The organism is Streptomyces sp. NPDC023573 (genome assembly GCF_055559735.1).
This window is the reverse complement of the sequence record NZ_JBVHKB010000008.1, coordinates 1-56,848: the sequence shown is the minus strand read 5'-3', so window position 1 is coordinate 56,848 and position 56,848 is coordinate 1. Positions and strand designations below refer to the sequence as shown.

Annotated in this window: 46 protein-coding genes, 1 pseudogene and 1 riboswitch (1 of these 48 cut by a window edge); of the genes and pseudogenes, 24 read left to right on the top strand and 23 right to left on the bottom strand. The window is 72.2% G+C overall.

Features of this window, described 5'->3' with window-relative positions; translation table 11 throughout:
* The 9 genes from ACZ32T_RS24860 to ACZ32T_RS24820 all read right to left on the bottom strand — a co-directional run.
* On the bottom strand, positions 1–854 hold the 5' portion of the coding sequence (locus ACZ32T_RS24860; protein WP_467369361.1) for a cytochrome P450 family protein. Its footprint begins 265 nt before the window's first position; only the first 854 of its 1,119 coding nucleotides appear in the window; the start codon lies at positions 852–854; its stop codon lies beyond the left edge, outside the window.
* A 129-nt stretch (positions 855–983) separates the two neighbouring features.
* Positions 984–1,922: a MerR family transcriptional regulator gene (locus ACZ32T_RS24855; protein WP_467369089.1), complete on the bottom strand. Its 939-nt coding sequence runs from the start codon at positions 1,920–1,922 to the stop codon at positions 984–986.
* An 81-nt stretch (positions 1,923–2,003) separates the two neighbouring features.
* Entirely contained in the window at positions 2,004–3,938 is a 1,935-nt protein-coding gene (locus ACZ32T_RS24850) for an ABC transporter permease (protein WP_467369087.1), read from the bottom strand.
* 71 nt (positions 3,939–4,009) lie between these two features.
* Complete coding sequence (gene modA / locus ACZ32T_RS24845; RefSeq protein ID WP_467369086.1) at positions 4,010–4,798, bottom strand: molybdate ABC transporter substrate-binding protein; 789 nt, start codon at positions 4,796–4,798, stop codon at positions 4,010–4,012.
* 236 nt (positions 4,799–5,034) lie between these two features.
* Positions 5,035–6,282 (bottom strand): cytochrome P450, encoded by a 1,248-nt coding sequence (locus ACZ32T_RS24840; protein ID WP_467369084.1) that lies wholly within the window; start codon positions 6,280–6,282, stop codon positions 5,035–5,037.
* Positions 6,283–6,400: 118 nt separating this feature from the next.
* The gene (locus ACZ32T_RS24835; RefSeq protein WP_467369082.1) at positions 6,401–7,612 is read right to left on the bottom strand and encodes an NAD(P)/FAD-dependent oxidoreductase; all 1,212 of its coding nucleotides are present in this window, start codon (positions 7,610–7,612) and stop codon (positions 6,401–6,403) included.
* A complete protein-coding gene (locus ACZ32T_RS24830) occupies positions 7,609–7,809 on the bottom strand; it encodes a ferredoxin (protein WP_467264976.1) in 201 nt (66 codons plus the stop codon). Before ACZ32T_RS24830 ends, ACZ32T_RS24835 begins: the two co-directional genes overlap by 4 nt.
* A 45-nt stretch (positions 7,810–7,854) precedes the next feature.
* Positions 7,855–8,508 (bottom strand): TetR/AcrR family transcriptional regulator, encoded by a 654-nt coding sequence (locus tag ACZ32T_RS24825; protein WP_467369080.1) that lies wholly within the window; start codon positions 8,506–8,508, stop codon positions 7,855–7,857.
* Positions 8,502–8,693, bottom strand: a complete 192-nt coding sequence (locus tag ACZ32T_RS24820) for a hypothetical protein (protein ID WP_467369079.1) — start codon at positions 8,691–8,693, stop codon at positions 8,502–8,504. Before ACZ32T_RS24820 ends, ACZ32T_RS24825 begins: the two co-directional genes overlap by 7 nt.
* Positions 8,694–8,825: 132 nt before the next feature.
* Positions 8,826–8,975: riboswitch (cobalamin riboswitch) on the top strand.
* 101 nt (positions 8,976–9,076) lie between these two features.
* On the opposite strand from ACZ32T_RS24820, the gene ACZ32T_RS24815 reads away from it, so the two are divergent.
* The 4 genes from ACZ32T_RS24815 (at position 9,077) to ACZ32T_RS24800 (ending at position 12,502) form a co-directional block, all read left to right on the top strand.
* Entirely contained in the window at positions 9,077–10,186 is a 1,110-nt protein-coding gene (locus tag ACZ32T_RS24815; RefSeq protein ID WP_467369077.1) for a FecCD family ABC transporter permease, read from the top strand.
* Entirely contained in the window at positions 10,186–10,959 is a 774-nt protein-coding gene (locus ACZ32T_RS24810) for an ABC transporter ATP-binding protein (protein ID WP_467264984.1), read from the top strand. Before ACZ32T_RS24815 ends, ACZ32T_RS24810 begins: the two co-directional genes overlap by 1 nt.
* 34 nt (positions 10,960–10,993) lie before the next feature.
* Positions 10,994–12,016 carry an ABC transporter substrate-binding protein gene (locus ACZ32T_RS24805; RefSeq protein ID WP_467369075.1) on the top strand — a complete coding sequence of 341 codons (1,023 nt, stop codon included), beginning with the start codon at positions 10,994–10,996 and terminating at the stop codon, positions 12,014–12,016.
* A gap of 339 nt (positions 12,017–12,355) precedes the next feature.
* The gene (locus tag ACZ32T_RS24800; RefSeq protein WP_103760512.1) at positions 12,356–12,502 is read left to right on the top strand and encodes an SCO1431 family membrane protein; all 147 of its coding nucleotides are present in this window, start codon (positions 12,356–12,358) and stop codon (positions 12,500–12,502) included.
* A gap of 81 nt (positions 12,503–12,583) precedes the next feature.
* On the opposite strand, the gene ACZ32T_RS24795 is transcribed toward ACZ32T_RS24800, so the two are convergent.
* Positions 12,584–13,858 carry a glycoside hydrolase family 18 protein gene (locus ACZ32T_RS24795; RefSeq protein WP_467264988.1) on the bottom strand — a complete coding sequence of 425 codons (1,275 nt, stop codon included), beginning with the start codon at positions 13,856–13,858 and terminating at the stop codon, positions 12,584–12,586.
* 350 nt (positions 13,859–14,208) lie between these two features.
* Between ACZ32T_RS24795 and ACZ32T_RS24790 the strand changes: the two genes are divergently transcribed.
* Positions 14,209–15,381, top strand: a complete 1,173-nt coding sequence (locus tag ACZ32T_RS24790) for an acyl-CoA dehydrogenase family protein (protein WP_467264990.1) — start codon at positions 14,209–14,211, stop codon at positions 15,379–15,381.
* Between the two features lie 399 nt (positions 15,382–15,780).
* Here ACZ32T_RS24790 and ACZ32T_RS24785 read toward each other — a convergent pair whose 3' ends face one another.
* The gene (locus ACZ32T_RS24785) at positions 15,781–16,191 is read right to left on the bottom strand and encodes a hypothetical protein (RefSeq protein ID WP_467264992.1); all 411 of its coding nucleotides are present in this window, start codon (positions 16,189–16,191) and stop codon (positions 15,781–15,783) included.
* Between the two features lie 202 nt (positions 16,192–16,393).
* On the opposite strand from ACZ32T_RS24785, the gene ACZ32T_RS24780 reads away from it, so the two are divergent.
* The 4 genes from ACZ32T_RS24780 (at position 16,394) to fxsA (ending at position 20,513) form a co-directional block, all read left to right on the top strand.
* Positions 16,394–16,834 (top strand): Lrp/AsnC family transcriptional regulator, encoded by a 441-nt coding sequence (locus ACZ32T_RS24780; RefSeq protein ID WP_033304241.1) that lies wholly within the window; start codon positions 16,394–16,396, stop codon positions 16,832–16,834.
* A gap of 67 nt (positions 16,835–16,901) precedes the next feature.
* Positions 16,902–18,542: an amidohydrolase gene (locus ACZ32T_RS24775; RefSeq protein ID WP_467369073.1), complete on the top strand. Its 1,641-nt coding sequence runs from the start codon at positions 16,902–16,904 to the stop codon at positions 18,540–18,542.
* 534 nt (positions 18,543–19,076) lie between these two features.
* Positions 19,077–19,844: a polyprenol monophosphomannose synthase gene (locus ACZ32T_RS24770; protein ID WP_467264997.1), complete on the top strand. Its 768-nt coding sequence runs from the start codon at positions 19,077–19,079 to the stop codon at positions 19,842–19,844.
* A gap of 69 nt (positions 19,845–19,913) precedes the next feature.
* Positions 19,914–20,513 (top strand): FxsA family membrane protein, encoded by a 600-nt coding sequence (gene fxsA / locus ACZ32T_RS24765; protein ID WP_467369071.1) that lies wholly within the window; start codon positions 19,914–19,916, stop codon positions 20,511–20,513.
* Between the two features lie 144 nt (positions 20,514–20,657).
* Here fxsA and ACZ32T_RS24760 read toward each other — a convergent pair whose 3' ends face one another.
* The 4 genes from ACZ32T_RS24760 to yczE all read right to left on the bottom strand — a co-directional run bounded on the left by ACZ32T_RS24760 (position 20,658) and on the right by yczE (position 24,146).
* Positions 20,658–21,032 carry an RNA polymerase-binding protein RbpA gene (locus ACZ32T_RS24760; protein WP_078598328.1) on the bottom strand — a complete coding sequence of 125 codons (375 nt, stop codon included), beginning with the start codon at positions 21,030–21,032 and terminating at the stop codon, positions 20,658–20,660.
* A 264-nt stretch (positions 21,033–21,296) separates the two neighbouring features.
* On the bottom strand, positions 21,297–22,661 hold the full coding sequence (locus ACZ32T_RS24755; RefSeq protein ID WP_467265001.1) for an MFS transporter: 1,365 nt from the start codon (positions 22,659–22,661) through the stop codon (positions 21,297–21,299).
* Positions 22,662–22,707: 46 nt separating this feature from the next.
* On the bottom strand, positions 22,708–23,472 hold the full coding sequence (locus tag ACZ32T_RS24750) for a glycerophosphodiester phosphodiesterase (RefSeq protein WP_467369359.1): 765 nt from the start codon (positions 23,470–23,472) through the stop codon (positions 22,708–22,710).
* Between the two features lie 5 nt (positions 23,473–23,477).
* On the bottom strand, positions 23,478–24,146 hold the full coding sequence (gene yczE, locus ACZ32T_RS24745) for a membrane protein YczE (RefSeq protein WP_467265003.1): 669 nt from the start codon (positions 24,144–24,146) through the stop codon (positions 23,478–23,480).
* 101 nt (positions 24,147–24,247) lie between these two features.
* Between yczE and ACZ32T_RS24740 the strand changes: the two genes are divergently transcribed.
* The gene (locus ACZ32T_RS24740) at positions 24,248–25,747 is read left to right on the top strand and encodes an SCO1417 family PLP biosynthesis transcription factor (protein WP_467265005.1); all 1,500 of its coding nucleotides are present in this window, start codon (positions 24,248–24,250) and stop codon (positions 25,745–25,747) included.
* Positions 25,748–25,785: 38 nt separating this feature from the next.
* Here the strand turns inward: ACZ32T_RS24740 and ACZ32T_RS24735 are convergent, their stop codons facing one another.
* Positions 25,786–27,387, bottom strand: a complete 1,602-nt coding sequence (locus tag ACZ32T_RS24735) for a hypothetical protein (RefSeq protein WP_467369070.1) — start codon at positions 27,385–27,387, stop codon at positions 25,786–25,788.
* A gap of 37 nt (positions 27,388–27,424) precedes the next feature.
* A complete protein-coding gene (locus tag ACZ32T_RS24730) occupies positions 27,425–27,619 on the bottom strand; it encodes a hypothetical protein (RefSeq protein ID WP_014044751.1) in 195 nt (64 codons plus the stop codon).
* A gap of 324 nt (positions 27,620–27,943) precedes the next feature.
* On the opposite strand from ACZ32T_RS24730, the gene ACZ32T_RS24725 reads away from it, so the two are divergent.
* The 7 genes and pseudogenes from ACZ32T_RS24725 to ACZ32T_RS24695 all read left to right on the top strand — a co-directional run bounded on the left by ACZ32T_RS24725 (position 27,944) and on the right by ACZ32T_RS24695 (position 41,302).
* Complete coding sequence (locus tag ACZ32T_RS24725) at positions 27,944–28,336, top strand: ankyrin repeat domain-containing protein (RefSeq protein WP_356712692.1); 393 nt, start codon at positions 27,944–27,946, stop codon at positions 28,334–28,336.
* A 230-nt stretch (positions 28,337–28,566) separates the two neighbouring features.
* Entirely contained in the window at positions 28,567–29,985 is a 1,419-nt protein-coding gene (locus ACZ32T_RS24720; protein ID WP_467369068.1) for a HEAT repeat domain-containing protein, read from the top strand.
* Positions 29,986–30,116: 131 nt separating this feature from the next.
* A pseudogene (locus ACZ32T_RS24715) lies at positions 30,117–30,254 on the top strand (glycosyltransferase); the annotation flags it as partial.
* A gap of 64 nt (positions 30,255–30,318) precedes the next feature.
* Positions 30,319–33,930, top strand: a complete 3,612-nt coding sequence (locus ACZ32T_RS24710; RefSeq protein WP_467369066.1) for a hydantoinase B/oxoprolinase family protein — start codon at positions 30,319–30,321, stop codon at positions 33,928–33,930.
* A gap of 57 nt (positions 33,931–33,987) precedes the next feature.
* Positions 33,988–35,514 carry a hypothetical protein gene (locus ACZ32T_RS24705; protein ID WP_467265015.1) on the top strand — a complete coding sequence of 509 codons (1,527 nt, stop codon included), beginning with the start codon at positions 33,988–33,990 and terminating at the stop codon, positions 35,512–35,514.
* Positions 35,515–35,581: 67 nt separating this feature from the next.
* Entirely contained in the window at positions 35,582–36,484 is a 903-nt protein-coding gene (locus tag ACZ32T_RS24700) for a hypothetical protein (RefSeq protein ID WP_467265017.1), read from the top strand.
* A gap of 75 nt (positions 36,485–36,559) precedes the next feature.
* Positions 36,560–41,302 (top strand): coiled-coil domain-containing protein, encoded by a 4,743-nt coding sequence (locus ACZ32T_RS24695; RefSeq protein ID WP_467369064.1) that lies wholly within the window; start codon positions 36,560–36,562, stop codon positions 41,300–41,302.
* Positions 41,303–41,323: 21 nt separating this feature from the next.
* Here the strand turns inward: ACZ32T_RS24695 and ACZ32T_RS24690 are convergent, their stop codons facing one another.
* A complete protein-coding gene (locus tag ACZ32T_RS24690; protein WP_467369062.1) occupies positions 41,324–41,824 on the bottom strand; it encodes a hypothetical protein in 501 nt (166 codons plus the stop codon).
* A gap of 506 nt (positions 41,825–42,330) precedes the next feature.
* On the opposite strand from ACZ32T_RS24690, the gene ACZ32T_RS24685 reads away from it, so the two are divergent.
* The 4 genes from ACZ32T_RS24685 to ACZ32T_RS24670 are packed head-to-tail and all read left to right on the top strand — an operon-like array spanning position 42,331 to position 46,605.
* A complete protein-coding gene (locus ACZ32T_RS24685) occupies positions 42,331–45,132 on the top strand; it encodes a sensor histidine kinase (RefSeq protein ID WP_467369060.1) in 2,802 nt (933 codons plus the stop codon).
* Positions 45,129–45,572 (top strand): roadblock/LC7 domain-containing protein, encoded by a 444-nt coding sequence (locus ACZ32T_RS24680; RefSeq protein ID WP_356712706.1) that lies wholly within the window; start codon positions 45,129–45,131, stop codon positions 45,570–45,572. Before ACZ32T_RS24685 ends, ACZ32T_RS24680 begins: the two co-directional genes overlap by 4 nt.
* Positions 45,573–45,581: 9 nt before the next feature.
* Positions 45,582–46,019, top strand: a complete 438-nt coding sequence (locus ACZ32T_RS24675) for a DUF742 domain-containing protein (RefSeq protein WP_467265026.1) — start codon at positions 45,582–45,584, stop codon at positions 46,017–46,019.
* Entirely contained in the window at positions 46,000–46,605 is a 606-nt protein-coding gene (locus ACZ32T_RS24670; protein ID WP_467265028.1) for a GTP-binding protein, read from the top strand. Before ACZ32T_RS24675 ends, ACZ32T_RS24670 begins: the two co-directional genes overlap by 20 nt.
* Before the next feature lie 140 nt (positions 46,606–46,745).
* Here ACZ32T_RS24670 and ACZ32T_RS24665 read toward each other — a convergent pair whose 3' ends face one another.
* Both ACZ32T_RS24665 and ACZ32T_RS24660 read right to left on the bottom strand, forming a co-directional pair.
* Complete coding sequence (locus tag ACZ32T_RS24665; protein WP_467369058.1) at positions 46,746–47,093, bottom strand: Mpo1-like protein; 348 nt, start codon at positions 47,091–47,093, stop codon at positions 46,746–46,748.
* Positions 47,094–47,210: 117 nt separating this feature from the next.
* Positions 47,211–48,017: a M15 family metallopeptidase gene (locus ACZ32T_RS24660; RefSeq protein ID WP_467369056.1), complete on the bottom strand. Its 807-nt coding sequence runs from the start codon at positions 48,015–48,017 to the stop codon at positions 47,211–47,213.
* A gap of 60 nt (positions 48,018–48,077) precedes the next feature.
* Between ACZ32T_RS24660 and ACZ32T_RS24655 the strand changes: the two genes are divergently transcribed.
* Positions 48,078–48,575: an NUDIX domain-containing protein gene (locus ACZ32T_RS24655; RefSeq protein WP_467369054.1), complete on the top strand. Its 498-nt coding sequence runs from the start codon at positions 48,078–48,080 to the stop codon at positions 48,573–48,575.
* Here the strand turns inward: ACZ32T_RS24655 and ACZ32T_RS24650 are convergent.
* The gene (locus tag ACZ32T_RS24650) at positions 48,566–50,929 is read right to left on the bottom strand and encodes a glycoside hydrolase family 31 protein (RefSeq protein WP_467369053.1); all 2,364 of its coding nucleotides are present in this window, start codon (positions 50,927–50,929) and stop codon (positions 48,566–48,568) included. The two genes, ACZ32T_RS24655 and ACZ32T_RS24650, sit on opposite strands and share 10 nt — an antisense overlap.
* Before the next feature lie 220 nt (positions 50,930–51,149).
* Here ACZ32T_RS24650 and ACZ32T_RS24645 point away from each other — a divergent pair, with 220 nt between their 5' ends.
* Both ACZ32T_RS24645 and ACZ32T_RS24640 read left to right on the top strand, forming a co-directional pair.
* Complete coding sequence (locus ACZ32T_RS24645; RefSeq protein WP_467369051.1) at positions 51,150–53,135, top strand: acetoacetate--CoA ligase; 1,986 nt, start codon at positions 51,150–51,152, stop codon at positions 53,133–53,135.
* A gap of 78 nt (positions 53,136–53,213) precedes the next feature.
* On the top strand, positions 53,214–54,128 hold the full coding sequence (locus tag ACZ32T_RS24640; protein WP_467369049.1) for a hypothetical protein: 915 nt from the start codon (positions 53,214–53,216) through the stop codon (positions 54,126–54,128).
* Between the two features lie 69 nt (positions 54,129–54,197).
* Here ACZ32T_RS24640 and ptsP read toward each other — a convergent pair whose 3' ends face one another.
* Positions 54,198–55,868: a phosphoenolpyruvate--protein phosphotransferase gene (gene ptsP, locus ACZ32T_RS24635; RefSeq protein WP_104790511.1), complete on the bottom strand. Its 1,671-nt coding sequence runs from the start codon at positions 55,866–55,868 to the stop codon at positions 54,198–54,200.
* Positions 55,869–55,944: 76 nt separating this feature from the next.
* Positions 55,945–56,394, bottom strand: coding sequence for a PTS sugar transporter subunit IIA (locus ACZ32T_RS24630; RefSeq protein WP_467369047.1), 450 nt, complete (start codon positions 56,392–56,394; stop codon positions 55,945–55,947).
* Positions 56,395–56,848 lie beyond the last annotated feature (454 nt).

The following is a 56,848-nucleotide window of genomic DNA, read 5'->3' as shown; positions in this document are numbered from 1 at the left end:
GCTACGAGCACCGGGACGCCTGCCGGGATCTCGGCCCCGCCCAGGGTGATGGCTTCCGTGGTGAACCGGAAGGTGGAGGTGCTGACCGGCGCGTCGAAGCGGAGCAACTCGTCCAGTGCGTGCGGGACGGCCTCCGGATCGCTGCGCATTCGTTCCATCGTGGCGGGGTGCCGCAGCAGGGCCAGGACGGCGTTGCCGAGGAAGTGGGTGGTGGTCTCGTGGCCGGCGACGAGCAACAGCACGGCCAGGGAGACCAGCTCCTCCTCGGCGAGGCGGTCCTCGCCGTCGCGCGCGGCGATGAGGCGGTCCAGGAGCGCATCGCCCGGGCGACCGCGCTTCGACGCGATGAGGCCGGTCATGTAGGCGGCGACGGCGTACGAGGCGGTGTCGATGCGGCCGGGCTCTCCGGCGGCGAACAGTTCGGCGGACCAGTGCTGGACCAGCGGTCGGTCGGTCTCCGGCACGCCGAGCAGTTCGCAGATCACCATGACCGGCAGAGGGACGGCGAGGTCGGCGACGAGGTCGACCGGCCCTGCGGGCGGCCAGCGGTCCAGCAGTTCGTCGGTCAGCCGGGTGATGAAGGGACGGAGCCCGGCGACAGCGCCGCTCGTGAACGCGCCGGTGACCAGCTTGCGGAGGCGTGTGTGCTGGGGCGGGTCGCCGGCCAGCATGGTGTGCGCGACGGCGGGATGCAGCCGGCGCCGCGAGTCCTTGCCGGCGAAGAAGGCGGCGGTGTCCTTGGAGAGCCGCGCGTCGCCGAGAGCCAGCCGGGCCTCTTCATGCCCCGTGACCAGGTAGCTGTGGTGTCCGCCGGATCCGGACGCCACAGCCCGCACGGGGCACTCGGAGCGCATGGCCGCGTACACGGGGTAGGGGTCGCGGGCGAACTGGGCGTCCGTGGCGGCGTTGTTCAAGGCGTCAGGCTCCAACCGGCTGCGGGGGACCATCATCGTCCCGGCCAGGGGTGGACCGGAGGGCGCCGGTCAGCGCCGCACCCTGGCACGCAGAGCCTCGACGGACCACTCGAGCACCGGCGCCAGCGTCTCCGGGGCCGGCCAGCGGTTGATCACTGCCAGGAGCTGCGAGTACCGCTCCCTGCGGGTATCACTGACGCCTTCCAGCCGGGTCAGCAGCCGGCGGCGGAGTTCGACGTCGTCAGGGCGGCCGAGGACACGGGCGTAGTGGGCGGTGAGCGCCGCGACGACGGGATCGGCCAGAGGCGAGGCCGGTTCGATGCCGGCGGTCAGGGCCGGGCCGACCTGGTCACGGACCGTTCCGATCAGGTCGCGGTGCGGCCCCGCGGAGCCGCCGCAGGCGCGCTCGGCCGCGTGGTCCTCGACCATCCGCCGCAGGACGGCGCGGAATTCGGGGTCCTGGGACAATCCGGCCAACTCCATCCACGCCTGGATCTGTTCGTCCTCAGGATTGTCGGGCAGCTCGGGAGTCATCGAGCGCATGGCCCCCGCGAAGACGGGATCGGCGCCGGGACCACCGAACACGGAGTCCAAGAAATCGTCGATCAGGGACCGGCGTTCGTACTCGGAGAGCTGGGCGAGCTTGTGCATGAGATCCGTCTCCTCAGGGGTCGACCCGCGTAGGGCCACAGCCGTCAACACCGCGCGCCTCTGGCGCAGTGTGCGAATCTGCACGGCCAGCCCTTCGGCGTGCGCCGCTGCGACCTCGGGGAGCGAGACCTCCCGGTCCATGATCTTGCGGATCGTGGGAAGGTCCAGACCCAGATCGCGCAGGGTCCGCACGAGATCCAGGCGGGCGACGGCGTCGACGGCGTAAAGGCGGTAGCCGGCGGGGCTGCGGTCGGTCGGCGTCACGATTCCGCGGTCGGAGTAGAACCGGATGGTCTTGACCGTGAGGCCGGTCCGCCGGGCCAGCTCGCCGATCGGGTGGAGCGTGTCGTCGTCCATGCCCTTACCTTCGTGTCTCCCCCTGATGGAGACTCAAGCGCAGAATGCTTCGGCACCACGACTTCCTGTCACCCGGTCTGTTCAGACGGCGACGACGGTCGTCTCCGTGGCCTTGACGCTGGTCCAGACGGGGCTCCCCTCGGCGAGGCCCAGTTCGGCGAGGGCCTGAGGAGTGATCTCGGCGACGAGGTCCGGCACCTGGTCCGAGGTGATCAGGACCCGCATCCGGCTGCCGCTGGTCGTGATCTCCCGTACGGTGCCCGACCAGACGTTGCGGGGGCTGCCGGCCGGCTTGTCCCTGTGTACGGAGACGGCTTCCGGAGCGATGATCGCGAGGGAGTCCGTGCCCGGCGGGAGCGTGTCCGCGGCCACGAGGAGACCGCCGTCGGTGAGGCGGACGCCGGCGTCGGTGGCGGTACCGGGCCAGGCGTTGCGGCCCAGCATCCGGGCGACCCAGGGGGAGCGGGGGTGACGGGTGACCTCGGTGGGCGGGGCGTCCTGGAGGGTCCGTCCGTCGTCCAGGACGAGGACCCGGTCGGCGAGCGCCACGGCCTCGACGGGGTCGTGGGTGACCATGAGGCACACGCCGCCGAAGCCGTCGAGATGGCGGCGGAGCGTGTGCCGGACGTGGGCGCGGGTGGTCTGGTCGAGGGCGGCCAGCGGTTCGTCGAGCAGGAGCAGCCGGGGCCGGGCGGCCAACGCCCGGGCGAGCGCGACACGCTGGGCCTGGCCTCCGGAGATCTGCCCCGGTCTGCGGTGCGCGAGATGCCCCACACCCAGCCGGTCCAGCCACATCTGCGCACTGCGACGGGCCTCGGCGCGCGGGACGCCACGGGCGCGGAGCCCGTACGCCGTATTGGCCGAGGCGTTCATGTGGGGGAAGAGCGCCCCGTCCTGGGGGACCCATGCCACGCCCCTGCGGTGCGGGGGGAGCGCGGTCACGTCGGTGTCGCCGAGCCGGAGTTCGGCGTGAGCGCGCGGGGTGAGGCCGAGGAGTGCGCGTAGCAGGGTGGTCTTGCCGGCGCCGTTGGGGCCGACGACCGCGATGGTGGTCCCGGCGTCCGCGTCCAGAGTCAGGTCGTTGAAACCCGTGACGGTGGCATGGAGCGGCCAGCCCGGCCCCGTGTCACGCGTGACGTCCGGGGCGGCACGCGTGTCCATCTGCGGCGCCTGGCCCGGGCCGTCGGCCGGGGCGCGAGGCCGGGCGGTGTGCGGGGTTCCGGTCCATCGTCCGCGCAGTGCGACGAGTACGGCCATGGCGATGACCAGGAGGAGAAGCGAGACCGAGGTCGCGGCTTCCGGGCTGTCCTGGAGCAGCAGGTAGACCTGGAGGGGGAGCGTCTGCGTCGTGCCGGGGAGGTTTCCGGCGAAGGTGATGGTCGCCCCGAACTCACCGAGGGCCCGCGCCCAGGTCAGCGCCGCGCCCGCGGCGAGACCGGGGGCGACCATGGGCAGGGTGACGGTGAAGAACACCCGTACCGGTGAGGCCCCCAGCGAGGCCGCGGTCTCCTCGTAGCGTGGGCGCAGTCCTCCCAGAGCGCCTTCGAGGCTGATCACCAGGAACGGCATGGCGACGAAGGTCGCGGCCAGGACGGCGCCGGAGGTGTGGAACGGCAGCGTGATCCCGAACGTGTCCTCCAGCCAAGGGCCGAGGAGCCCGCGCCGGCCGAAGGCCAGAAGGAGGGCGACGCCGCCGACGGTCGGTGGCAGGACCATCGGCAGGAGCACGAGAGAGCGGACGAACGCCTTGCCGGGGAAGTCGACCCGGGCCAGGAGCCAGGCCAGCGGCACACCGAGGACGAGGGAGAGCCCGAGGGCCCAGGCCGAGACGAGCAGGGAGAGCTTCAGCGCCTGGGTCGTCCCGGGGTCGGTCAGGTGCGCGCCCAGGTCGGACCAGGACGTACGGGTGATGATGCCCAGCAGAGGCAGGAGCAGGAAGGCGATGGCCAGCAGCGCGGGGATCGCCAGGGCGATCGGGGCTCGGGGGCCGGTGGCGCGGCGGCGGAGGCGTCTCATGAGGATCCCTGATGCTGAAGTGCCGTGCGGGGCCTGCCCGGAAGACGGGACCCCGCACGGGCGAATGCCCGCTACGGCTTCTGGAAGCCGGCGTCGGCGAGGATCTTCCGGGCCTCGGGGGAGGACAGCCATGCCACGAACGCGCTCGCGGCCTCGCCGTTCTCGGAGGTCTTCAGGGTCGCCGCCGGGTAGGAGGCTACGGCGTTCTGTGCGTCCGGGATGTCGATCGCCTCGATCTTGCCGGTCGCCGTGGCGGCGTCCGTCCTGTAGACGAGACCGGCGTCCGCCTCGCCGAGCTCGACCTTGCTGAGGACGGCGCGGACGTTGGGCTCCTGGGAGACGGGCTTCACCTCGGTCCTCTGCGCGTCCAGGATCTGCCGGCTGTAGCGACCGACCGGCACCTCGGGCGCCGCGAGGACGACCTTCAGACCGGGGTCGGCGAGGTCCTTCAGGGTCTCGACCCCCTCCGGGTTCCCCTTGCCCGTGGCGATCACCAGACGGTTCTTCGCGATGACGGTCGGCGACCCCGTGTCGGACTTCAGCCCGTCCATCGTCTTCGTGTCCGCCGTCACCAGCGCGTCGGCGGGCGCGCCCTGCTCGACCTGTGCGGCGAGCTCCTGAGAGCCGGCGAACGAGAAGGTCACCTCGGTGCCCGGGTGTCCCTTCTCGTAGGCCGCACCGGCCGTCTTGAAGACGTCGGTGAGCGAGGAGGCGGCCAGCACCGTCAGGTCGGCCCCGGACGCCGACGTGCTGTCACCCGAGTCCTTCGCGTCGTCGCTGCCGCACGCGGCCAGCGGAACGAGGAGAGCCGCCGTCAGGACGGCCGCCGCCGTGGGCCGCCGGGTGAAGGTGAGAGACATGGGGGAGAGCTCCTTGGGGACGCGGCGGGGTCGCGCCACCCGGGCGGGTGGTGGAGAGCCGCGCCGGGGGGCCGATCCCCAGTATGGGGCCGCATGTGCGACAGATTAAAGGAGTTCCGTTCTCATTTACAAAGCTTGATGCGAATCTCCATGGCACATGCGGCGGCTCCTGGAGAATGGTCCCACTCCGGCAGGCGGCCGGTGGTGCCAGGTGAGCGGCCCGCTCCGGCGCCCCGTCACCAGGTGACGGGCAGGGCGTGCAGGCCGTAGATGACGGCGTCGTGCTTGAAGGGGACGGCGTCGATGCCGTCGACGGTGCGGAGGGTGGGGATGCGGCGGAAGAGGGTGGGATAGACGACCTGGAGCTCCATGCGGGCCAGCGGCTGGCCCACGCAGTGGTGGGCGCCGGCCCCGAACGCCTGGTGGTGACGGGCGTCGCGGGTGAGGTCGAGACGGTCGGGGTCGGGGAAGACAGCGGGGTCGCGGTTGGCGAGTTCACCGAGGAGGATGACGCCCTCTCCCGCACGGATGGTGCGGCCGGCGATCTCGATGTCCTCCAGGGCGGTGCGGCGGCGGCCGAGGTGGACGATGGAGAGGTAGCGCAGGAGTTCCTCGACGGCGTCGCGGATGACGGCGGGGTCGTCCGTGTCGCGGATCAGGGCGAGCTGCCCGGGGTGCTGGAGGAGCAGGAGCGTGCCCAGGCTGATCATGTTCGCGGTGGTCTCGTGTCCGCCGAGGAGGAGGAGTACGCCCATCGTGGCGGCCTCCCGGCGGGTGAGTTCGCCGTTGTCGATCTGTGTGCAGAGGCTGGAGAGGAGGTCGTCGCCGGGCTCGGTGAGCTTACGGCCGACGAGCTCGTCGAGGTAGGCGGCGAGGTTGGTGTGGGCCGTCTGCCGTTCCTGAGGAGAGGCGACGGCCGAGACGATGACCTTGCTGTTCGTCTGGAAGAACTCGTGGTCCTGATAGGGGACACCGAGCATCTCCGAGATGACCAGGGAGGGGATCGGCAGGGCGAGTGCCTGGACGAGGTCGGCCGTGCCGGGACCCTCCAGCATGGCGTCGACGAAGTCGTCGGCCATCTTCTGCACGCGGGGACGCATCGCCTCGATGCGCTTGATGGTGAAGGCGCCGCTGACCATGCGGCGCAGCCGGGCGTGCTCGGGGTCGTCCATGCCGACGAAGCTCAGGTCGGTGCTGCCCGCGTGGGCGTGCGCGGGGTCCACGGGGCTGGGGAAGCCCGGCCGGGTGAACTCCACGCTCAGGCGCGGGTCGGACAGCAACGCCTTCTGCTCGGCGTGCCCCGTGACGGCCCAGGGAGTGCTGCCGCCCCAGGAACGGACCCGGGTGAGCGGGCCGTACCCGGACAGCGCCCGCATCTCGGGGGAGGGCGCGAAGGGGCATTCCGGGGAGCGCGGCCGGGGGAAGCCGGGGATGCCGTCGGCGCTCGCCTCGGGAGTGGCGGGAGTGGCGGGAGTGCTGGTCATGGTCTTCTCCGGTGGGGTGGGCCGCCTCCGACGCGGCGGGCGTGGGAGGCGTACGCGGATCAGTCGGTAGGGGCCACGGAAGCGTGCGGCCGTCTGAGCGTGCCGGGCGTGCCGGAAGTCAGGCGTTGCTTCCGGCAGCGGCGGACTCGGGCCGGGGGGTGGGGGCGTACCGGTCGAGCAGGAGCCGGCGGTGCAGGCGCGCCTGTTTCGGCATGTTCCAGCCGAGGACCGCGACGGGGCGGCCCTCACCGTCGACGTAGAGGGCGACGAACCGGCCCTGCTCCGTGCTCCCTTCGACGATCCGCAGGGTGGCGGCCGGCGTGGGGAGCCCGTACACCTGGATCTTCACGCCGAGCTGGTCGGTCCAGAAGTAGGGGACGGGACTGTAGGGGCGGTCCTCGCCCAGGATGTTCGCCGCGACGGACTGCGCGTGCTCGGTGGCGTTCGTACGGTTCTCCAGCCGCAGGGACCGGCCGAGGGCCTCGTGGTGGAAGCGGGCCACGTCCCCGGCGGCGTAGACCCCGTCGGCGGCGCGGCAGCGGGAGTCGCACACCACTCCGTCGTCCAGTGCCAGCCCGCTGCCGGCCAGCCAGTCGGTGGCGGGGGTGCTGCCGACCGCTGAGACGACGAGATCGGCGGGCACCGTGTCGCCGTCGGCCAGGCGGACACCGGTGACGCGTCCGCCGGCCGTCGCCGGCCCGTCCACCAGTGTGTGCGTTCTCAGCCGTACCCCGTGCGCGGTGTGCAGCGCGGCGAGCAGTTCGGCGGCGGGGCCCAACTGCTCCCGCATGGGCGCCGCCTGCGGTCCGGCGAGCGTCACGTCGGCTCCCATGAGGCGGGCCGTGGCGGCGATCTCGGAGCCGAGCACCCCGTCCCCGACGACCACGACCCGCCGCGCCGCCAGCAGTTCCCGCCGGAGCCCCACGGCGTCGTCCAGGGTTCGGAGCACATGCACCCCCGCCGTTCCCGAAAGGCCCGGCAGCCTGCGCGCGCGTAGTCCGGTCGCCAGGACGACGGTTGCCGCCTTCAGTTCGGCTCCGCTCGCCGTGCGCACGGTACGGGTGGCGGCGTCGAGGGCCGAAGCGCGTTCGCCGAGGACGAATTCGGCCTCCAGGGCGTCCAGTACGTCACGGGTGCGCAGATGCGTGCGCTCGGCCTCCCACGTCCCGGCGAGTACCTGCTTGGACAGCGGCGGACGGTCGTACGGCGCGCCGCTCTCCTCGCCGAGCAGCGTGATCCGCTCGCGGTAGCCCTTACGGCGCAGTGTCTCCACGACGGCGAGACCCGCCGCCCCGGCCCCGACGACGAGCACACCCGACGGTGTGCTCACGCGCCCTCACCGAGGTGGATGGCGGCGGCAGGGCAGACACCGGCGGACTCCCGGACCGCCTCGTGCCGGTCGGCGGCCGGTGCGGCGTCGAGAAGGACGACGATGCCGTCCTCGTCGCGCTGGTCGAACACCTCCGGGGCGATCAGTACGCACTGCCCGGCGCCGCAGCACTTCTCCTCGTCAACAGTGATCTTCATGCTCTCTCCCTTGTGGGGCCGGGCCCTCGTCGGGCCCGGGTCGGTTCAGCGACGGGTGGTGGGCGCGGCGAGCAGCCCCACCAGCGCGTCCTCCAGCGTGTCGGCGGTGCGCTCCCAGGACGAGCCGGGACGGACCGGTCCCTCGGCCAGGGAGTGCTCCCGCTCCGCACAGGTATGGGTGATCAGATGACGGGCCATCTCGGCGCGCGCCGGGCGGACCTCCGGGGGAACGATGTCGTGCAGGCACGAGCCCAGTCCCTGGAGGGTGCGGCGCAGGCTGTCACGGGTGAGGGACTCGTCCGCCACCAGCGTCCGCATCAGCGGGTCGGTCATCACCTGCGCGGCGAACCGCGCGTGCCACGAGGGGACACCGAGAGCGGCATGGTGGTCGGTCACCGGGCGCACCAGGCAACGCACCCAGTCCCGCAGGTCGGTGCTGTCGCCCACGGCCTCCACATGGCGCGCGCGGATGGCGTCGACACCCGTGCCGTGCTTGGTCATGATGGCCCGTACGAGCGTCGCCCTGCTGCCGAAGTGATAGCTGACGACGGTGTTGTTGCCCTGGCCGGCCGCCTCGCCGATCTGGCGGTTGGAGACGTTCGACAGCCCGTGCTCGGCGTAGAGGCGTTCGGCCGCGGTCATGATGGCCTCGCGCGTACCGGCGCCCCGGCCGGTGCGAGGCTCTGTCCTGTTCACCATGTCACCGGAACCTCGCGCGGCGGACCGGTGAGCACGCCGTCATGGCGCCGCAGGGCAGCGGGGTCCACGGCGGGCCTGAGCCGCGGGAGTCGGCGCAACACCCGGAGCCGCACACGAACTTCGTCTCCGGAGTCCGGGGCGACGACCGTGCAGTCCAGCGGGCGGTCCTTCCTGACTGCGCTCATGGCTTCCTCCACACGTTTCAGGGGTCCCGGCTCCCCGACCACTAGACAGCACGCCTCCATGCAAATCAATCGACTGACTTAATCGGATGGCGCGGCTGGCCGGAAACGTGTGGGCGCCGTCATCCGGCGGCTTTCCCCTTGGCGGGCAGCCGTCCGGCACGCGATAGGCTGCATGCGCCTCGTGGGGGAAGTCCGGTCGAATTCCGGCGCTGACCCGCAACGGTAGGCGGAGCCACACACGGTTCCGTAAGCCCGATCACCCACGGTGGCGAAGCTCCTGTCGATCGCCGTGGACTGCGAGAGGTGCTGCGTACGGCGCGCCTGGCGTCCCGAGCCGCTCCTTGGATGACGTAGGCACGGCCCGAGGCGAAAGCGAACCGCCTGTGGCCACGCCCCGTGACCGAACACCCGCCGTGCTGCCGCGCGGTACCCGCTCCGGCAGTGGGCCCGCGCCCCCCGGACGCCTCCCCCTGCCCCTCCTGGTGACCGGCCTGTGCGTCGCGCTCCCGCTCTCCCTCGCCTGCGGGGCGGGGATCGGGGCCTCGGGGCTCACATGGGGCGAGACGCTGCACCACCTGTGGGCGGGGCTGACCGGCGGGGCCATAGCCCCGGACGAGGTCTCCTCGTACACCATCGTCTGGGAGCTCCGCTTCCCGCGCGCCGTCCTCGCCGCGGTCGTCGGGGCCGGGCTGGCGGCCGTCGGCGTAGCCGTGCAGGCCATGGTGCGCAACGCGCTCGCCGACCCGTTCGTCCTCGGCATCTCCTCGGGCGCGGCCGTCGGTGCCAACGCCGTGCTGATCTTCGGGGCGTTCGGCGCGCTCGGCGTCTGGGCGCTGTCCTCGGCGGCCTTCCTCTCCGCGCTCCTCGCCATGGTGCTGGTGTACACGATCGCCCGGACCGCACGGGGCCTGACACCGCTGCGCCTCGTGCTGACCGGCACGGCGATGTACTACGGCTTCTCGGCCGTGGCCACCTTCATGGTGTTCGCCGCCGAGCGGGGCGAAGCGGCACGGTCCGCGATGATGTGGCTGCTCGGCAGCCTGGGCGGGGCCAACTGGTCGTCCGTGCCGATCGCAGCCGGCGCGGTGGCCGGCGGCCTCGCCCATCTCGGCTGGTCGGCACGGCGCCTGAACGCCCTCGCCATGGGCGACGAGACCGCTGCCGCACTCGGTGTGGACGCCGGCCGTCTGCGCAAGGAGCTCTTCCTCGTCTCCGCCGCCGTCACCGGGGCGGTCGTCGCGGTCAGCGGGGCCATCGGCTTCGTGGGCCTGATGGTCCCGCACGCCGCACGGATGCTGGTCGGCGCGGACCACCGCCGCCTGCTGGCCGTCGCGCCCCTGGCCGGTGCCACCCTCCTGATCTGGGTGGACATCCTCTCGCGCGTGGTGCTCGCCCCCGCCGAACTGCCGGTGGGCGTACTGACCGCGGCCGTCGGCGTGCCGTGCTTCGTCCTGCTCATGCGCCGCCGCGCCTACACCTTCGGAGGCGTGTGATGCGGATCGAGATCGACGCACTCACGGTCGAGATCGCCGGTGCGCGGCTGGTGGAGGACGTCACGCTGCGAGCCGGCAGCGGACAGCTCGTCGGTCTCGTCGGCCCCAACGGCAGCGGCAAGTCGACCCTGTTGCGCTGCGTCTACCGGGCGCTCCGTCCCTCGGCAGGCGCGGTGCGGATCGGTGGCGAGGACCTGCGGACCATGACGGCCCGTGAGGGCGCGCGCCGACTGGCCGCGCTTCCGCAGGAAGTGGTCGCGGAGTTCGACTTCACCGTCGCCGAGACCGTGGCCATGGGCCGGCTGCCGCACCAGGGGCCGATGACCCGCACCACCGACGAGGACCGCCGCACATGTGAGGCCGCGCTGGAGGGCGTCGGGGCCGGCCACCTGGCCGACCGCGGCTTCCTCACCCTCTCCGGCGGGGAGAAGCAGCGGGTCCTGATCGCCCGCGCGCTCGCCCAGCAGCCCCAGGTGCTGGTGCTCGACGAGCCCACCAACCACCTGGACATCGGCCAGCAGCTGGAGGTCCTCGCGCTGGTACGCGGCAGCGGTCTGACCGCACTCACCGCCCTGCACGACCTCAACCTCGCCGCACGCCACTGCGACGTCGTCCACGTCATCGACGGTGGGCGGATCGCCGCCTCCGGACCACCTCACGACGTCCTCACGCCCGGGCTGCTGGCCGAGGTGTTCGGCGTCCGCGCGCACCGCGTAACGCACCCCGGGACAGGCGCGCCGCAGCTGCTCTTCGACCGGCTTCCCCCCGCATGACGCCCCGTCCCCCGCCCCAAGGAGTCCTCACGCCATGCGTCATCTCGTACGCCCCGCCGCACTGGCCCTCGCCGCCGCACTCGCCCTCACGGGCTGCGGGGCGGAGGTCACCTCGCAGGAAGGGAAGGAGGACGGCGCCCGTGCAGCCGGCGGCCACTACCCGGTGACCGTGGAGAACTGCGGGGAGAGGAAGACGTACGACAAGGCTCCGCAGCGGGTGGTCACCAACGATGTCGGCATCACCGAGATCATGTTCGCCCTCGGTCTCGAGGACCACATGGCCGGATACGTCATGCCCGACGACAAGGGGGACCTGACATCCGTCCCCTGGAAGGACGGTTACCGCAAGACCACGTGGCTCTCGAAGGAGCGAATCAACAAGGAGCTGGTCCTCGACGCCGGCGCCGATCTGGTCTTCGCTGGATGGAACTATGGATTCAGCGAGGGCGAAGGCTTCACGCCCGACGCGTTGCGGCGGGTGGGCATCGACTCGTACCTGCTCAGCGAGTCGTGCCGTAACGGACGGGGCAAGGCCCGCGGAGTGATGGCGCCGCTCGACGCGCTCTACACCGACCTGCGGAACCTGGGCAGGATCTTCGACGTCGAGGACCGGGCCGGCACGCTCATCGCCTCGTTCCGCAAGCAGGTGGCCGAAGCGCAGGCGCAGGCCCCGGAAGGCGCCGACCGGCCGCGCGTCTTCCTCTACGACGACGGCCAGGACAAGCCTCTGACCTCGGGTGCCTACGCCGGCCCCCACGACATCATCACCAAGGCCGGCGGCGACCACATCATGAAGGACCTCAAGGACAGCTGGACCACGGTGGGCTGGGAGACGGTCGTCGCCCGCGACCCCGAGGTCATCGTGATCAACAACTACGGGGACACCACCGCTGACCGGAAGCGGAAGTTCCTGAAGTCCTACGGGCCGCTCGCGAACGTCTCGGCGATCAAGAACGACCGGATCGTCGTCCTCGACTACGTCGACCTCGTCGAGAGCCCGCGCAACCCGGCGGCCGTCAGCTCACTCGCGGCGGAGCTGAGGGACCTCAGCTCCTGACCCCGGCCGGGCGGGCGCCGATGACCCCGGCGGGCGCCGGAGACGGGCAGGCAGGGGGCGCTGCGGGGGTGCCCGGGACGTCGGCCGCCGTCGCGTCCCCCGGCGGCTCGTCGCTCCGCACCCGGGGCCGACGACGGGTGTGGCATAGCGCACAGCGGGTCCCCCGCGCGGGGCGTCCTCAGCCCGCCGATCCCCCTGCGGGGGCGCGGATGCGGGCCTTCCTCCGGCTGCCGTCCCGCCGGCCGCTGTGACCCGGATCTCTACCGCGTCGCCCGCCTCCGCTGGCACTGTGGTCGGGTCACGGGGGACGCCCACTGCCGAACGACCGAGCGAGATGCCATGACCGCGACCACAGCCGAGAACCGGACCCGTACCCGCGCCCGCACCGGCGGCCCCGAGGACGGGCCGAAGGTCCTCGAGCACATCCTGGGCTGGACGCTCGTCGTCGTCCTCGCCATGTTCGTCACCCAGGCCGGACTGATGTGACCCCTGGACGACGGGTGGGGTGGGGCGCCCGCCCGGCACCCCACCCCTGACCCGCCCTGCGGACCGTGTACCCCGTCGGGGCTAGTTGATGGCCCGGATCAGCTCACCGTCCGTCGTGTCGCCGCTGAGCTCCCAGAAGAACGTCCCTCCCAGGCCCTGCTCGTTCTTGTAGTCCATCTTCGTGGCGATGGTGGCCGGGGTGTCGTAGCTCCACCAGTCGGTGCCGCAGAGGGCGTACGCCGTCCCGGCGACCGTGCCGGTGGCCGGGCAGCTGTTCTTCAGGACCTTGTAGTCCTCGATGCCGGCCTCGTACGTCCCCGGGGCGGCCCCCGTCGCCGTGCCACCCGGCTCCTCCTGGGTGACACCGGTCCAGCCGCGGCCGTAGAAGCCGATGCCCAGCAGCAGCTTCTCCGGGGGGATGCCCAGGCCCTTGAGCTTGGAGATCGCCGCGTCGCTGTTGAAGCCCTCCGTCGGGATGCCCGGGTAGGAGGTCAGCGGGGAGTGCGGAGCCGTCGGCCCCTGCGCCGCGAAGGCGCCGAAGAAGTCGTACGTCATCGGGTTGTACCAGTCCAGGTACTTCGCCGCCCCCGCGTAGTCCACCGCGTCGATCTTGCCGCCGTCGGACCCGTCCGCGGTGATCGCCGAGGTGACCAGGTTGTCGGTGCCGAACTTCGAGCGCAGCGCCGACAGGAGCTCGCCGTACGCGTCGCGGCCACTGGTGTCACACGTCAGCCCGCAGGCGTTCGGGTACTCCCAGTCGATGTCGATGCCGTCGAAGACATCGGCCCAGCGCGGGTCCTCGACCAGGTCGTAGCAGGAATCGGCGAAGGCGGCCGGGTTCTGCGCGGCCTCACCGAAGCCGCCGGACCAGCTCCAGCCGCCGAAGGACCAGATGACCTTCAGGTCCGGGTGCGACTTCTTCAGCTTGCGCAACTGGTTGAAGTTTCCGCGGAGTTCCTGGTCCCAGGTGTCCGCGACGCCGTCCACCGACTGGTCCGCCGTGTAGGCCTTCTCGTAGTCGGCGTAACTGTCGCCGATGGTGCACTTGCCTCCCTGGACGTTGCCGAAGGCGTAGTTGATGTGCGTCAGCTTGTCGGCCGAGCCCGACGTCTCGATGTTCTTGACGTGGTAATCGCGGTCGTAGACACCCCAGTTGGTGAAGTATCCGACCACCTTGCCGCCGGCCGCGGTGGGCGCGGCTTCGGCGGCTGCCGGCGCGGAGACATCGACGGCGGCAGGGGCGGCACCCGCGGAGGACGTACCGGCGACGCCGAGCAGAGCGGCTCCGAGTGCGGCGGTGCAGAGGGTGGCGGTGAGCGCCCGCAGGCGGGCGCGAGGACGGTGAAGTCCGGTCATTGTGGCTCCTCGTGGGGGAGGGCTTGGGCGTGGGGGGTGCCTGCCCTGCTCCATCCAGAATTGGCATGGACGCGATGAGGCATTGGGGGAGACCGTAGAAGGACTAGACCAGTTGGGTCAATGGTTCGGACCAATTTCCCTGGTCATGGCTCCGGCTGCCCGGTGACGCGTGCGCTCCGATCGGGCATACTCAACGCGCCACAGCCGCCGGCCGGCGCCTCCCGTGATCCGGGAAGGCAGGATCGGCTGCGGAGCCGTAGATTTCCGGGCATCGCCCGGGACCACCCGGCGGTGCGGCGCACACCCCGCGCGCGACCGCCGTCACGCCCGACAGGGAGGAGAGCGCCGTCATGTCCGACCGTGCCCCGCAGCCGGTGGAACGCCGTCTGCCCACCGAGGAGTCCCGGCAGCTCGTCGAGCTCGTACGCGACATCGTGTCGAAGGAAATCGCTCCCCGGGCGGCGGAGGAGGAGGAAGCGGGCTTCTTCCCGCGTCCGGTCTTCACCCTGCTCTCCGAAGCCGGCCTGCTCGGGCTGCCGTACGACTCCGCGTACGGCGGCGGCGACCAGCCGTACGAGGTCTACCTCCAGGTGCTCGAAGAGCTCGCCGCCGCCCGTCTCACCGTCGGCCTCGGCGTCAGCGTCCACTCGCTGGCCTGCCACGCGCTCGCCGGATACGGCACCGAGGCGCAACGGACCGCCCACCTCCCGGCGATGCTCGCCGGCGGCCTGCTCGGCGCCTACTGCCTCTCCGAGCCGTCCTCGGGGTCCGATGCCGCCTCGCTGCGCACCAAGGCCGTCCGGGACGGCGAGGACTGGGTCCTCACCGGTACCAAGGCCTGGATCACGCACGGAGGCATCGCCGACTTCTACACCGTGCTCGCCCGCACGGGGGAGGACGGCCCGCGCGGCATCACCGCCTTCCTCGTGCCCGGCGACGCCGAGGGCCTCGGCGCCGCCCTGCCGGAGAAGAAGATGGGCATGAAGGGCTCGCCCACCGCCCAGCTGCACTTCGACGGCGTACGGATCTCCGGCGACCGCCGCATCGGTGACGAGGGGCAGGGCTTCGCCATCGCGCTGTCCGCGCTCGACTCGGGGCGGCTGGGAATCGCCGCCTGCGCCATCGGCGTCGCCCAGGCGGCCCTGGACGAGGCAGTCCGATACGCCACCGACCGGCGGCAGTTCGGCCGGCCCATCGCGGACTTCCAGGGGCTGCGCTTCATGCTCGCCGACATGGCCACCCGAATCGAGGCCGGCCGGGCGCTCTACCTGGAGGCGGCACGGCTCCGCGACGCGGGCATGCCGTTCTCGCGGCAGGCGGCCATGGCGAAACTGTTCTGCACCGACGCGGCCATGCGGGTGACCACCGACGCGGTGCAGGTCCTCGGTGGCTACGGCTACACCCTCGACTTCCCGGTCGAGCGGCTGATGCGCGAGGCCAAGGTGCTCCAGATCGTCGAAGGCACCAATCAGATCCAGCGCATGGTCATCGCCCGTCACCTCGCGGGTCCCGAGACGCACTGACCCGGACGGGCCGGTCCGACCAGACCGGTGTCGTCATGATCCGGTTCCACTCCTGGTCATGGCGGCCCGGCAGGGTCCGGCCCGAGCTCTCCCACTGGCGCAGCATGGCCCGGTAGATGGGCGGGTCGGTGGAGTGCGGCGCGGACGGCCCCGTGGCCTCCCGGGCCGGCGGTCCGGGCAGAGGAACCGATTCTCCGGACGTCGGTGCGGCGAGACGGCGGCGTACGGGGCCGGCCGTTGAATGCAGCGTGGTCATACAGAGCCAACGCGCCACGGGGTCCCGGGTCACTGCCCGGCCGATTCGCGCGCCCGTTCCTCGGGTACCGCCGCAGGTGAGCCGGCCGCACCACGCCGGCCCGGCCGTCGTGGTGCGCGCGTACACCCTCGGGGGTGGAGACGTCAGGCGGCGTGACGCCGCGCCTGCGGCACGTACCGCAGGGGGCGAGAACCCGGGCCGCCGGCGTGCGAGAAGGGCTGCATCCGCCAGTCGAGACCCTGAGGGAGCGTCAGCAGCAGGGCGGTCTCCTGCTCCTGGACGTCGAGCGACTCGTCGGCCGGGCGCGCCTCGGAGGCGTCACGGTTCGTACCGGGGCAGACGGTCAGGACGAACGGGTTCCACGGCGTGGGGCACAGCGCGTGCTCGGGAAGTACGTCCTCGTCCGCCAGCAGGGCGATCGGCTGGGAGCAGTCCGGGCAGATCACCCGGTACATCTCGAACATGTCGTACGCGTCGGGAGCGGCGTCCTCGTCCTGGGCGGCGTAATCGTCGGGCTCCGGTTCGGTACGTCCGGTGAGCTTCAGGCTCTGCATGGTTCTTTCCCCCCTCGGGTGGGCCGGCAAGGCGCCACGGCCTCGGCCACAGCAAGCACTTCCCGCAGGAAGTCGGCCGTAACCGCGAGGCCCTCGGCTACCGACCCGTAAACCTGTGGCATTCGTCACATGCTCCTCGAACGTGCCCTTCCAGGGGTCCCACGGCTGTGCCTGGAGGGCCCGGGGCCATAGGTTGATCCGCATGGAGGAGCTGGACCGTCAGATTGTGGAGTTGCTCGTCAAGGACGGGCGGATGAGCTACACCGACCTGGGCAAGGCCACGGGCCTGTCCACCTCGGCCGTTCATCAGCGCGTCCGCCGGCTGGAGCAGCGCGGGGTGATCCGGGGCTACGCCGCGGTCGTCGACCCCGAAGCCGTCGGCCTGCCTCTCACTGCGTTCATCTCGGTGAAACCCTTCGACCCGAGCGCACCCGACGACATCGCCGAGCGGCTCGCCGGCGTCCCGGAACTGGAGGCGTGCCACAGCGTCGCGGGCGACGAGAACTACATCCTCAAGGTGCGGGTCTCCAGCCCTCTCGAGCTGGAGCACCTGCTCACCCGCATCCGCACCCTCGCCGGCGTGTCCACCCGCACGACCGTCGTCCTCTCCACGCCCTACGAGGCGCGTCCGCCGCGCATCTGACGGTTCCGCCCGGCGTTGCGGAGGGGGCGGGGGAGGCGCGGGACCCAGCAGGCGGGAGACTGGTCCCATGACCGAGAACGCCGCCCCCCAGAGCGAACACCGCACCGTGCTGCTGCGCGGTGGAGACGTCCACAGCCCCGCCGACCCGTTCGCCACCGCGATGGTCGTCGAACGCGGCCATGTCGCCTGGGTGGGCTCGGAGGGGGCGGCCGACGCCTTCGCGAGCGGCGTCGACGAGGTGATCGACCTGGAAGGGGCACTGGTCACCCCGGCCTTCACCGACTCCCATGTCCACACCACGTCGACCGGACTCGCCCTCACGGGTCTCGACCTCTCCGGTGCGCGTTCGCTCGCCGAAGCCCTCGGACTCGTGCGTGCGTTCGCGAACGCCCACGCGGGGGCCGGGGTGATCCTCGGGCACGGCTGGGACGCCGCCCGCTGGCCCGAGCAGCGCCACCCGTCGCGCCGCGAGCTCGACGAGGCGGCCGGTGGCAGGGCCGTCTATCTGCCCCGTGTGGACGTCCACTCGGCCGTCGTGACCACCGCGCTCCTGGACCTGGTCCCGGGCGTCACCGCGCTGGCCGGCTACCACCCCGACGCCCCGCTGACCGGCGACGCCCACCACGCGGTGCGCGCGGCCGCCCACGGTGCCGTCACACCGGCGCAGCGGGCGCTGGCCCAGCGCGCCGCCCTGGCACACGCCGCATCGCTCGGGATCGGCACCGTGCACGAGTGCGCGGGCCCCGACATCTCGGACGAGGAGGACTTCACCGGGCTGCTGGAGCTCGCCTCCGAGCACCCCGGCCCCCGGGTCTTCGGATACTGGGCGGAGCCCGTCGAGGACGAGAAGGGTGCCCGCCGCGTCCGCGAACTCGGTGCCGTCGGCGCGGCCGGAGACCTCTTCGTCGACGGCTCCCTGGGCTCGCACACCGCCCTCCTGCACGAGCCGTACGCCGACGCACCGCACACCGGCACCGGCCGGCTCGACGCCGCGCGGATCGCCGCACACGTGACGGCGTGCACCGAGGCGGGGCTCCAGGCCGGCTTCCACGCCATCGGTGACGCTGCCGTCTCCGCCGTGGTCGCCGGTGTCCGGACCGCAGCCGAAACCCTCGGGCTCGCCCGGATCAGGGCCGCCAGGCACCGCGTGGAGCACGCCGAGATGCTCACTCCTGAGACCGTCGCCGCCTTCGCGGAACTGGGCCTCACCGCCTCCGTCCAGCCCGCCTTCGACGCCGCCTGGGGCGGCCCCGACGGCATGTACGCCCGCCGCCTGGGCGCGGAGCGCGCCGCGACCCTCAACCCCTACGCGGCTCTGCTGCGCGCGGGAGTGCCCCTCGCCTTCGGCTCGGACAGCCCGGTCACCCCCCTGGACCCGTGGGGCACGGTGCGGGCCGCCGCCCATCACCGCACACCGGAGCACCGCGTTTCCGTACGGGCCGGCTTCACCGCCCACACGCGGGGCGGCTGGCGGGCCGTCGGGCGGGACGACGGCGGTGTGCTCGTCCCGGGGGCCCCGGCCGACTACGCCGTCTGGCGTACCGGTGACCTGCTGGTACAGGCTCCGGACGACCGGGTGGCGCGGTGGTCCACCGATCCTCGTTCCGGCACCCCCGGCCTGCCCGATCTCACCCCGGGAGCGGAGCTTCCGGTCTGTCTGCGGACGGTGGTCTTCGGACAGACTGTCTACGTACGGCCGAACGAGTGACGTCAGGAAATTCCGTACCGCCGATCGAAGGCGCCAGGACTCCGCCACGACCTGTGCGCCCTCGGTGCTGACCAGGCGTTTTCAGGAGAAGCAGCAGGTAGGGTGACTGTTGACAGCATGTGCCCAGGGGCCGGTAGGTTCGGCCGGGTCCACCACTGGACGTCCGACCGGTCAAACCTCCACGCAGTCGTCGAACGCCGCTGGGTCATGGGGCGGTGTGCCGCACCGGTGCACCACCACTGACAGCCAGGTTCAGCGCCCGCGCCTCGGGGGCGAGGGAAGGTTTCGTCCGGACGGCAGGTGCGACCCGGGTGGGGCCCGGAGGTTCAGTAGACAACGGCTCTCGGTCGACCCGCAGCCAGCGGGTCCCAGGTCGGCCCGAAGGACGCCGGGCCCCGATCCGCAGTGCTGCCCTTCTGTCCCCAGTTCCACGCTTCTGTCCGCGCGCCACACGCCGCCCCGTGACCGCGTCGGAGTCCGGGCGCGTCGTGCTGGATATGGTGTGCACCTGCGTACGGACTTTAAGGGGCAGTAGTGAACGACGGCGGTCAGAGGCAGTTCGGCCCGCTCGGCACAGTCTTGGTGATCATTCCGACCTACAACGAGGCCGAGAACGTCAAGCTGATCGTCGCCCGGGTGCGCGCCGCCGTGCCGGAAGCGGACGTCCTCGTCGCCGACGACAACAGCCCCGACGGCACCGGCAAGGTCGCCGACGAACTCGCGGCCGGCGACAGCCAGGTGCACGTCCTGCACCGCAAGGGCAAGGAAGGACTCGGGGCCGCCTATCTGGCCGGCTTCCGCTGGGGCTCGGAGCACGGCTACGGCGTCCTGGTCGAGATGGACGCCGACGGCTCGCACCAGCCCGAGGAACTGCCCCGGCTCCTCACCGCGCTGAAGGGCGCCGATCTGGTCCTCGGCTCGCGCTGGGTTCCCGGCGGTCGCGTGGTCAACTGGCCCAGGCACCGCGAGATGATCTCGCGCGGCGGCAGCCTCTACTCCCGGATGCTGCTGGGCCTCTCGGTGCGTGACGTCACCGGCGGTTACCGCGCCTTCCGCACCGGGACCCTGGACGGTCTCGGCCTCGACGAGGTCGCCTCGCAGGGTTACTGCTTCCAGGTCGATTTGGCCCGCCGGGCCGTCGAGGCGGGCTACCACGTCGTGGAGGTGCCCATCACCTTCATGGAGCGGGAGATCGGTGACTCCAAGATGAGCCGCGACATCCTCGTCGAGGCCCTGTGGCGGGTCACCGGCTGGGGCATCACCGGCCGGGCCAACAAGGTGCTGGGCCGCAAGACTCCCTGACCGCCCGCGACGGGGTCTCTTGATCACCCCCTTACGCCGCTCGCACGTTCGTACAGGCACACTGGGGACATGACGACCGGCACACCGCCTCCGAACCGTCCACGGCGCTCACGCGCCCGAACCCTCCTGCCGCTGGGTGTCGCAGCCTGGCTGGTGCTGGAGATCTGGCTGCTGACCGTGATCGCCGGTGCGGCGAGCGGCTTCACCGTGCTGCTGCTCCTGGTCGCCGGCGCCGTGCTCGGTGGAGCGGTGATCAAGCGGGCCGGCCGGCGGGCCTTCCGCAACCTCACCGAGACCCTCCAGCAGATGCCGGGGCAGCCCGGTGCTCCCGCGACCCCGGCCCCCGCCCCGGCCGGCAGCAAGGGCAACGGCTTCCTGATGCTGGGCGGGCTGCTGCTGATGATCCCCGGCGTGATCTCCGACGCGGCGGGGCTCCTGCTCCTGCTGCCCCCGGTCCGCTCCGTGCTCGGACGCTACGCGGAACGCTCCCTGGAGCGCCGGATGCGCGCCGCGACGCCGGGAGGCCTCTCCGACGCGTTCCAGCAGGCCCGTATCCACCGCCCGGACGGCAAGGTGGTCCCGGGCGAGGTCATCCGCGAGGACGGCACGCCCGCCCGGCCCCGCCCGGACGACGGCCAGGGCCCGGACCGCCCGCCGCTGATCCCCTGAGACGCCGCCCGGCCGGCGGGCGGCGAAGAGCCGCGGCCGGCCGGGCGAAACAAGCCGCGGTCCGCTGGACGACGAAGAGCCGCGGGCCGCGACACATGTTCTGTGTCGCGGCCCGCGGCTCTTGATCTTTGCGGTGGTACGCGGTCAGGCAGACTTCCTGCTGTCCCGCGGGTGCACGGCGATGTTCATGGCACCGGAGCGCAGAACCGCCAGCCTCTCGGCCAGCACCTCTTCGAGCTCCTCGCGTGTACGCCGCTCCATGAGCATGTCCCAGTGCGTACGCGCAGGCTTGCCCTTCTTCTCCTCGGGGCCGTCCCCGTCCACCAGGAGTGCTGTGGCGCCACACGCCTTGCACTCCCACTCCGCCGGAATTTCCGCCTCTACCGAGAACGGCATCTCAAATCGATGTCCGTTCGGGCATGCGTACTCCACCGCCTGGCGCGGGGCCAGATCGATGCCGCGGTCCGTCTCGTAGCTGGTAACCACGAGTCGCGTACCGCGGAGAGCTCGCTCACTCATGAATCGTGCCTCCCGGGCTTGTCGCCCACAGGACAGGTGTCGCTGTCGTCGTCATCCGGTCAACGTCCGGTCGGCGGTAAAGATTCCCGTTGCCGGTCATGCGTCGCCCGTCGTGCCGCTGCTTGGTCTGGGTCTACTACCCACCGGTGCCCGGTTTGTCACCTCTGGTCGAAGTTGTCACCCAACGGTTCGACTTCTTCCACCCGCAGTAACGGTCCGCCGAGCACACCAAAGGCGTACACTACCGGCCTTTCACTTCAACGTCTAAATCCGGTCCGGCACGGGATTGCCCGCGGCGGCCACCGCGGCCCGTACGGGAACCCTCGCCAGGAGCACCGAGCCGAGCGCGAAGAAGAGCACCAGGGACAGGATCGCGTCCCGGTAACTGCCGGTGAGCTGGTAGCCGAGACCGAAGACCAGGGGCCCCAGCCAGCTGAGTCCCCGGTCGCTCATCTCGTAGGCGGAGAAGTACTCCGCCTCCTTCCCCCGCGGGACCAGGTGCGAGAACAGTGACCGCGAGAGGGCCTGGCTGCCGCCCATCACGAGGCCGATCGCGGCCGCCAGGACGTAGAAGAACACCGGCGCGTCGGCGGGCAGCACGTACGCCGCGGCGAGGATCAGCGTCCAGACGGCCAGCGAGGCCAGGATCGTGCGCTTGGCTCCGTACCGCCGGGCGAGTCGCGCCATCCCCAGTGCCCCCGCCACGGCGAGCACCTGCACCAGCAGCACCGCGGTGATCAGGGTCGTCTGGTCGAGGCCGAGCTCCTCGGAGCCGTACAGCGACGCCTGGGAGATCACCGTCTGGATGCCGTCGTTGTAGACCAGATAGGCGAGGAGGAAGGCCAGCGTGAGCGGGTGGCGGCGCATGTCGCGCAGCGTCGCCCGCAACTGCCGCCAGCCGGAGCCGACCGCGCCGTCGCCGCCCGGTGCCACCCGGCGGTCACGCAGCCGGCGCAGCGGCACGAGGGCGAAGGCGCCCCACCACACACCGGCCGATGCGATGCAGATCCGGACCGCGTCGGGCTCGGACAGCCCGAAGGAGTCGTGGCCCGTGTAGAGGACCAGGTTCAGGACGAGGACGAACGCGCCCGAGGTGTAGCCGAAGGCCCAGCCGCGGGAGGAGACCGCGTCGCGTTCCGCCGGGGTGGCGATCTGGGGGAGGTAGGCGTTGTAGAGCGCCATCGACACGGAGATGGACGCGTTCGCCACGATCAGCAGGAAGGCACCCAGCAGATAGCGGTCGCCCTCCAGGAAGAACATGCAGGCCGTCGCCGTGGCACCGGTGTACGCGGCCGCCGCGAGCAGGGGTTTCTTCCGTCCCGTACGGTCCGCCGCCGCGCCCACGACGGGCATGACGACCACGGCCACCACGATGGACGCCGACACCGCGTACGCGAAGAGCGACCCCGCCCGCACGGGTATGCCGAGCGGGTGCACGAACCCGTCCGCGTCGGCCGCCGCCTCGGCGATCGACGTCAGATAGGGGCCGAGGAAGACCGTGAGGACGCTGGTGGAGTACACGGAGCACGCGAAGTCGTAGAAGTACCAGCCGCGTTGCTCTCGTCTGCGCGTGGCCGCCTCGGCCGGCGGTCCGGCCGGATCCTCCGTCCCTGCGATGTCCGTGCTCACGCCGCGCCCCCTCGTTCGTCCCGTGCGGACGCGGCGGGTCCCGGCGTCAGGCCCAGGCCCCCCGCTCGCTCAGCACCGTGCGCAGCGTCTCGATGTGATCGGTCATGATGCCATCCACTCCGAGGTCCAGGAGCGCCGCCATCCGTCCGGGTTCGTTGACCGTCCAGACGTGGACCTGCAGGCCGCGCGCGTGCGCCGTGCGGACGAAGCCCCGGTCGACGACACGGACGCCGTTCTGGCTCTCCGGGACCTGCGCGCAGACCGCGCCCGCCCGGAGCGCCGCCGGAATGCCGTACGAGCGAAGCCTCAGGCCCAGCACCCCGCGCACCCCGTACGAGGTGGCCAGGCGGGGGCCCGCGAGGCGATGGGCCCTGGCCACGCGCGCTTCGGAGAACGACCCCACGCACACCCGGTCCCACGCACCGGTCCTGCGGATCAGGCCGACGAGCGGGACGAGGGCGGACTCCGCCTTGATGTCCACGTTCCACCGGGCGTCCGGGAACTCCTCCAGGAGCTCCTCGAAGAGGGGCAGCGGCTCGCTGCCGGCCACCCTGGCCCGGCGCACCTCGCTCCAGGGCAGCCCGGCTATCCGGCCCCGGGAGTCCGTCACCCGGTCCAGGGTCGCGTCGTGGAAGGCGACCAGGCGGCCGTCCGCCGTGGCGTGCACGTCGGTCTCGAAGTAGCGGTAGCCGACGCCGGCCGCGCGCCGGAACGCGGCGGCGGTGTTCTCCATGCCGTCCGCCGCCCCGCCCCGGTGGGCGAAGGGGATCGTCGACGGATGGTCCAGATAGGGGTGGCGCCCCGAAGTCACTGCGGTCACCGCGGAAGTATCGCCCCTTCCGGTGTCCGGGCCGCAACGGGCACGGTGCGGGCATCCGGCGCGGGGAGGTCGAAGAAGCGCAGGAAGAACTGGGCCAGGGGCCCGATGGCCAGGGCGTAGAGGACCGTGCCGACGCCCAGCGAACCGCCGAGCAGGAAGCCGGTCACGACCACGGCCACCTCGATCGCCGTACGCACCAGCCGGATGGAGCGGCCCGTGAGCCGGTTCAGGCCCGTCATCAGGCCGTCGCGTGGTCCGGGGCCGAAGCGCGCGGAGATGTACAGGCCCGTGGCGGCCCCGTTGAGCACGATCCCCGCGGCCATCACCGGGATCTGCGCCCCGAGGCCGTGCACATCCGGGACGAGGGCGAGGGTGCCGTCCATCGCGATGCCGACGGCGAAGACGTTGGAGACGGTGCCGAGCCCCGGGCGCTGCCGGATCGGTATCCACAGGAGCAGCACGACCGCTCCGACGATGATCGAGACGACTCCGATGGAGATGCCGGTCCGCTCGGCGAGCCCCTGGTGCAGCACGCCCCACGGTTCGAGTCCGAGCCCGGCGCGGACCAGGAGCGCGGAGCTCGCCCCGTACAGGGCCAGGCCCACGTAGAGATGGGTCAGCCGCCGGGCGAGCCGGGCGCCGCTCCGGGATGTGGTGTCGGACAAGTGGTGCCCCCTGTGTGGTGGTAGTGGACTGCTGCGTGTCACTCTGTGGCAGGGGATTGGCTGCCAACTATGGCCAATCCGAGGAAGGTGGACTGATTTACATGGCGCAGTGGACTTCGACCGTCGGTGCGGCGCAGCTCGCCCGCCAGCTGCAGGGGCAGCAGGCTCGTCCCCTGCCGCCGGGTTCGCGTAAGCCGCCGGCCTACCGGGCCCTGGCCGACGGTGTGCGCCTGCTCGTCCTGGAGGGCCGCGTCCCGGTCGCCGCGCGGCTGCCCGCCGAACGCGAGCTCGCGCTGGCCCTCTCCCTCAGCCGGACCACCGTCGCCGCGGCGTACGAGGCGCTGCGGGCGGAGGGTTTCCTGGAGTCGCGCCGCGGCGCCGGCAGCTGGACCGCGGTCCCCGCGGGCAACCCGCTGCCCGCCCGGGGCCTCGAACCGCTGCCTCCCGAGTCGCTCGGCTCGATGATCGACCTGGGCTGCGCCTCGCTGCCCGCCCCGGAGCCGTGGCTGACCCGGGCCGTCCAGGGCGCCCTGGAGGAGCTGCCGCCGTACGCCCACACCCACGGCGACTACCCGGCCGGTCTTCCCGCACTGCGGCAGATGATCGCGGACCGCTACACCGGGCACGGCATCCCCACGATGCCCGAACAGATCATGGTCACCACCGGGGCGATGGGCGCCATCGACGCCATCTGCCATCTCTTCGCCGGGCGCGGCGAGCGGATCGCCGTGGAGTCCCCGAGCTACGCCAACATCCTCCAGCTCATGCGCGAGGCGGGCGCCAGACTGGTGCCCGTGGCGATGGAGGAGGGCCTCGGCGGCTGGGACATGAACCGCTGGCGACAGGTCCTGCGGGACGCGGCCCCCAGGCTGGCCTACGTCGTCGCCGACTTCCACAACCCCACCGGGGCCCTCGCCGACGAGCAGCAGCGCCGCGCCCTGGTCGAGGCCGCCCGGTCGGCGGGTACGGTCCTGGTGGTCGACGAGACCATGCACGAACTGCGTCTGGACGCGGACGTGGAGATGCCCCGCAGGGTCTGCACGTTCGATCCGGCGGGCAGCACCGTCCTGACCGTCGGTTCCGCGAGCAAGGCCTTCTGGGCCGGCATGCGGATCGGCTGGGTGCGGGCGGCGCCGGACGTCATCCGCAGCCTGGTCGCGGCACGCGCGTACGCAGACATGGGGACGCCGGTGCTGGAACAGCTCGCCATCAACTGGCTGATGCGGACGGGCGGCTGGGAGCAGGCCGTGGAGATCCGGCGCGAGCAGGCCCGGGAGAACAGGGACGACCTGGTGCGCGCCCTGCGCCGGGAGCTCCCGGCGTGGGAGTTCGAGGTGCCGGCCGGCGGCCTCACCCTCTGGGTACGCAGCGGCGGGCTCTCCGGGTCCCGGCTGGCCGTGGCGGGCGAACGGGTCGGCGTCCGCGTCCCGTCGGGGCCCCGGTTCGGGGTCGACGGTGCCTTCGAGGGCTATGTGCGACTGCCCTTCACGGTGGGCGGCCCGGTGGCGGACGAGGCGGCGCTGCGGCTGGCCGCCGCCGCGGAGCTGGTCGGTTCCGGGGCGAGCGCGGGAGCCGAGGCGCCCCGGACCTTCGTGGCCTGAGGTGCCCCGGCTCTCCGTGGCCTGAGGCGCCCCCGACGTCACCCTTCCGCGACGGCGGGCGTCCCGACCAGCTGTTCCGTGTGGACGGCCGCGGGCGCGGCGGCGTCCTCCGGCACGGCCTGTCCGACCGCGGGCACCCCGCCCGGGAGCAGGTCGAGCACCGCCTGCCGCTGGGCCTCGCTCGTGGCCTCGTCGTACGGGTCCGGGGTGGCCGGCACCTGGAACCGCAGGACCGGCCCACTGCCCAGCCGGGTGTATCCGCGTCCCGGCGGGACGTCGGGGACGGGCGTGGTGTGCGGCTGGACGCCCAGGACCGCTTCGACCTGCTCGCGGTCCGCGGGGCCCAGGACGGCGCGTGCCCTGGTGTGGGTCCACACGGTCTCGGTGAGGGTGTCCAGGCTGTCGAACTGGTCCGCCACCACGACCGTCACCCCGGCGGCGCGGCCGTGGCGCAGCGGCACCTGGAGGAGCTCCTGCGGATCCCGCCTGCCGTCGGCGGCCGCCAGGTGCCCCAGTGCGCTCGGGCGGTCGAGCAGGATCCAGAGGGGGCGCTTGATGTCCTCGGGCTCGGGGTGCCCGGCCTGGCGGGCCCGGTTGGCGGCGATGAGCCTGCGCTCGGTCTCGTGCGCCGCCCATTCGAGCGTCGCGAGCGCCCCGGCCAGCCCGCACTCCACGGCCAGCACGCCGTCCCGGCCGGTCAGGAAGCCGTACTCGCCGGTGCCACCGCCCTCCACGACGAGGATGTCGCCGTGCTGGAGCGCCTGCAGGGCGAGCGAACGCAGCAGGGTCGTCGTGCCGCTGCCGGGGTGCCCGGCGATCAGCAGATGGGGTTCCGTCGAACGGGCGCCGGTCCGCCAGATCACGGGCGAGGCGTCCCGCGTCCCGTCGCCGTCCTGGACCGGGACGGTGCGCCGGACCGCGTCCGCGTCGGTGAAGCCGAGCACGGTCTCGCCGGGCGCGGTGACGAAGCGCTGGGCGGTGATCGTGGTGGGGAGCGCGGCGAGCACGGTCATGAGGAGGTGGTTGCTCTCCTCGTCCCAGACGAAGTGGTGCTCGCGGCCCCGGCCGGACTTGGCGTGGAGCACCTGCTCCACACGGGCCCGGGACGCGGGGTCCCCGTCGGTGAAGTACGCCGGATAGTTCACCTGGAGCCGGGTGAGACGCCCGTTGCCGTCGAACTCGTACGACGTGCCGAAGGCCTTCTCCCAGTCGCCGCCGTGGGAGAACAGCGGACCGGGGTCATCGGCCACGGAGAAGTGCGGCACCAGCGCCTCGTACAGCGCCTGGAGCCGTGCCGCCTCCGCCTCGGCGGGGCCGGTGCTCGCGGGGGTGCGGTCGCGCCCTCGCCACGCGGCGGCGCCCATCACCGAGATGAGGGCCAGCAGAGGCCCGTAGGGGATGAGCGCCACCGCCAGTACGCAGGCCGCGACGAGGAACAGCACGTGTCCGCGGCGGTCCTTCGGTGTCGCGGCCCACTTGTGCCGTCCTGCTCCCGCCAGCAGCCGCAGACCACGGGTGACCGTGATCAGCGGATGGAGGACGTCGGTGGCGCTGTCGGCGGCCGTGCGCGCGATCTCGCGGCTGCGGGTGATCGAAGCGCTGCCGCTCCTGAGGATGCGGGGGAGTGGTCGCCGGGCCACGTCGGTCTCCTGGAGAGGTGGGAGCGGTTTCGGAGCGTCAGAACTTGATCCCGCCCAGCATGCTGGCGAGGCTCGCCCCGCCGGCCGTGATGCTGGGGGCGATGGCTGTGCCGGCCAGGTAGAAGCCGAACAGAGCACAGATGAGGGCGTGGGACGCCTTGAGCCCGTCCTTCTTGAAGAACAGGAAGACGATGATGCCGAGCAGTACCACGCCCGAGATGGAGAGGATCATGAGCGGTTCTCCTGGTTGAGGGGACAGTCACCATGAGTACTTCCAGGATCACAAGATGTACCTATACGATAAAAGGTGCAACTGAGTGAATACCCCTTGTTTTCACTCGACCGGTGGTCGAAAAGGCGCAGGCCAGGGGGTCCTGGCGCCGCAGAGGCCCTGTCCTCACCGGAAAGTGATGCCCGCGGGGTGATCTCCCGTCGGTCCTGGGCAGGCTGAGGACTGCGCCGGAGCAGTACTCTGTCGATTCACTCGTACGGCCCCCCGTCGTACTCCCCACCAGGTCAGCGACCGCGACAACGGCAATGGAAGGCGGCCCCTCCGATGAGCGAGACCCCCGACCCCGAGGTGATCGAGCTGGCGGCCAAGGTCTTCGACCTGGCCCGCCGGGGCGAGAGCGACGCGCTCGCCGCCTATGTCGACGCGGGTGTCCCCGCGAACCTCACCAACGACCGGGGCGACTCCCTGCTCATGCTCGCCGCGTACCACGGACACGCTCCCGCCGTCGTCGCGCTCGCGGGCCGTGGCGCCGACCCGGACCGGGCCAACGACCGGGGGCAGACCCCGTTGGCCGGAGCCGTCTTCAAGGGCGAGCGTGAAGTGATCGACGCACTGCTCTCGGCCGGGGCCGATCCGGCCGCCGGGACACCCTCCGCCGTGGACACCGCGCGCATGTTCGGCAAGGACGACCTGCTGGAACTCTTCGGTGCGCGCTGAGAGGCCGGCCGGCCGGTGCGTCGTAAATGTGGTCGCGTCGGCGAAATGGCTGGGTCATCATGACGTCGCGGGTCCGTTCCGGACCACCGACGAGAGGCAGAGGAAGATGAGCACCAGGCAGAAGACGGCAGTCGGCCGATCATGTTGCTGCGCGGCCTAGGGGATCTCACCCCGGCACATGGAACAGCACAGTCCCGGTCGCGTCGACAGCTTGATGTGAGGCTTTCCCCATGTTCGATCCGTTCATAGCGCCGAGCGGCACACTGCTCGGCCTGCTGCAGAGGGGCCGCGGCGACGGCACGCTCCACGCGCTCGCCGCCCCACGCCCCGAGGCCCTGGCGGCTCTCAACCACTGCGTCCTGAGCGATCCGCGTCACGACTGGCAGGTCGAGAACCGCTCCCTCTACTACGCACGCCTCTACCTCGACCTCGACGGTGGCACCGAGGAGATCGAGCAGCACCTGTGGGCTCCCGAGGACCACCTCGACACCGACGACTCCCGCACGGGTCTCGCCCTCTCGGTGCTCGGCCACCTCGCCTCCTACGGGCGCGACGACGCCCTCGTGCTCCTGCGCCGGTATGCCGCGACCGGGTCCAACTGGGCCTGGGCGCTCGACGAGCTCGCCCTGCGCGACGACGACGCCGGACTGCGTTCCCTGGCCGAGCCGGTGCTCGGGCGGTTCCCCGTCACGGCGGAGGGCGCCGCCGAGCTGGCCGCCGCCGTGCGCGACGCCTTCGAGCCCCGCCCCTGGCGGCTCTGGGCCGACGACTCACGCGAACCGGTCGCCGCCCGGGTCAGGGCGGCGAGCGAGCAGGGCTCCTTCGACCGATGGCAGCGGCAGATGCGGCCGGGCGGACCGCGCCCCGGCTGGAGTGTCCAGGCCGTGTTCGACTGGGCCCAGGCCGGACTGGAACGCGGCAGCGTGCTCCACGTACCCGCGGCCCGCTGCCTCTCCGCAGTCGCCGGGACCGAGGACCGGCCCCTGATCGTCGAGGCCGCGGGCAGCGGCTCCGAGGGCGCGCGCTGCGCCGCCCTGCACTATCTGGCCGAGGTCCAGGACCCCGCCGTGCTCGACCTGATCGAGCGGGCCGTCGCCGGCCCGTCCCCCACCGTGGCGGAGGCGGCCGTCGCCGCCTTCGAGCGGATGTGCGGCGAAGCGGCCGTCGACCGGGCCCGGCGCTGGGCCCACCGGCCCGACACCCTCGGGGCCTCGGCGGCCGGGGTCCTGGCCTGCCGCGGCGCCGCACAGGACGCGCCGCTCGTCCTCGCCGCGCTGCGCGAGGCGGTCCGGGGTGAGGGGCCCGACGCCCCGCACCTGTGGACCCTCGTCGACGGCACGGGCCGCCTGGGCATCGCCTGTGCCGCGCCCGTGCTGCGTCATGTCTACCGGGAGACGTCCTCCTCACACCTGCGTGGCCGCGCCGCCCGGGCCCTGGCCGCCACCGACCCTTCCTTCGCCAGCGGATTCGCCGTGGAGTGCCTCTGGGACTGCGAGGAGACCACCCGGGAGCTGGCCGCACATCACGCGGAGACCGGGGACATCCGGGTCGCCGAACGGCTGAGGCGGCTCGCCGCCGACCCGGCCGAGGAGGCCGAGGTCCAGTCCGCCGTACGCAGCAGGATCGGGCCCGACGCGCCCGCCGTCTGAGCCGGCGCTCCGCTGACGCACGGAGCCCGGACGCCGCGCGCCGGGGGAGCGCGGCGCGAACGCTCGTAGGACGTCCCGGACGGAAAGATCCGAGTCGGCACGGGCACGCCCGGCGCGGTGACAACACCCGTGTGCGGGTCGTCATCGTCAGCGAATCCTTTCCTCCCGACGTCAACGGTGTGGCCCACCGCACCCTGCGGACCGCCCGGCACCTCGCCGCCCGCGGCCGCCAGCCGCTGGTCATCGCACGGGCCGAGGCGACGGCCACCACCCGTTCCGGGGGCGCCGTACGCCCTTTCTGCGGTGGTACGTCCCGCGCGCCAGAATGGAGGGATGACCGGACGCTGGGAGTTCTGGATCGACCGCGGCGGCACCTTCACGGACGTCGTGGGACGTGAGCCCGATGGCCGGCTGGTCTCCCGCAAACTGCTGTCGCACGACCCCGGCCGCTACCGTGACGCCGCCGTCGCGGGGATCAGGCTCCTTCTCGGGCTCGGCCCCCGCGACCCGGTCCCCGCCGACCGGGTCGCGGGCGTCAAGATGGGCACGACGGTCGCCACCAACGCCCTTCTGGAGCGACGGGGCGAGCCCACCGTCCTGGTCGTCACCGAAGGCTTCCGGGACGCCCTGCGGATCGCGTACCAGAACCGGCCCCGGCTCTTCGACCGCCGCATCCTGCTCCCCGAGGCCGTGTACGCCCGGGTCGTCGAGGTCCCCGAACGCGTCGACGCCCGCGGGGGCACCGTGAAGGCACTCGACCGCGACGCCGTGGCCGGGCGGCTCAGGGAGGCAGCGGAGGACGGGTTCCGCAGCGCCGCCGTCGTGCTCATGCACGGCTACCGCCACCCCGAGCACGAGCGAGCCGTCGGTGAGGAAGCCAGGGCAGCGGGCTTCACCCAGGTCAGCTGCTCGCACGAGGTCAGCCCGCTGATCAAGCTCGTGCCGCGCGGCGACACCACCGTCGTCGACGCCTACCTCTCACCGGTCCTGCGCCGCTACGTCGAGGAGGTGTCCGCCGAACTCCCCGGGATCCGGCTCATGTTCATGCAGTCCAACGGCGGGCTTCGTGAAGCCGCGCACTTCCGCGGCAAGGACGCGGTGCTCTCCGGCCCGGCAGGGGGTGTCGTCGGCATGGTGCGTACGTCGGGCCAGGCGGGCCACGACCGCGTCATCGGCTTCGACATGGGCGGCACCTCCACCGATGTCTCCCACTACGCGGGCGAATTCGAACGTGAGCTCGGGACGCAGGTGGCAGGGGTGCGGATGAGTGCGCCCATGATGAGCATCCACACCGTCGCCGCCGGCGGCGGATCCGTCCTGCACTTCGACGGACGGCGCTACCGGGTCGGCCCCGACTCGGCCGGGGCCGACCCCGGGCCCGCCGGCTACCGCAAGGGCGGGCCGCTCACCGTCACCGACGCCAACGTCATGCTCGGCCGCATCCGCCCGGAGCACTTCCCCGCGGTCTTCGGGCCCGAGGGGAACCAGCCGCTCGACGCCCGTCTCGTGAAGCAGCGCTTCGACGCCCTGGCCGAGGAGGTGTCAGCCGCCACCGGAAGCCGGCGTACGGCCGCCGAAGTGGCCGCGGGCTTCCTGGAGATCGCCGTGCTCAACATGGCGAACGCCGTCAAGAAGATCTCCGTACAACGGGGCCACGACATCACCCGCTACGCCCTCACCGGCTTCGGCGGCGCGGGAGGGCAGCACGTCTGCGCCGTCGCCGACGCCCTGGGCATCGACACCGTCCTCGTACCGCCGCTCGCCGGCGTCCTCTCCGCGTACGGAATCGGTCTCGCCGACGCCACCGCGATGCGCGAACGGTCCGTCGAGGCCCCCCTGGACGACGCGACCGGTACCCGGGTTCGTGGCCTCTGCGAGTCCCTGGCCGAGCGCACCCGGGCCGACCTCAGGGCCGACGGTGTCCCCGACGGCGCCATCACCACCCGGGCGCGGATCCTCCTGCGCTACGCGGGCACGGACGCCGCCCTGCCCGTCGCCCACGGCACCGCCACCGCCATGACCGCGGACTTCACCGAAGCCCACCGGACGCGCTACGGATGCACCATGGACAAGCCCCTGGTGGTCGAGGCCGTCTCCGTGGAAGCCACCGGAACAGCCGGCCCGCACACCCCTCCCCGGGTGGGAGCGGGCGCGGGAGAAGGACCGCTGCGCCCCCTCGGAACCGTGACGATGTTCACCGGGGACGGATGGCGCGACGCCGGGCTGTACCGCCGCGCGACACTGCGCGCCGAGGACACCGTCACCGGCCCGGCCGTCGTCACGGAGGACGACGCCACCACCGTCGTCGACCCCGGATGGCAGGCGACGGCGGGGCCGGCCGGACACCTCGTGCTGCGCCGGACCGAGCCGCGGCCCGGGCGGACCGCCGTCGGCACCCGGGTGGACCCCGTCATGCTCGAGGTGTTCAACAACCTCTTCATGTCGATCGCCGAACAGATGGGCGTACGACTGCAGAACACGGCGCACTCCGTCAACATCAAGGAGCGGCTGGACTTCTCGTGCGCGCTGTTCGACGCGGACGGCGATCTGGTGGCCAACGCCCCGCACATCCCGGTCCACCTGGGTTCGATGGGGGAGTCCATCAAAGAGGTGCTGCGGCGCAACGAGGACACCCTCCGGCCCGGTGATGTGTACGCCGTCAACGATCCCTACCACGGCGGCACCCATCTGCCGGATGTGACCGTCGTGACGCCCGTGTTCGACGAGCCGGCCGACGGACAGGAGCAGCGGCTGCGCTTCCTGGTCGCCTCACGTGGCCACCACGCGGAGATCGGAGGCATCACCCCGGGCTCCATGCCCGCCTTCAGCCGTACGGTCGACGAAGAGGGCGTCCTGTTCGACAACTGGCCGCTGGTACGCGACGGGACATTCAGCGAGGCGGAGACCCGGGAGCTGCTCACGACCGCGCCCCACCCGTCACGCGACCCGGACACCAACCTCGCCGACCTGCGCGCCCAGATCGCGGCCAACGAGAAGGGCATCTCGGAACTGCGACGCATGACGCGCCAGTTCGGGCAGGACGTCGTCGAGGCGTACATGGGGCACGTCCAGGACAACGCCGAGGAATCGGTACGCCGCATCGTGGCCGGGCTGCGCGACGGCTCCTGCCGCTACGAGACCGACAACGGCGCCGTCATCGCCGTGAGCGTGCGGGTGGACCGCGACGCACGCCGGGCCGTCATCGACTTCGAGGGCACGTCCCCGCAGCAGACCGGCAACTTCAACGCCCCCAGGTCCGTGGTGACGGCCGCCGTCCTCTACGTGTTCCGGACGCTCGTCGAGGAGGACATCCCCCTCAACAGCGGCTGTCTGAAACCCTTGGACATCCGCGTACCCGACGGTTCGATGCTCGCACCCGTCCACCCGGCGGCGACCGTCGCGGGCAACGTCGAGACCTCCCAGGCTGTCACCGGCGCCCTCTACGCGGCTCTCGGCGTCCAGGCCGAGGGCTCCGGCACCATGAACAACCTCACCTTCGGCAACGACCGGGTCCAGTACTACGAGACCGTCGCGAGCGGCTCCGGCGCCGGGGACGGATTCGACGGGGCCGACGCCGTGCAGACCCACATGACCAACTCCCGGCTCACCGACCCGGAGATCCTCGAGTGGCGCTACCCGGTGCTGCTGGAGAGCTTCGGCGTACGGGAGGACAGCGCGGGCCCGGGCCGGTGGCACGGCGGCAGAGGGGTGGAACGCAGGCTCCGCTTCCTCGAACCCGTCACGGTGGCACTCCTGTCGGGACACCGCCGGGTGCCCCCGTACGGCATGGCGGGAGGCGGCCCCGGAGCCCTCGGTGAACAGTACGTCGAGCGGGCCGGCCGGGCCGGCGTGACGCCGCTCGAAGGCTGTGACACCGCCGAGCTCGACACCGGGGACGTCCTGGTGCTGCGCACGCCGGGAGGGGGCGGTTACGGGCGGCCGTGACCGGTCGCTTCTGCGCCGTTTCGACCGTTGTCGGTGCGAGGACCTAATCTGTGCAGCGTGACTTCGCCTGCCGCCACCCACACCGCTGCGCCCCAGCTCAGCGCGGGACCGAGGCCCGCCCCGGGCCCCGCCGCCGATGAGGGGCTCTCGCGTCGGCTGCGCGCGCTCGCCTGCACCGCCCCGCTGCACGACCTCGACGTGCGCAAGGCCAATCTGGCCGGTGAGTACACGGTCTACGCGATGGCCGAGGTCGCCCTCGCCGCGATCGACCTCGTCACCCTCAACATGGACTTCGACACGGGCGCCGACCACGACCAGATAGTGGCCAGGCTCCTCCCGCGGATCGCGGCCCAGGCACCCCGCCGGCCCGTCACCGAGCACGAGCGGGTCGCGCGCTGGGTGCTGGAGAACCTGATCAACGTCGGGAGCGTGGACCGCGGCTTCCGCGCGGTGTACGGCACCTTCGGACCCGACGGCGTCTACGTCCGCAGGGACTACGACTTCAAGCTCGTCGAGGAAGTCCCCGGCCACGGCGGGGCGGTCTACCTCCGCGCCACCGACGAGGCGGTCAACGTCCTGGTGGGCGCCCTGGACACGGACGTCACCAGCGCCCAGATCGCCGCCGAGGTGAAGCTGGAGGTCCTCATCAGCAGGGGCCGCCTCGCCGACGCCCAGCTCGCCGCCGAACAGGCCCGCTACCGCACCGTGCAGTACGCCGAGACGCTCCGCAGGACACTGGACGCGACCCGCCGCAACGTCCGCGCCGTGGACTGGCTCAACGCCGTGCCGGACATGATCGCCGAGGCGCTGGACCACGTCGCCGACCGCTACCGCCACGAGAACGCGATCCTCACCAACATCCGCAAGGCCAGGGACGAGGCCGAGGAGCCCGAGCACAAGCGCCGCGCCGCCGAGCTGGTCGACATCGTCAAGGACTGCATCCGACGCCACACCCAGCTCCAGTCAAGGCTCCTGGAGGCAGGGCCCCTCTTCCGCGCCGAGCAGGACCGCCAGGCGTTCGCCACCCCCACCGCGCAGGCGGGCCTCGACCTCTACGGACAGCTCGTCGTGCCCCTGCTGCCGCTCCCCGTCGAGCAGGCCACCCGGGCCACCGACGCGTTCTTCGCACACGGCACCGGGCTGCGCACACCCACCTCCGTCCGGGTCGGCGACCTCGTCGACCTGCTGCTCATGCCCCCGGTCGAGCGGGAGCACCTCGGCGCGGAAATGCCCGAGCCCGACCTCATCGCCACCCCGGACGACAGCCGGTTCAGCGAGGAGCAGCTCGGACACGCCATGGAGCTGCTCGACCTGGAGCACGACGCCCCCCGCCGGCTCTCAGGACTCCTCGCCGAGGCACGGCTGCGCGACCCCGAGCTGCCGTACCTCGTCGCCCTGCTGGCCGTCCACGCGGCCAGCCCTCCCGTCGGCACCGCCTACCGCCAGGGCGAGCGACGGCTGCTGTTCGCCGTCGACGACGGCACCCAGCTCGAGGACCACGAATTCGGCGGAGCCGACCTGATAGTGGGCATGGCCCTGCTGGACGCGGCGGGCATGGCCGCGGACCGCAAGGACGCCTCGTGAGCGTCCCCGGCCCGACCACCCGACCCCTGCCGCCCGGATGCGGCACCCGTACCGAGGAGTCACCGAGTTGAGCGAGCAGCACGCCGAGCACACCGACGCGTGGGGCGACCAGCACCTCCCGCAGGCGGCCGACGCCGCGCGGCCGGCCGCTGTCACGCCCGCCGACGCCGCCGACGCCGCCCGGCTGGTCTCCTTCGGGCTGCAGCCCAAGCTGATGCCCGCCCGCGACGCCGAGTACACCGAGCTGCTCCGCCGCTACCGCGAGGAGCCCGCCTTCGCCCGGCTCTCCGACGCCGTCGCCACCGGGCTCGGGCTCATCGTGCTGGAGGTCTCCACCCGCGCCGGGATGGCCGTGACCGCCGGCGAGGACTCGGTCTTCGCCGTGCGCATGGGTGACTACGCCCGGCGCGCGTCCCCCGACTCCGCCGACCGCTTCCTGCACGGTCTCGCCCACCTCGCCGTCGCCGCCATGGCCTTCCCCCGCCCCGAGGACCTGGCCGACGACTCGTACATCGGCCGCATCACCGTCAACGGCGTCGACGCCTTCGTCCGCCAGGCCTGCCAACGCCTGGAGGAGCGCGCCGAGGAGCAGGGCGACAACACCGACCCGGCCACCGACGCGCCCGGCCTGGAATCCGGGTGGCGGATCTACTCCCGCCGCAGCGCCACCGGAGCCACCAAGGACGCCCGCCGGCTGGCCGGCTCGACCACCGGCATCATCGGCAAGGCAGTCGCCTTCCTCACGGATTCGGGTTTCCTCCAGCGCACCGGGGACGACGCGGGCGGCGCCTACCGCACCACCGCCCGCTACCAGCTCCAGGTGCGCGACATGGCCGGCAGCGCCGCCATGGCCGAACTGCTGGAGCTCGGCGTGGTCCCGGTCACGGACGGATCGGCCACCCTGCTGCCCCCGCCCGACGACGAAGGCCTGGAGCTGGCCGCCGACGCGGGACTCCCCTTCCACTCCTGAACCACCGCGCCCCGGCCCGCTCCAGCCGCCCGCACTCCAGCCCGCCCGCCGCCAGAACGACGAGAGTCCGCCGCCATGTACGAGTTGTCCCGGGTCCGCCTCTACTCCATCGGACCCGCCGGTGCGCGCTACGCCGACACCGTGCTCGACCTGCGCGGTGTCGGCGAGCCGGTGCCCAGGCCCGCGCCGGCCCAGGCGGAGTTCTTCGAGGAAGAGCCGGCCGGCCCCCCGCGCCGCCCGGCGCCCGCCGGCGTGCTCTTCCTGGAGAACGGCGGAGGCAAGTCCGTCCTGCTCAAACTGATCTTCTCGGTGATGCTGCCGGGCCACCGCAACACCCTGGGCGGCGCCAGCTCCGGTGTCCTGCGCAAGTTCCTGCTCGCCGACGACTGCGGCCACGTCGCCCTGGAGTGGCAGCACACCCTGACCGGCGAGTGCGTCGTCGTCGGCAAGGTCAGCGAATGGCGTGGCCGGCAGGTCTCCAGCGACCCCCGTAAGTTCGCCGAGGCCTGGTACTCCTTCCGCCCCGGTCCCGGACTCAGCCTCGACAGCCTCCCCGTGGCCGAGGCCAGCTCGGTGGGCCGCCCCGCCGAAGGCGTCTCGAACGCCCGCGGCAGACGCCGCACGATGAAGGGCTTCCGCGACGCGCTCACGGACGCCGGCAAGTTCTACCCGCACCTCGACGTGCACTGGGAAGAGATCCACGACCGGTGGAACGAACACCTCGGTGACCTCGGACTCGACCCCGAACTCTTCCGCTACCAGCGGGAGATGAACGCCGACGAAGGTGAGGCCGCCGGCCTCTTCGCGGTCAAGAAGGACTCCGACTTCACCGACCTGCTGCTCCGGGCCGTCACCGACACCCGTGACACGGACGGCCTCGCCGACCTCGTCAGCGGCTTCGGCAACAAGCTGGGCCGCCGTGCCGAGCTCACCGCCGAACGCGACTTCACCGCCGGTTCGGTCGAGCTGCTCGGCCGGATCGTCGACGCCACCGCGACCAGGGCCCGCAGCCGCGACGTCCACGCGGGTGCCGAACGCCGCACCCGCACCCTCGCCCGCAGGCTCTCCGGCCGCGCCGCCGAGGAGCGCGGCCGCACCGCGGAGCTCGCCCAGCAGGTCGCGGACGCCGCCCACACCGTCACCGAGGCCGAATCGGCCCGCGGCCGCCGGGACCTGATCGCGGCCGAACTGGCCTACCGGCACGCGTCCCTGGCCCTCACCGCCGCCGAGAAGAGCGCGGCGGCGCAGCGCCGTGAGCTGGGCGAGGCACGCACCCTGCACTCCGCCTGGCAGGCCGCCGAAGCCGTCCTGCGCCACCGCGCCGCCGCCGACCGCTCTGCACGCGTCGCCGTCGCCATCCGCGAGGCGGAGCGAGACGCGGCCCCCGCCCTGGCCGCACGCGCCACGGCCGCCGCCGACCTCGTACGGGCCCTGCACACCGCCGCGGAGGCGGGGGAGCGGGTGGCGGACGAGGAGGAGGAGCGGTCCGCGACCCTGCAGTCCACCGGGGAGGAAGCCCACCGGGACGCCACCACCGCCGCCACCGAGGCCCAGCGCGCCCGCAGCGAGGCCGGACACCTGCGCCAGCGCCTCGCCGAGGTCGAACAGGAGACCGCGGAAGCCGTACGCGCGGGCTGGCTCGACGACACCGCGCCGGACGCCGACCCGGCCCGCGCGGCCCTCGCGGCGAACGACGCGGAGAAGACCGCCGTCGCCGCCTGGGACACCGCACGCGAGGCGGCCAGGGCCACCGCCGAGCAGGCCAGGGAAGCCGCCGCGGCCGAGAGCCGCACCGAGCTCGCCGCGGCCCGCGCCGCCGACGGCGCGCAGGCCGCCGAACAGTCCTACGAGGCCGAGCGCAGGGCCGCCGAATCGATCGCAGCCGACCACCGCCTCGCCGACCTGCTGGGCCTCCCGGCGGCCACCGGCGGCGGTGTCCCGCGCCCCCGCGGCGCCGCAGCGGGAACGGACGGGAACGAAGAAACCACCGGCGGGGACGCGCCGTCCCTCACGGCCGAGGAATTCGATGCCGCCGCTGACGAGCTGAGGGAACTCCTCGACCAAGGCGTCTTCGCCGCCGAACGACGGCTCTTCGACCTGCGCACCGCGGCCGCCGACGACTCCCGCATCCTCGGCGCCCTCGGGGACGGCGGACTGCTGCCGCCCGGACCCGACGTCCTCACCACCGTCGAGTACCTCGGTGAGCACGGCATCCCGGCCCTGCCCGGCTGGCGCTACCTCGCCCAGGCCGTGGACCCCGCCGACCACGCGGCGGTCCTGGCGGCGCGCCCCGAGCTCGTCGACGGTGTCGTCATCACCGACCCGGACGCGCACACCCGCGCCCGCGAGGTCCTGGCCGCCGCCGCCCTGCTGCCCCGGTCGGCCGTCGCCGTGGGCACCACCGCGGCCCTCCTCGCCCCCGTACCCCCGCCCGGCGGCGCGGGCACCGGCGGTGACGACGTGTTCCTCGTCCCGCCGAACCCCGCGATGCACGACGAACACGCCGCGGACGAGGAGCGCCAGGCGCTCCGTGCCCGGGCCGCGGCGCGCGACGAGGACATCAGGTCGCTCGCGGCCCGGCTCGCCGCCGACCGCGCCCTCGCCGCCCGGATCGGCTCGTGGCGTGCCGACTGCCCGCCCGGGATGCTCGCCGAGCTCGGCGACGCCGCCCGCACCGCCCGCGCCGCCGCGGAGGCCGCCGAGGCCGCACTCGCCGAGGCCCGCACCGTGCGAGCCGAGGCCGACGAGGCCGCCGCGGACGCCGCGCGCGTCCGGGACGAGCGGCAGGAGGCGGCCCAGCGGGCCCGCCGCGCCGCCGACGCGCTCGCGGGCCTGGCCCACCGTCTCCGCGACCGCGCGGGCTGGCAGGCGCGACTGCGTGAACTCACCGACGAGGCAGCCGAATCGGAGGCGCGCGCCACAGCGTGCCTGGAGCGGGCACGCGCCGCCGACGAGGACCGCCGTGCCGCCCAGCGCGCCGCGGACGACGCCCACCGCACAGCCCGTGCCCTGCGCGCCGAGCGAGCGGAGATCGCGGGTGCCCCGGAAACGCTGCCGGAGCCCGACGCCTCGGGCCCGCGCATCTCCCTCCCCGCCCTGCGCGAGGCCTACCGAGCGGCCTCCAGGCTGTACGAGAAGGTGGGTGTCGGGGCCGACCTGCGCGCCGAGCAGGCGCGCGCCGAGAGCGACGAGAGCGCCGCCCTGGCCGAGCTCGACCGCCTCACCAACAAGGTCCGCACCCGTGCCGCCCAGCTGCTCGAAGGCACCGACGGGGCCGACGGGCCCTCCCGGCAGGCGGCCGCAGCCCGCGCCGAGTCCCACGTCCAGCTCCTGGAGACCCGGGCCTCCACGGCCAGCGAGCAGCTCGGCCGGCTGCGCGGTGAAGCCGAACGGCTCGCACCCGCCGACGAGGCACCGCACCACACGGAGCTCCCCGCCGACCTGTCCCCGGCCGACGCCGACCAGGCCCAGGCGCTGCTCCGTACGGCGACCGCCGAACTCGCCTCCGCCACCGAGACGCTGGACACCGCGCGCGCGGCCCACGCCGAGCTGCTGCGCGCCCACCGCACCGCCGAGGGCTCGGCGAGCGGCTTCGACGAGACCGCCGCACTCCTGCGTGACCTGCTCAGGGACCACGGCGCGGAGGACGAGACCGAGTCCCCCGACCCGTATTCGGGCACCCTGGAGGAGGCCAGGCAGTCCGCCGCCGAGGCCCGCCGCTCACTGCGCGGCTGCTCCACGGACCTCTCAGCAGCGGAGAGTTCAGTACGGGAGGCGAGCGACGTTCTCGTACGGCACGCCAACTCCACCCGTTACGAACAGGTCCGCACCCCGGCCCGGCAGCAGATCCGGGAGCTTCCGGCAGCCGCCCTGCCCGACCACGCCGAGAAGTGGGCCGCGGCCTTCGCGCCCAGGCTGCGTGTGCTCACCGACGAGCTGGTCCAGCTGGAGCGCAACCGCGACTCCATCGTCGACCGGCTCCGAGGCCTCGTGGAATCGGCCCTCACGACGCTCCGCTCCGCCCAGCGGCTCTCCCAGCTGCCCGAGGGGCTGGGGGAGTGGTCCGGCCAGGAATTCCTCCGGATCCGTTTCGAGGAGCCCGACCAGGCCACCCTCACCGAGAGGCTCGGCGAGGTCATCGACGAGGCCACGCACGCGGCCCTCAAGAAGAACTCCGACCTGCGCAGGGACGGCATGTCCCTCCTGCTGCGGGGCGTACAGGCGGCTCTCCAGCCCAAGGGCATCGCGGTGGAGATCCTCAAGCCGGACGCGGTGCTCCGCGCCGAGCGCGTCCCGGTCGGGCAGATGGGCGACGTCTTCTCCGGTGGCCAGCTGCTCACCGCCGCCATCGCGCTGTACTGCACGATGGCGGCCCTGCGCAGCAACGACAGGGGCCGGGACCGGCACCGGCACGCGGGCACGCTCTTCCTCGACAACCCCATCGGGCGCGCCAACGCGACGTACCTGCTGGAGCTGCAGCGCGCGGTCTCCGACGCGCTCGGAGTCCAACTGCTCTACACCACCGGGCTGTTCGACACGACGGCGCTCGCCGAATTTCCGCTCGTGATCCGCCTCCGCAACGACGCGGACCTGCGGGCCGGACTGAAGTACATCAGCGTCGAGGAGCACCTCAGGCCGGGGCTGCCCCAGCAGGACCCCGCCGGTGAGACCGTCCACGGCGAGATCACCGCGACCCGCATGTTCAAGCGGAGCGCGGAGACGACCGGCCCGGCGGGCGCGCCGGCGGTCCCGGAGATGCGTACGGAGATGACGGACACGCGCACGGAGCCCGCACAGCAGGCCACCGACAAGCGGTAGGGGACGCCGGGGCGCAGGCGGTCAGGCCCGGGAGAGCCGGCCTTCGCCCCGGCGTCGTATCCGGGCTTCCCTGCGCGCCCGGGACCGTGCCGCCCGCCTGGCGGCGCGGCGCTCCCGGCGCATGCGCCGCGCCGTGCTGCTGGGGACGGACACCACGCCGTTGCGCTGGTTCCACACCTGCCGGGTCACCCACACGTCCAGCACGGACCACGTCGCCACGACAGTGCCCCCCACCCCGGTGAGCACCATCGGGAAGGCGAGCCAGGACCCGGCCAGCGTGCAGAGGAAGGCCACCATGGCCAGGATGATCGTCAGTGACATGATCAGGACGGCGCGCACGGCCGCCGTCCGCACCGGATCCGGCATTCTCCGGCGCTCAGCGGGCTCGTCCACCCACAGCTGCCGGGGGATCCGGGCACCGGCGGGCGCCCCGCCGGCCGCCCGCGCACCCGTCTGTGACGGGACCGCCTCCGACGGGACCGCCGACGATGCCGCCGCGCCCCGGCGCTCATCCGTGTCCAAGGACCTTCAACTCCCCACCACTGTCCGACTGGGGGGTGGCTGCCCGGCCTGCGCCCTTTTTACGCGGGCGGAGCCGCTTGCCTGTCGCACGTACCCCCGTGAGGTTCTTCTGCCCCGTACGTGTGGACGAATGCCAGGTCGCGAAGATTCCCGCCCAGGGGTGGCAACCAGCCCCGAAAGGTCACGGAAGGAAGAATTCCAGCCAACTGCCTTGTGTGGAAGCACCGCGTTCGGCCAGGGATTCTCTGTCGCTTTCGCGAGTTTCTTCGCAGGGAATACCGGGACAACTGGTGAGCAACTCAGGGAAGAGCGGCCTGAAATCGTCCGGACACGCCTTCGAGTTACCGGTAGGTCAGTAGTAGGCTCGCGCCGTTTGTTGACGGAACTCCGGCCGACGCTCGGTGGGCTGCGGCAGGAACACCCGAACGACCACGAAGACCGGGCGACCGGAACCACCGGCTCCGGCACGACCACCCCCGCGGTGCGGGGCCGAGCTGGGGGAGGCCATGCGCTTTCGCGGGAAGTCCATCCGCAGGAAGATCGTGGCGTTGCTCCTGGTGCCGCTCGCCTCCCTCACCGGTCTCTGGGTCTTCGCCACCTACGTCACCGGCCGTGAGGCCGGTGAACTGATGGGCGCCAGCGCCATCGTGGAGCAGGTCGGCCACCCGCTGGAAGACACCATCCGGGCCGTCCAGGGCGAACGCCGCCGGACACTCGTCTTCCTCGCCGACCCCCGGGCCTCGGACGCCCTGCCCCTCCTGCGCCGCGAGCGCGCCCGGACCGACCGGGTCGTGGCAGAGGTCAGGCGGAGTGCGAAGAGCAAGGACGTACGGGACAAACTGAGCCCGGAGTCGGAGGCCCAGCTCGACTCGATCCTCGGCGAGATCGACGGCCTGGACGCGCTGCGCGGATCCGTCGAGAAGCGCACCATCGACCGGACCAGGGCCCTCGACTTCTACAACGGCCTCGTCGACCCCTGTTACCGCTTCCTGAACAGTCTCCACACGATGGAGAACGTGTCCATGGACAAGCAGGTCCGGGCGCTGGTCGGCATCTCCAGGGCGCGCGAGATGCTCTCCCGTGAAGACGCCCTGATCGCGTCGGGCCTCATCGCGGGGCGGCTCGGCGCCCCTGAGCTGCGTGTCGTCTCCGACCTCGCCGCCAGCCGCACGCTCCTGTACGAGGTCAACCTCGAACTCCTGCCGGCGAGCGAGCGCGGCCGCATGGAGCAGTACTGGCGCAGCCCCGACACCGAGCCGCTGCGGACGGCCGAGCAGAGGCTCATCGCCGCGGGCCCGATCACGAAGCCGGGCACCATCGACTCCGCGCGCTGGGAGGAAGTGGCGCCACCCGTCCTGGAGCACCTGGCCAACGACGGCACCGAGATGTCCAACCGCTTCCAGGACCGCGCGGAACCCGCCGGCTACCGGGTCCTGATCCAGGCGGGCGTCGCCGGCGTCCTGGGATTCGTCGCCCTGCTCGTGTCCGTCTTCGTCTCCGTACGCGTAGGACGCGAACTCGTCCGCGACCTCTCCCGGCTGCGCAAGGACGCGCACGAGGTGTCCGGGGTGCGGCTCCCCAGTGTGATGCGGCGGCTGGCCGCGGGCGAGCAGGTCGACGTGGAGACCGAAGCGCCTCACCTCAGTTACGAACGCGACGAGATAGGCCAGGTCGGGCAGGCCCTCAACACCCTGCAGCGCGCCGCCGTCGAGGCCGCCGTCAAGCAGGCGGACATGCGTCGCGGAGTGTCCGAGGTCTTCGTCAACCTCGCCCGCCGCAACCAGGTGCTCCTGCACCGCCAGCTGACGCTCCTGGACACCATGGAGCGGCGCACCGAGAACAGCGACGAGCTCGCCGACCTCTTCCGCCTCGACCACCTCACCACGCGCATGCGCCGCCACGCCGAAGGACTCGTGATCCTCTCCGGGGCGGCCCCGTCCCGGCAGTGGCGCAAGCCCATCCAGCTCATGGACGTGGTGCGCGCGGCCGTCGCCGAGGTCGAGGACTACGAGCGGATCGAGGTCCGGCGCCTGCCCCGCATCGGAGTGGGCGGCCCGGCCGTCGCCGACCTCACCCACCTGATCGCGGAACTCCTGGAGAACGCCACGGTGTTCTCGCCCCCGCACACCGCGGTGCAGGTCCACGGCGAACGCGTGGCCAACGGCTTCACCCTCGAGATCCACGACCGCGGCCTCGGCATGGCCCCGGAAGTCCTCCTGGACGCCAACCTCAGGCTCGCCGAGACGCCCGACTTCGAACTCTCCGACACCGACAGGCTCGGTCTCTTCGTCGTCAGCCGGCTCGCACAGCGGCAGAACGTCCGCGTCTCCTTGCAGATCTCACCGTACGGAGGGACGACCGCGGTCGTCTTCATCCCGGCACAGCTGCTCACCGACGCCCCGGAGACGCACGGCACGGGCTTCCGCCTCGACCGGCGCGCCGAGAAGGCGGTCGGCGGCGGCCGGCCGGGCAGCGACGCGCCCGGCAGCGACAAGGCCCGCAGGGACGGAGTCGCGGACAAGAGCATCCCCGGCAGGCCCTCCGGACTCTCCCCCGTCCCCACGGGTCTCACCGATCCGTCGGTGCTCGACGGCCCGGTCGAGCTCGAAGGCCCGGTGGGCACACTCGGGTTCACCGACCCGGCTCGCGACCGGGAACTCGATCCGGCACTCGGACCCGTCCTCGACGGCGTATCCGACCTGGAGGACACCGAGAGCGAGCGGGGGGGCATCTTCCGCGCCCGCGACCTGCGCAGGGAAGCCGACCGGGAACAGCACCAACAGGCCTTCGACCCCTCGGACGGCCGCTCGGCGGACGTCCGGCCGATGCGGCCCTCCGGCCCCGTCCCGCTGCCGCGCCGCAAGCCGCACACACCCGGCACCGGCCATGGACGCCGGATCGGCGACGGGGGCCGCTCGCACCCCGGCACGAACGACGGCCCCCCCGAGGCCCCCGGCTCCGAGGCCGCCACCGCACAGGAACGCCCGAGCGCGTCCCCGGCCGACGAGGCGCCGCCGAGGCTCAGACCCGCACCCGGGCCGTCCGCACCGGACACGGTCGGAGGCCTCCCGCGCAGGGTCCGGCAGGCGAACCTCGCCCCACAGCTCCGGGAGGACTCCGCAGGGCGGACTTCCGGTCACGCCCCCGCATACACCGACGACGACCTCGAACGTGATGCGGACGAAGTACGCAACCGCATGGCTTCGCTTCAACGCGGCTGGCAGCGCGGCCGTCGGCAGAACGCCGAGGACGCGACCGGCCCCGGCGAGGCAGCACCACGAACCACTCCGGGAGGGGACGGTCGATGACCGCACCGAACGCCGCAGCACACAACTCCTCACGCCAGGGCTCCGGCGAACTCAACTGGCTCCTCGACGAACTGGTCGAGCGCGTCGCGAGCATCCGCAAGGCGCTGGTGCTCTCCAGCGACGGCCTCGCCACCGGCACGTCCCAGGACCTGACCCGTGAGGACAGCGAGCACCTGGCGGCCGTCGCCTCCGGGTTCCACAGCCTCGCCAAGGGCGTGGGCCGTCACTTCGACGCCGGCCGGGTCCGGCAGACCGTGGTCGAGCTCGACGAGGCCTTCCTCTTCGTGACGGCCGCAGGTGACGGCAGCTGTCTCGCCGTCCTGGCCGACTCGGACTCGGACGTCGGGCAGGTGGCCTACGAGATGACCCTGATGGTCAAGCGCGTCGGGGCGCACCTGGCCAACGCCCCCCGGACCACCGGTCTGCCCGCCGGAGGGTGAGGCGAGGGGATGAGCGCAGACTCCGCCCGGGACACCGCGCCCGGATCACCGCCCGCGCCCGCAGGAGCGGGCTCCTCGCGCTGGTACGACGCCGAAGCGGGTCCGGTGGTCCGGCCCTACGCGATGACCCGGGGGCGTACCAGCAGCGCGTCCCGTCATCGTCTCGACCTGATCGCGATCGTCATCCCCGAACCGGCGGCCGACGATCCCGGCCGCGACCAGACGCTCTCCCCGGAACACGTGGAGATCGTCGAACTGTGCAGCGACATGCCCCAGTCGATCGCCGAACTCGCCTCCGGACTGGACCTCCCCGTCGGGGTGGTCCGTGTCCTGGTCGGTGACCTCGTCGAGGACGAACTGGTGCACGTCACCCGTCCCGTTCCGCCGGCCGAGCTGCCGGACGAGAGCCTTCTCCGCGAGGTGATCAATGGCCTTCGGGCGCTCTAGCCGCAAAAGGCGGCACGTCGAACCCGTCACCCTGAAGATCCTGGTGGCCGGCGGCTTCGGCGTGGGCAAGACGACCCTGGTGGGCGCGGTCAGCGAGATCAGACCGCTGCGCACGGAGGAGAGGCTGAGCGAGGCCGGCCGCCCCCTCGACGACGTGTCGGGGGTCGAGGGCAAGCACACCACGACGGTGGCCATGGACTTCGGCCGCATCACGCTGCGCGAGGACCTTGTCCTCTACCTGTTCGGGACCCCCGGCCAGGACCGCTTCTGGTTCCTCTGGGACGAGTTGGCCCAGGGCGCCCTCGGTGCGGTGGTCCTCGCGGACACCCGGAGGCTGGAGGACTGCTTCGCGGCGGTCGACTACTTCGAGCGCCGGGGGATCCCGTTCACCGTCGCCGTCAATCTCTTCGAGGGCGCCGAGCAGTTCCCCACCGGGACGGTCCGGGCGGCACTCGACCTCGACCCCGAGGTGCCGGTGCTGCTCTGCGACGCACGTGACCGGGCGTCCGTCAGGGATGTGCTCGTGGCGGTCGTGGAGCACGCCATGGTGCACGCCGACCGGCTCCGGGAACCCGCCAGGACCTGACGGCCCGACCGCCGCACGTAACGCGGTCCGTACCCCCGCCGACCGGGGTACGGACCGCGCGTACGGTGCGGGGGGCAGCGGGCGTGACAGGAGTCTTCACCCGGGGTGACGACCCGTCAACCCTGTGCGCGCACCGGGGTTCACCGGTTCTCGGCGAGCCACTCGGCCGCGGTCTCGGCCAGCTCCCCGTCCCGTCCCGCGAGCATCATCCGGATCATCTGCACGTCTCCGCGCAGCGACCACGCGGGGTGGCCGAACGTGGCCGGGTTGTTCCTCTCGACGAGGAAGTGCGCCGGCCACGCGGTGCCGTACCCGATGAGCGGCAACGCCAGGGCGTAGCGCCTGCGGCCGCGCGCCAGACCGTACGCGGTGACCGCGAGACCGGTCAGTGTCCCGGTCAGATGGACCCATCGCGTCGCCGCCCTGGAGTGCATGGCGACGTAATAGGGCCAGAACTCTTCATACGAACCGAACGTCTGCTGTGACATGAAGGCACCGTAATCGCTCGGCCGGCAACCGGATACGGCAGTTCCGCGTCCGAGACCATGAACGGACGGCCGGAGCCCACGGGGGTGGTCCCGGTCGCCCGTTCCCCTCCCGTCCCGTCAGTGGCCCGCCACGGAGCGCCTGGCCACCGGGAAGTCGAAGTAGGTGTCGGGGAAGAGCTCCGGCTTGTACGTGAAGTGCCACCACTCCTCCGCCAGATTCACGAACCCGAGGCCGACCAGGGTCTCCTTGAGCAACTGCCGGTTGGCACGCTGCGCTCCCCGCACCCGCGGGTCGTCCGTGTGCGACAGGGTGTCGAAACAGTCGTAACCCGTCCCCATGTCCACCGAGTTGTCCGGGAAGCGTTCACCCTTCGGCGCGTAGCACGGGGCCAGCTCCTCGCCGGGCTCGTACGGCCTGGTCGGCAGTGCCGGCAGCTTCACCAGGGTGAGGTCGACCGTACTGCCCCGGCTGTGCCCGGATTTCTCCGCGATGTAACCGTCCTCGAACAGCCGTGTCTTGTCGACCATCGGATAGAACTCCGCCTTCATGGCCTGGTCGTCGAGGTCCTTCGCCCAGCGGACGAAGTGGTCCACGGCACGCTGCGGCCGGTAGCAGTCGTACACCTTGAGCGAATACCCCTGGCGCAGAAGGCTCCGCTGGGCCGTCTGCAGCGCGCGGGCGGCCGGCCGGGTCAGGATGCAGACGGGCTGCCGGTAACCGTCCACCGGCTCTCCCATGAAGTTGTGCGCGGTGGTGTAGCGCATCTCCGTGATGATCGTCGGATCGACGGAGCGGAGGTCGACGAACTCCGGCGGAGCCTTGGGTTCGGGCCTGGCCACCGCCACCGGGGCGGCGGCGGTCACGGCGAGCAGAGCGGCGCCGGCAACGGCCAGGGCGCGGAGAAGACGAGCAGTTCCTGTCATGGGCACACCGTCTATCAGCTCCGGAGCCGCAAGAGAAGAGTGATCGGATACAGTCCGCCCGTGAAGGACTCCCACTGCGGTGGCTGCGGGGCCCCGTACGCCACCGACGCCTGGCCCCGCACCTGTACCGTCTGCGCTCGCACGGCCTACCGCAACCCGCTGCCCGTCGCCGTCGCCCTGCTGCCCGTCACCGGACCGCACGGCACCGGCCTCGTGGTCATCACCCGCACGATCCCGCCGCACCCGGGCGGCATCGCGCTGCCCGGCGGCTACATCGACCGGACCGAGGACTGGCGCCACGCCGTCGTACGCGAACTGCGCGAGGAGACCGGCATCCGCGCCGACGAGACCGACGTACGCCTCGCCGACGCCCTGAGCTCCCCGGACGGCCACCTGCTGCTCTTCGGCCTGCTCCCGCCACGCCCCGCCGGGCAACTCCCGCCCTCCGCACCGACGGACGAGACCTCGGGACACGCCGTACTGCACACCCCGGACGAACTCGCTTTCCCCCTCCACACCCAGGCCGTACGCTCCTGGTTCGCCGGCGCCTACGGCTGAGCCGGCAGCCCCCGCACGCGCACCGGGTACGGCACCCGCGACTCCTCGCCGTCCCGTTCGACCACCACGCGGCCGGCCCTCAGGCGGGACGTATAGCGCTCCACCTCGGACCACTCCCACCCGTCGCCCGCGTCCCGCACGACCAGCCCGCCCCCGGTACGCCCGGCCGGCGGAGCCCACACCTCGAGTTCGAGAGCGCCGTCCGGGCCCCGCACCGGGATCACGGCTCCGGCCCTCGCCAGCACCGGGATCCGGGACAGCGGCGCGTCCACCACCGCCTGGCCAGGGCCCTCGTACGCCTGCCCGGTCGCCGTGTCGTACCAACGCCCGCGCGGCAGCCGCACCGCGACGCGGTCCGCGCCCTCCTCCAGCACCGGCGCGACCAGCAGCGCGTCACCCAGCAGGAACGCGTCCTCGCAGTCCCGCAGCTCCCGGTCCCCCGGGGCGCTCCACCACACCGGCCGCACATAGGGCGCACCCGTCAGCCGGGCGAGCTGGGCCAGGGTCACGAAGTAGGGGTGCATCCGCTCCCGCTCCTCCAGCGCACGCCTGGCGTGCGTGAGGACCTCCGGCCCGAATTCCCATGGCTCCCGGCGCCCCGCGTCGATGGCCGCATGCGTACGGAACAACGGCATGTACGAACCGAGTTGGAACCAGCGCAGATACAGTTCGGGCGACGGCGAACCGTCGAACCCGCCGATGTCGGGCCCCGAGTACGGCACCCCGCAGAGCCCCAGACCCAGCACCAGGGCCAGCGAGGCCCGGAGCCCCGGCCACCCCGTCGCCACATCACCGGACCAGGTCCCGCCGTACCGCTGCAGCCCCGCCCAGCCCGAACGGGAGAACAGGAACGGCCGCTCGTCAGGGCGCAGCCGGCACAGGGCCTCGTACCCGGCCCTCGCCATCGTCAGGGCGTACACGTTGTGGGCCTCCCGGTGGTCCCCGCCACGCCCCTCCAGCGAATGCCGGGACGAACGGGGGAGCGACGGATCCCCGAAGGCCGAGAACGACACCGGTTCGTTCATGTCGTGCCACACCCCGGCGAACCCCTGACCGAGCCGTTCCTCGTACAGCGCACCCCACCACGCGCGCACCAGCGGATCGGTGAAATCCGGATAGACGCACTCGCCCGGCCACACCTCACCCAGCACCGGAACGCCCTGCGGGTCCCGGACGAACGCGCCCTCCGTACCGACCTCCAGGCCGCTGTCGAACACCGCGTTGCCCGCCGACGCCCGCACCGCGGGATCGACGATCGAGACCAGCCTGACGCCGTCCTCGCGCAGCTCCTTCGCCAGCCGGGGGAGACCGGGGAACCGCTCCCGGTCGACCGTGAAGACCTGATGCGCGTCGTAGTGGTCGATGTCCAGATGCAGCACCGACAACGGCAGTTCCCGCTCCCGGTACCCCGCGACGACCCGCCGCACCTCCTGCTCGCTGCCGAACCCCCAGCGGGCGTGCTGCGGGCCCAGTGCCCACGACGGAGGCAGCGCGGGCGCGCCCGTCAGCGCCGTCCAGCTCCGCAGCACCTTGGCCGGCGTACCCACGACCACCCAGCAGCGGAGCGGGCCGCCCTCCATCCGCACCTCGCACGCCCCCGGCCGGTCGTGTCCCGACCCCGCGCCCTCCTCGCCCTCGCGGAGCGTCACCCGGCCCGCCCAGGAGTTGTCGTGGAACGCCAGATGGGTCCCCGCGTCCGAAACCACCATCTGCACCGGCATCGTCAGATACAGCGGATCGTCCTCCGGACCGAAACGACCGCCCGGATCGGTGTTCCACAGCCGGTACGTCCCCTCCCTCAGCCTCGGACCGCCGGCTCGGCCGCCCAGCCCGAAGAAGCGGGCGTCGGCGGGGACCTCGGACCGCTGCACCCACCGCGCCGGACCTCCCTCCACCGGCTCCCACCAGCGCGGCGGCAGCTCCCGGCGCAGCACCACTCCGCCCGGCGTCCGCAACTCCAGCGCCCCGTGCCGCGACACGGCGACCGTCAGCCGCTCCGCCACCACCTGCCAGCCGCCGTTCGTGTCCGGCTCCAGCCGCGCCCGCGTATCGGCCTCCGGCCCGTCCCCCGGCAGGGCGTACGAGGGCAGCGGCCCGGCGCCGTCCCAGGACCAGAACACCGCACCGCCCGCCGCCACCCTGACCCGCAGCTGCGAACGCGCGAACCGCACGACTCCACCGCCCGGCCCGGGCTCCGCACCGATCAGAAGCCCGGGCACCCGCGCCCGCTCCGCACCACGCGCCGCCAGGGCCCGCGCGTCGGCACGCCGGCGCCGCCAGGCCGAGCGGACCGTGCGCATCCCCTGCACAGAACCGACCATTTTCACCGAGCGCACCAGGTCACGACCATCCATGCGGGCCACCCTGCCATCCGCCCGGACCGAAGCGTGCTCCGTTCAGCTTCCGTTCACCTGTGGCTTCACCACACAACCGGACACGCGGTCATGGCAGGGGGACCCTGGTGCGCAAGACGATCACATGGCATCGTCCGTGACAGCCGTCCACGCGCACACCCCAGCCCGTGCGCGCGACGCACGCACACCCCGCGTACACCCGAAAGGCCAGGGAGCCTCCATGACCTCAGCAGCCGGCGAAGCCCCCCTCTGGCAGCCCGATCCCGAGCGCGTCGAGGCGGCGGCCGTCACCCGCTTCCAGCGATGGGCGGCCGGACGCCACGGAGCACCCGCCGACGGCGGCTACGCGGCGCTGCACCGCTGGTCGGTCGACGAACTCGACACCTTCTGGGAGGCCGTCGCCGACTGGTTCGACGTACGCTTCTCCACCCCGTACGACGCCGTCCTCGGCGACCGCACCATGCCCGGCGCCCAGTGGTTCCCCGGCGCCACCCTCAACTACGCCGAGCACGCCCTGCGCACGGCCGACGACCCGCTCCGCGCGGATGCCCCCGCGCTGCTCTACGTCGACGAGACCCACGCCCAGGCCTCCATCAGCTGGTCCGAACTCCGGCGCCAGACCGGCTCACTCGCCGCCGAACTCCGCGCCCTCGGCGTCAACCCCGGCGACCGGGTCAGCGGATACCTCCCCAACATCCCCCAAGCGGTCGTCGCGTTCCTCGCCACCGCCGCCGTCGGCGCGGTCTGGACCTCTTCCGCCCCCGACTTCGGCGCCCGCAGTGTCCTGGACCGCTTCCAGCAGGTCGAGCCCGTCGTCCTGTTCACCGTCGACGGCTACCGCTACGGCGGCAAGGAGCACGACCGCAGGGACACCGTCGCCGAACTCCGCAGCGAACTCCCGAGCCTGCGCGCGGTCGTCCACATCCCGCTCCTCGGCACGGACGCGCCGGAAGGCACCCTCGAATGGTCGGCGCTCACCGCTTCGGACACCGAACCGGTCTTCGAGCAGGTCCCCTTCGAGCACCCGCTGTGGGTGCTGTACTCCTCCGGCACGACCGGACTGCCGAAGGCCATCGTCCAGTCCCAGGGCGGGATCCTCCTCGAACACTTCAAGCAGATCGGGCTGCACTGCGACCTCGGCCCCGACGACCGCTTCTTCTGGTACACCTCCACCGGCTGGATGATGTGGAACTTCCTCGTCTCCGGTCTGCTCACCGGTACAACCGTCGTGCTCTACGACGGCAGCCCCGGCTACCCGGACGTCCAGGCCCAGTGGCGTGTCGCCGAACTGACCGGCGCTACCTTCTTCGGTACGTCGGCCGCCTACGTCATGGCGTGCCGGAAGGCGGACATCCACCCCGGCCGTGACCACGACCTCAGCCGTGTCCAGTGCGTCGCCACCACGGGCTCCCCGCTCCCGCCCGACGGCTTCCGCTGGCTGCACGACGAGTTCGCCGACACCGGCACCGACCTGTGGATCGCCTCCGTCAGCGGCGGGACGGACGTCTGCAGCTGCTTCGCGGGCGCGGTGCCCACCCTGCCGGTCCACATCGGCGAGTTGCAGGCCGCCTGTCTGGGAACCGACCTCCGGTCCTGGGACCCCTCGGGCAAGCCGCTCACGGGCGAGGTCGGCGAGCTCGTCGTGACCGCACCCATGCCCTCCATGCCGGTCCGCTTCTGGAACGATCCCGACGGCCGCCGATACCACGACAGCTACTTCGACGTGTACCCCGGCGTGTGGCGCCACGGAGACTGGATCACCCTCACCGACCGCGGCTCGGTCATCATCCACGGCCGCTCCGACTCCACGCTCAACAGGCAGGGCGTCCGGATGGGGTCCGCCGACATCTACGAGGCGGTCGAACGGCTCCCCGAGATCCGCGAGTCCCTCGTCATCGGCCTCGAAGAGCCGGACGGCGGCTACTGGATGCCCCTGTTCGTCCACCTCGCCGAGGGCGCCACGCTCGACGACGGACTCCGCGACCGCATCAAACGGACCATCCGCGAGAACCTCTCACCCCGCCATGTACCGGACGAGGTCATCGAGGTCCCCGGCATTCCGCACACCCTCACAGGCAAGCGCATCGAGGTTCCGGTCAAGCGCCTCCTCCAGGGCACAGCCCTTTCCAAGGCGGTCAACCCGGGCTCCGTCGACAACCTCGAACTCCTCCGTTTCTACGAGGAACTCGCCCGCGACCGCCACTGAACCAGCCGCCGGACAGCCCGTTGTCAGTCCCCCTGATTACGCTGAGTGAGCATCGATCGACAGCGCACAGGGGGACTCATGGCGCACATCAAACAGACCGACCGCAGCCGGCGGCGCGCCGGAACATCCATGCGACGCGCACTGCGCCGCGAAGCACCCAGCACCATCGGCCTCCTGGTCGACCCGGACGACTTCGCGGCCATGCGCCACTACCGGAGCTTCACCTTCGAGGATCACACGGTCTACCTGCAGCAGGTCGAGGGCCTGCTGCGGACGCTCGCCGCGCAGGGCATGCACACCACCGTGGCCCTCTTCGACCCGGAGGACTACGCGGAGTTCTGCACCGAGTCCGGCCTGGAACCCGACGAACGCACAAGCCGGAGCCGCTTCGTCGCGGAGGTCGCCTCGGCCGGCGCCACCGTGGCCTACACAGGCCAGCCCATCGACACGCTGATCCCGCTGCTCGTCTCACAAGCGGTCCGGCGCGCGACCTGGGAGTACGCCACGATGCTGCTGGCGGGCCTCGGCGACTGCGCCGACTGCGGCCAGGACATCGGGCAGGCCGCCTTCGACCGGGCGTCCCACCTGCTGATGCGCCTGCTGGACACGGCGGGTCCGGGCAACCATCACATCGTCTGCAGCATGCCCATGGAGAACGAACAGCTCCTGGCCGTCCTCCACACCGCCCGTGACACGGACGGAACCGCCAGGCTCGGACCGGCGGAGGGTGCGGAGTTCGCCACCGTGCTCGCCGTCGGGGTCGCGCTCGAGACCCAGGGCGGTGTCGTACTGCGCACCACGGCCCCCGACGCGCCGGACCGGGTGCACGGCTGGCGGCTGAACCGGGGCAGCCTCCTCCCGCTCACCGCGGGCGAGGTCTTCAGCGCCTACTGCACGGACGCCGACACCGGGGAGCCCGTGTCGCCGGAATCCGGCGTCGAGTACTGCGCGGGCTTCGCCATCGGTGCCGACGACCCGGAGGTCCACCGCTGAAAGACCGAAGCGGTTCCCGCCGGAACCGGCGGGAACCCCTTCACATCCGACCGTGCGCGGCGGACGACGTCACTCGCCCGACAGCACCGCCTGCGCCGCGCGCCGTGCGTCGTCGGCGGAGTCCGCCGCACGCGCGGCGGAGGCCGCACGCTCGCACTGCGCGAGCGTGTGCTTCGCCAGCGTCGCCCGCACATAGGGAATGGACGCGGCACCCATCGAGAGGGAGGTGACACCCAGACCGGTCAGTACGCACGCCAGCAGCGGGTCCGAAGCGGCCTCACCGCAGACGCCGCAGCTCTTGCCCTCGGCCCTGGCGGCCTCGGCCGACAGCGCGACCAGGTCGAGCAGTGCGGGCTGCCAGGGGTCCTGGAGCCGGGACACGGCCCCTACCTGCCGGTCGGCCGCGAAGGTGTACTGCGCCAGGTCGTTGGTACCCAGCGAGAGGAATTCCACCTCCTGCAGGATCGAGCGGGCCCTGAGCGCGGCGGACGGAATCTCCACCATCGCCCCGAACTTCGCCTGCAGTCCCGCCTCACGGCAGGCGTCGGCGAACGCCTTCGCATCGGCACGGTCGGCCACCATCGGGGCCATGACCTCGAGGTACACCGGCAGCCCCTCGGCCGCCCTGGACAATGCCGTCAGCTGGGTCCGCAGCACATCCGGGTGGTCCAGCAGGCTGCGCAGCCCACGCACGCCGAGCGCGGGGTTCGGCTCGTCGGCCGGCGTCAGGAAGTCCAGCGGCTTGTCGGCACCGGCGTCCAGCACCCGCACCACGACACGCCCCTCGGGGAACGCCTCCAGCACAGCGCGGTACGCCGCGATCTGCTTCTCCTCGGACGGCGCCTGCTTGCTGTCGTCCAGGAAGAGGAACTCCGTGCGGAACAGTCCGACGCCCTCGGCACCGGCTTCCAGCGCAGCGGGAACATCACCGGGACCGCCGACATTGGCGAGCAGCGGCACCTTGTGACCGTCGGAGGTGGCACCGGGACCGGTCACCGCCGACAGCGCCGCCTTCCGGGCCGCCGAGGCGCTCTCCATCTCGGCGCGCTTCTCCTGGCTGGGCTCGACGAAGATCTCACCGGTGCTGCCGTCCACGGCGACGACCGTACCCTCGGCGATCTCACCCGCTCCGGGGAGAGCGACGACGGCGGGCACACCGAGCGCCCGCGCGAGAATGGCGCTGTGGCTGGTCGGCCCGCCCTCCTCCGTCACGAAGCCGAGCACCAGCGTGGGGTCGAGCAGAGCCGTGTCGGCGGGAGCCAGGTCACGCGCGATCAGCACGTACGGCTCGTCACTGTCGGGCACACCCGGCATCGGCACGCCGAGCAGCCGCGCCACGATCCGGTTCCGTACGTCGTCGAGGTCGGCGACGCGCCCCGCCAGGTACTCCCCAGCGTTGGCCAGCAGCGCCCGGTACGCCGCGAACGCGTCGTACACGCCACGCTCAGCGGTGCTCCCGACAGCGATACGACGCTCGACATCGGCGATGAGCTCGGGATCCTGCGCCATCATGGCCTGGGCCTCGAGCACGTGTTGTGCCTCGCCCCCCGCCAGATTGCCGCGCGCGATGAGGTCGGCCGCCACGGCCTCGACGGCCTGGCGGGCACGCCCCTGCTCGCGCTCGGCCTCGTCCGCGGGGATCTGTTTGGCCGGCGGCTCGAGCACCGCGGTGCCCATGTGCCGAACTTCGCCGATCGCCACACCGTGACTCACGCCGACGCCTCGCAGCGTTGTCTCCATTTCACCCGTCTCCGATTGTGCGGTGGCTGCGCCACCGCGGTGGATTCCCAACTGGCTGTTCATCGAGCCGAGGGTGTCACTGCCAGCCGAAGAGAGTCTCGCCGACCTTCACGTCGCCGTCCTCACGCACCTCGGAGAGGGACTCGGCGGTGGCCTCCAGGGCCACGACCGGGCAGATCGCCGACTTGCCGGCGGCCTCGACGCCCGCAGGGTCCCAGCGGACGATGCCCTGACCGCGGGTGACCGTGTCCCCCTTGTTCACGAGGAGCTCGAAGCCCTCGCCGTTCAGCTGGACGGTGTCGATCCCGAGGTGGGTCAGCACGCCGTGGCCCTCGTCGTCGACGACGACAAAGGCGTGGGGATGGAGGGAGACGACGATGCCGTCGACCGGCGAGACGGCCTCGGAAGGCTCGCGTACGGGGTCGATGGCAGTACCGGGGCCCACCATCGCTCCGGAGAACACGGGGTCGGGAACCGCGGTGAGCCCGATGGCGCGGCCGGCAAGAGGGGACGTCACTGTGGTCATGGAGAGCCTCCCAGAGGTGGGGATCCGGATGTCACCGCCACGACTGAAGGAGGGCGGCTTACTGGTCAGCAGCGTAAGTCATATGAAGTCCCGGTTCCGCCCGAGAGCTACCGGTTGGCAGACCTGGAGGTGCACCGGAAACGATTTGCCTCGTCTCGCGGCGGCCTGTACTGTCGTATCCCTGCCCGGCCCCCATACGACTTCGAGTCGGGGGCGGACAGCGACTCCCAAGCCCAGACCTTCACTTTGATTATGGCTTTCGCATGCTCGCGAGACCCCGGTCAAAGGAACGAGAAAGGCCTGATAGAGTCGGACTCGCCGGAAAGGGAAACGCGAAAGCGAAGAACTGGAAAGCGATTGAGCAGGAACCCGCTTCGGCCGGGAATCGGACACGAAAGAGTCTGATAGAGTCGGAAACGCAAGAACAGAAGGGAAGCGCCCGGAGGGCCCCGGT

What these genes read in the sequence shown, in the direction of transcription:
- ACZ32T_RS24800 (WP_103760512.1), top strand. Translation starts at nt 12,356, where the DNA reads ATGACCGCGACCACAGCCGAGAACCGGACCCGTACCCGCGCCCGCACC.
- ACZ32T_RS24825 (WP_467369080.1), bottom strand. Translation starts at nt 8,508, where the DNA reads ATGGTGAACAGGACAGAGCCTCGCACCGGCCGGGGCGCCGGTACGCGC.
- fxsA (WP_467369071.1), top strand. Translation starts at nt 19,914, where the DNA reads ATGACGACCGGCACACCGCCTCCGAACCGTCCACGGCGCTCACGCGCC.
- ACZ32T_RS24685 (WP_467369060.1), top strand. Translation starts at nt 42,331, where the DNA reads ATGCGCTTTCGCGGGAAGTCCATCCGCAGGAAGATCGTGGCGTTGCTC.
- ACZ32T_RS24680 (WP_356712706.1), top strand. Translation starts at nt 45,129, where the DNA reads ATGACCGCACCGAACGCCGCAGCACACAACTCCTCACGCCAGGGCTCC.
- ACZ32T_RS24630 (WP_467369047.1), bottom strand. Translation starts at nt 56,394, where the DNA reads ATGACCACAGTGACGTCCCCTCTTGCCGGCCGCGCCATCGGGCTCACC.
- ACZ32T_RS24780 (WP_033304241.1), top strand. Translation starts at nt 16,394, where the DNA reads ATGGAGGAGCTGGACCGTCAGATTGTGGAGTTGCTCGTCAAGGACGGG.
- ACZ32T_RS24805 (WP_467369075.1), top strand. Translation starts at nt 10,994, where the DNA reads ATGCGTCATCTCGTACGCCCCGCCGCACTGGCCCTCGCCGCCGCACTC.
- ACZ32T_RS24675 (WP_467265026.1), top strand. Translation starts at nt 45,582, where the DNA reads ATGAGCGCAGACTCCGCCCGGGACACCGCGCCCGGATCACCGCCCGCG.
- ACZ32T_RS24720 (WP_467369068.1), top strand. Translation starts at nt 28,567, where the DNA reads ATGTTCGATCCGTTCATAGCGCCGAGCGGCACACTGCTCGGCCTGCTG.
- ACZ32T_RS24650 (WP_467369053.1), bottom strand. Translation starts at nt 50,929, where the DNA reads ATGGATGGTCGTGACCTGGTGCGCTCGGTGAAAATGGTCGGTTCTGTG.
- ACZ32T_RS24740 (WP_467265005.1), top strand. Translation starts at nt 24,248, where the DNA reads ATGGCGCAGTGGACTTCGACCGTCGGTGCGGCGCAGCTCGCCCGCCAG.
- ACZ32T_RS24645 (WP_467369051.1), top strand. Translation starts at nt 51,150, where the DNA reads ATGACCTCAGCAGCCGGCGAAGCCCCCCTCTGGCAGCCCGATCCCGAG.
- ACZ32T_RS24640 (WP_467369049.1), top strand. Translation starts at nt 53,214, where the DNA reads ATGGCGCACATCAAACAGACCGACCGCAGCCGGCGGCGCGCCGGAACA.
- modA (WP_467369086.1), bottom strand. Translation starts at nt 4,798, where the DNA reads ATGTCTCTCACCTTCACCCGGCGGCCCACGGCGGCGGCCGTCCTGACG.
- ACZ32T_RS24710 (WP_467369066.1), top strand. Translation starts at nt 30,319, where the DNA reads ATGACCGGACGCTGGGAGTTCTGGATCGACCGCGGCGGCACCTTCACG.
- ACZ32T_RS24695 (WP_467369064.1), top strand. Translation starts at nt 36,560, where the DNA reads ATGTACGAGTTGTCCCGGGTCCGCCTCTACTCCATCGGACCCGCCGGT.
- ACZ32T_RS24850 (WP_467369087.1), bottom strand. Translation starts at nt 3,938, where the DNA reads ATGAGACGCCTCCGCCGCCGCGCCACCGGCCCCCGAGCCCCGATCGCC.
- ACZ32T_RS24810 (WP_467264984.1), top strand. Translation starts at nt 10,186, where the DNA reads ATGCGGATCGAGATCGACGCACTCACGGTCGAGATCGCCGGTGCGCGG.
- ACZ32T_RS24830 (WP_467264976.1), bottom strand. Translation starts at nt 7,809, where the DNA reads ATGAAGATCACTGTTGACGAGGAGAAGTGCTGCGGCGCCGGGCAGTGC.
- ACZ32T_RS24660 (WP_467369056.1), bottom strand. Translation starts at nt 48,017, where the DNA reads ATGACAGGAACTGCTCGTCTTCTCCGCGCCCTGGCCGTTGCCGGCGCC.
- ACZ32T_RS24725 (WP_356712692.1), top strand. Translation starts at nt 27,944, where the DNA reads ATGAGCGAGACCCCCGACCCCGAGGTGATCGAGCTGGCGGCCAAGGTC.
- ACZ32T_RS24785 (WP_467264992.1), bottom strand. Translation starts at nt 16,191, where the DNA reads ATGCAGAGCCTGAAGCTCACCGGACGTACCGAACCGGAGCCCGACGAT.
- ACZ32T_RS24795 (WP_467264988.1), bottom strand. Translation starts at nt 13,858, where the DNA reads ATGACCGGACTTCACCGTCCTCGCGCCCGCCTGCGGGCGCTCACCGCC.
- ACZ32T_RS24855 (WP_467369089.1), bottom strand. Translation starts at nt 1,922, where the DNA reads ATGGACGACGACACGCTCCACCCGATCGGCGAGCTGGCCCGGCGGACC.
- ptsP (WP_104790511.1), bottom strand. Translation starts at nt 55,868, where the DNA reads ATGGAGACAACGCTGCGAGGCGTCGGCGTGAGTCACGGTGTGGCGATC.
- ACZ32T_RS24665 (WP_467369058.1), bottom strand. Translation starts at nt 47,093, where the DNA reads ATGTCACAGCAGACGTTCGGTTCGTATGAAGAGTTCTGGCCCTATTAC.
- ACZ32T_RS24820 (WP_467369079.1), bottom strand. Translation starts at nt 8,693, where the DNA reads ATGAGCGCAGTCAGGAAGGACCGCCCGCTGGACTGCACGGTCGTCGCC.
- ACZ32T_RS24775 (WP_467369073.1), top strand. Translation starts at nt 16,902, where the DNA reads ATGACCGAGAACGCCGCCCCCCAGAGCGAACACCGCACCGTGCTGCTG.
- ACZ32T_RS24840 (WP_467369084.1), bottom strand. Translation starts at nt 6,282, where the DNA reads ATGACCAGCACTCCCGCCACTCCCGCCACTCCCGAGGCGAGCGCCGAC.
- ACZ32T_RS24760 (WP_078598328.1), bottom strand. Translation starts at nt 21,032, where the DNA reads ATGAGTGAGCGAGCTCTCCGCGGTACGCGACTCGTGGTTACCAGCTAC.
- ACZ32T_RS24790 (WP_467264990.1), top strand. Translation starts at nt 14,209, where the DNA reads ATGTCCGACCGTGCCCCGCAGCCGGTGGAACGCCGTCTGCCCACCGAG.
- ACZ32T_RS24730 (WP_014044751.1), bottom strand. Translation starts at nt 27,619, where the DNA reads ATGATCCTCTCCATCTCGGGCGTGGTACTGCTCGGCATCATCGTCTTC.
- ACZ32T_RS24670 (WP_467265028.1), top strand. Translation starts at nt 46,000, where the DNA reads ATGGCCTTCGGGCGCTCTAGCCGCAAAAGGCGGCACGTCGAACCCGTC.